Here is a 56,854-nt window from a genome sequence, read left to right on the forward strand (position 1 = left end):
TCCGCCGCATGGTCTGCGCCCCTTTGTTGTTGCCGAAAACACCATGCCAAGGGCAGCACACGGACGCAATCTCGCCATCCGCACTGCCCGTTATCGGGCACTGCCACCAAATCAGCCCCGCTTACGCCCCGCTTACGTCATCTTAGCGATATCGGCAAAGGGCAAGACATTGAATTTATACTTAATTATGTCTTTATAGAAACTGAAATGGCAGTTTGGTTTCTCTACCGCCGATGATGCTCAGCTGCAATCCTAACCATCGATAAGTATCGCTTATCGGAAGTGAGTAGACCAGCCGCTTGACCAACTTCGTTGGGCCGCCTAATCTCGTGCCAAAGCAGACACCGAGACCCGCGCCTATGACAACCACCGTAAAGATTTCCGAAGCGAAAACGCATCTGTCCGATCTGCTGGCCCGGGTCGAGGCCGGCGAGGATTTTGTCATCGCTCGTGGAAATGATCCCATCGCCCGCGTCACCCGTATCGCCAGGGAAAACGACCTGCAGCTGCTGCTCGCCGAAGTCCGCGCCGCCCGCCTGAAGGCAACGCCTTCCACCCATGAGGAAATCCTCTCCTGGCGCGACGAAGGCCGCCGTTGATGTCTTTTGTCATCGACGCCTCGATGGCCGCCGCCTGGCTGCTGCCGGAAGAGTTTTCCGATGCGGCCGAAGCGGTGATCGCCACCATCGACGCCCCCTGCCCCATCCCGTCGCTGTTTTTCTTCGAGATCCGCAACATTCTGGCCATGTCCGAGCGTCGCAGCCGGATTGCCGCCGGTGCCGCGCTGGTCAATATGGAACGAGTCCGCCGCCTGCCGCTCGACGATGCCGGCATTGGAAGCGACAGTTATGTGCTGCTGCTGTCCGCCAATCATGGCCTGAGCGCCTATGATGCCGCCTATCTGGCGCTCGCGCTCAATCGCAGTACTCCGTTAGCGACGCTCGACCGCAAACTCGCCGCTGCCGCCCGCAAGGAAGGTGTTCCGGTCCTGGGGCCGTTTGCCCATGGCGACTGATTTTGTCACGCTGTCACGGATGGTTTGATGGGAGCGGTGATCAATCTCACGCAAGCGAACAGGCCAGACCCCATGGCGTATGCCGGTGACTTGGCTCTCTACGGATCGCCGTCTTTTTCGAGAGGGATGAGCAGGCTGGGAAATTCGGTTTCCGACGGAAGGTCGGCAATTCTCCGCATCAATCGGTCCAGTCGATCCGTCGTAAAAGCCTTGTCGGCGAACCAGATCTCGATTTCGGCCGGATCAAGCGTATCAACCATCGAGGGTGTCGGCACAGCGCAGCCCGACGCCCGGATGGTGCGAATATTGTGCTGGTATCGCCAGATGCGTTCCGCCATCGGCAGATCGGGTCCCGTTCTCAAAAGCTTGTCCTTCGGCCACTCAGGCACTGGCATCTCCTCGCGTTCAACGGAGTGTAGCAGCATCGCCCGTCCATGCCATTGGCAAAAGGCAAGGTTCGGCCGCATTCATCAGCCGGCGAAAAGCGTCGGCGTCTCGTTGAAACGAAGTCTGGCTGATACTGCGCTATAACCGATCTACCCAAGCCGCCCATCCATCGCCAGAAAAGGCACTTTTCATGGAAGATCGCATCCGCTTCGCCCTCGAAAAACTGCTCAACATTGCGCATCAGGATTCCGGCCAGGGCCGGCGTGTGGCAAATTTTCTGCTCGCCTGGTGGAATGCCGAAGAGCATGGCGGCTTCGACCTGACCGATCTGGCCAATGTCGATCGCGAAGTGTCCGAGGACATGGCAACGATCTTTACCTGGCTCGCGCGTGAGGAAGATGTGGTTTACCCGTACGAGTATCGCAGCGAAATCGAGCAGGTTATTGCGCGGTGGCGGCCTCGGGCGGCTGTGGAATGATGGCAAAGTCCGGCAAACCCGCTCGGGATCTTTCTTCCGTCGAGGGACGGATGGCAGAGCTCGACACAATCGCTGCCGTCCTGCCGATGGAGCGGCGCGACGAGCTCGCCGAGCTGTTGACCGATCAGGATGTTGAGACGCTGCGGCATCTGGTCAACGAAGGCATGGGCGACAACACGCTTCGCGCGCTTACCTCCGATCTTGCGTATCTGCAGGCCTGGTCTTTGGCGGCCACGGGAAAGTCCTTACCTTGGCCGGCGCCCGAGGCATTGCTGCTAAAATTTGTTGCGCATCATCTGTGGGATCCGGCAAAACGCGGAACCGATCCGGATCACGGAATGCCGGCGGACGTAGAGCAAAATCTTCGCGGCCAGGGGTTTCTGAAGGCCATCGGCCCGCATGCGCCTGACACCGTGCGCCGGCGGCTGGCCAGCTGGTCGACCCTGACGAAATGGCGCGGGCTTTCCGGAGCCTTCGCCTCCCCTGCCCTCAAGTCGGCCATTCGTCTCGCTGTCCGGGCCACGCCGCGACCACGCAAAAGAAAGAGCGCCAAGGCGGTCACCGGCGATGTGCTGGCCAAAATGCTGGCGACCTGTGCGAGCGGCAGCCTGCGCGATCTCCGCGACCGGGCGATCCTGATGGTAGCGTTCGCCTCAGGTGGGCGCCGGCGCAGCGAGATTGCTGGACTGCGTCGCGAGCAGCTAACGGTCGAGCCAACGATCATTGTCGAAGGCGGCCCTCCCCTCCCCTCGCTTGCCATTCATCTCGGACGGACGAAAACATCCGGTGCCGATCACGACGAGGTTGTCTATCTTACCGGCCGGCCGGTCGAGGCGCTGGATGCATGGATGACGGCGGCAAAGATCGAGGCTGGGTCTGTGTTCCGAAAGGTCGATCGCTGGGGCAACGTGTCGAAGCGGGTGCTGGACCCGAAATCGGTCAACGATATCGTCAAGCAGCGGGCGGCGATGGCTGGGTTGGAGCCTGAGGAGTTTTCGGCACACGGGTTGCGGTCAGGCTATCTGACGGAGGCTGCCAATCGCGGCATTCCGCTGCCAGAAGCAATGGAGCAATCACGACATAAGTCAGTGCAGCAGGCATCAAGCTACTACAACAATGCGACTCGGCGAAGTGGACGGGCGGCAAGGCTTCTGTAAAGACGCATTCGGATAAGACCGCTTGCACACTGCTAAGTCAGATCGTTGTTTTCAGCCCTGACGCGACAAAAAAAGCAAAGTCTGTATGTACGCCGGATGACGCAATGAAGGCTCACTCGAGCAAAGAAGACCTACGCCACTCGATTGAAAGATAAATTTAATCTAAGTGATTGCAATAAGCAATAAAATCAACTTGAAGTATATTCTTGGAGTGATACCATCCATGGCGCACGACTTGATGGGAGTTGAGGCATGGGCAGGCACTCTAACGCAAGCAATTTTATTTTTGTTGCACTGCTGTTTTTATTTCCTTCCACGACAACACGCGCAGAGATAATTGGCGATATACTGACAAGTAGCAAGGATTCCTTTGCTGTGCAGTTTGAGGGCCAGCTCGGTGCTTTGTGGAAAAATGGTAGCATTCCGGTCGCGTTTCACCGAGTCAGAGACAGCGGAGAAAAAGTTAGCCAAATCTGGGTCGATAGATACCAGCTCAGCTATTTTCCTGCTTGGCTGGACGCATTAACGTGCGACCTAAACCCCGACGTTTGTTACCGTGTTTTGCACTTACCGCAGGCGCCGCTTGAGAAAATTGGACTCAGCAGCACTTATCAGTTGGGAACCGAATCTGGCATCTGGAGCGAATTAAAGCCAGGTTATTCGCTTGTTATGCCGGATATTACGGTTGTCCGAGATACAACAGCTGTCACCCGGCCATGGCCTGAGAACAAGTCCATTGAAGATCTAAAGTCTGCCAATTACGTCTGTCAGACGAACTTTATTGCGACACTGTCGTGTGACGACCTTTTCCGGTACTACAATCCGAAATTGGGTCGTTTACTAGATAAGCAAAATACATTCGAAGAACCAACATACACCTACACATTCTATATCGATTCAGACTGCAGCTCCCTCTGTGCGATCATCAAGCCGGCAAATGAGCTAAAAATATCTGCGGGAAAATTGAAATTACCCTGGTGGGACGAGTCACCCTATAGGCTCGTGACGACTGTCGGGGCTGCTGAGAAATCCATGGCATCTGGGAAGAAAGTTGACGAGCTAACAGCCGTTGACAACGCGCCAACTTTTGACCAACGGGCCACAGATGTAATTATGAAAAGTGCCAAGGATGCGACGCTTGATTTGAAGGTGAACCAAGCGAAGGGTGCCTTGGAAAAAGGAGGTTGGAACCGCATCATAGGCATCCAGCGTTTCAGTGGTCCCATCTCGTCACGGCAACAGTCATGGTGGAAAATTGCAAGGTTGCCCGAAGGCGCGAAAGCAGACGATCTCTCCGGTCAGATAACGTCAAACCAGAGTGTTATGATCATTGACAGTGCTTTTGACGAGAAACACTGCGAATTTACTAAATCCAAATTTACCGTCTGGGATTGCAAGAACGCTGAAAACAATTTCCAAGCGACCAATACGTGCAAAATTCGTACCAACGATCAGCAGATCGCAGCAACTGCTCCAAATTCGGTAGCACGCGGCTTATGCGGCGATGCTGGAGTTGTTGACGAAATCCCAAACCCGAATACGAAGCCTTTTCGGGATCGCAGTCATGGCACACATTTGGCCGGCATTGTTGGTGCGAGATGGGATGACAAATTTGGCACCGGCGGTATTAATCCGGATGCCTACATTATCGGCGTTGAGATCGATTTCAACAAAGCAAAAAATGATCGCTACGGGCAGTGGTTGGCGGCAAACCTCTCGCAACTAATGATCAAGTCAAATGTGCGCATTGCCAATCTCAGCCTCGGGCTCGATGTCTCCGCGACTTCCGCGACCACTGAAGGCACAACACGTACAAATGATTGGCTAACGCAACTGATAAAAGGGAAGCGCGAGGTTGCGCTTTTCGTTGCAGCCGCAGGCAATGAGCGCGATCCAGATGGCGAGTGTCTAACCATGCCTGCGTGCAAGGTCGACACCTATAGTAATATTGTCAGCGTTGTCGCTATGGACGTGGTTGGTCAACGTGTGATGAACAACGCCAATTTCAATCGCAAATTCACCATTGGGACGGTTGGCGAGCAAATATTTGCTCCGATACCTGACAACAAATTCTCAGCCTTTTCAGGGAGTTCGCAAGCCGCAGCTGTCGTCTCCGGCGCGGTCAGCCTAGCGATTTCTATTGGTGGAAATTTCGCAATGGCTCCTTACCAAATCCGGCAGCGCTTGATTGCCTGTTCCAATATTTCTGGATCAGACATGCTAGATAAAATGACTGGCGGGGACCTAGACTTCGAGTGCTTGGCCAACGCGACGCTCGACTTGGCTTACCGGGTTGGAACCAGCCCATCGGGCACGGTGCTTAGTGGGCAACTGATGCCAGGGATATTGCATTTCACCGACATCACGACCAACAGCACGACTGAATTTCGAACCGAACGGATTCTCGGGTTCCAAAGATTGCCGGGCGACCCAGATGACGTTGTCCTGTTCCTCGCTCGCACCGGGGAGGACAGCAAAGCGCAACCAGAAAGGTTGCGCGGGAGCCTTCAAGGCAATGACGTGTTGAAGATCCAGACGAGCGCCGGAACGCTGGAGCGCATTAAGGTAGAAGAGATCGCAAAATTCGTCAGCCGATCCGTGCAAGGGGGGTGACCGATGAGATTCATTGTGCGCGCCGTGTTGTTGGCTGTTCTCACGCTCCAATCTAGCGTGGCATTCTCGCGGCAGAATGTGGAGGCACTGATAGATGGCACGGTGGATGAGAAGGTATCAAACATCTCACTTGCGAATTTTGATGTTGAACAAAATGAACAGTCGTCGGTTGCAACTTTTGAATATTCTCATCCCGGCTCGCATAAGCCCTCTCGCTATTTACGTCTCGTCATCAACGAGTTGATTCTGGGTGATGGCGACAAGTTCGTTATTGAAGGCACAGACCTGTCTTCACTTGGCAATGTGAACGGACAGACTTTAATGGGCCCAATGAAGCTTGAGAAACCGTTGACGACGGACCTGGTCTACGGCAGCTGGATGCGAATTTCGCTCATTTCAAAGCAGATTCAGTCTGCCAAAGTGAATATAAAGAACTTTGTATATCAAGACGATGCAGCTGATCCCCAGTTATCGATTTACGACACCGACGACCGGCTAAATTTTACCAGTGTGGGTAATCCCACGCTATCGGCGACCGGGCGCGCGGTGATCTTCATTAGCTATTTGGATGGAGAAAGCTCACGCGTTTGCTCCGGTTTTGTGATCAATTCCGACGAGATAATGACCAACGAACACTGCGTAAATTCGTTCGCAAAATGTCAGACCGCTAGCATCGTGTTTGACTATCTTCAAACCAACGGTGTTATCACGATGGGCGAGCAGCGCCGTTGTTCTGAGGTAATCGTCAGTGATCGCGTCCTTGACTACTCGGTCTTGAAGCTCGATCAACCGGTCCCCCAAATCGCGCCGATCGCGTTTGCTAAAACAGACGTGCCTGTCGGTGTCCCCACGTTCCTCATTCAACATCCCGGCGGAGAGCATAAGCAGCTCGCAGAGGTTGGTTGCCAAGTTATTGATCCGAAGGAACCGGGACTGGATCCCCAACAGCTTAGCGATGTGACACACCGTTGCGATACGATCGGTGGGGCCTCAGGATCGCCAATTGTTACTCCCACACTTGATGGTCAGCATTTCTGTGTCGCCGCACTTCATCACCTTGGCTTTGATGATGAGGGGAAATTCGTCACCAAGAACCGCGCCGTCAAAATATCGCTGATCGCGGAACAGCTTAAAGAGAGATCGATCGAATACACAACTTGCACCCAATGAGGGAGAAAGAAATGCAGTTCACCAGGCGCACGCTTTTCATCGCCAGCTCATCCATGCTGCCAGTCGCGTCACCATCTGTGCAGGCACAAAGTGACTGCGGACCATCGGTTGAATCGGCAGAAAATCTTGTCACCTCATTAAGGATCTCGAAGTTCTCGCCACGTGCTCGCGCTGATCTTGTGGCAGCAATTGTCAATAAATGGCCTGATGCCTTCAGGGCTGGTGTTACGACACCGATCAGAACGCAGCATTTCATGACGCAGATGGCGACAGAGAGCGGCGGTTTTGTCCGCATCGATGAGAATTTGAACTATAGCGCAAAGCGCTTGCGTGAGATTTTTCCTAGACGGGTCTCTGAAGAGCTAGCTCAACGATTGGCGAACCGGCCTGAGGCGATAGCCAATCACGTCTATAATCGCCGTGACCTCGGCAACACCGAGCCGGGCGACGGTTGGCGTTTTCGGGGTTCCGGGTACATCCAATTGACGGGACGCAGTAATTTCAAGGCCCGCGATGCAATCCTTAAAATGGGCATTGTCGAAAGCCCGGATCTGGTACGCCAGCCGGTGGCTGGCTTTGCAGCCGCAGTTGCCTATTGGCAAGCTGTGAATGGTAATGCGCTCGCCGATGCAGGTGACATCGAAGCCGTCAGACGTGCCGTCAATGGCGGCCTTATCGGAATTAAAGAATCGAGAGTTTGGCTGGCTCGAGCAAGGCGCTATTTCGTGTCTCAAGCGGTAAACGTCGAATCGTCAGACAGCCCGAGTGCTGAAGAGATCCAAGCGGTGCAGTCACTGCTCAATGAGACGCTAGGCATAAAAAGGCCTGCGGCAGAGGCGGGTGACTCAGGCGAATTTATCGAGTCGCTGCAAGAATTCAGGAAAAAAGCGGACCTTCCTTCTGTCAACGTCGGCGGTGCACCAGCAGGAGCGAAGGTAAGGTTGCTTTACGATGAAGATGCACTCTATACGCTGACAGATCCAGTGTTCGCTATCCCAGCAGATCCTCAATAGTGTCAGGTTGGGAGTTTCTCGGACTGAAATAGCATGACACTCTGGCGTCATTTGTCGGGTGATTGGCTTGGTCGTCTCTATTGGCCGAGCCTTCCATGCTTACGCGTTGCTCGACACGACGCTATGCTGTGTTATTCAAACCGAGCGCTTTAGTTCATCCAGCTCACTCTGAGCCACTACTAGATATGTTTTATCGCTACCATTTCGATGTGAAGAAGACTGCACGCGTGAGTTCGGGTGAGAGTAAAACCCCAAAGGGTTGAAACAATTACATGTTGATCAGTTGGGCCCCCCATTTCCACGTAAGACGTCGCGGAGTGGTATCGCACTTGGTGGCCCTTGGTTGCGTTTGCTTAGTCGGCCCCCTGCCCTATCAGCCCAAATGCTAGCAAGGGCACCTTCCGATGTTTGTGTGAGTGCCGCATACCTCATGGTGCACGAAAGTCGGTGCCGTAGAGCGTCGCGGATGAGCTGGTTGTAAAAGTGTAGTTTTTCGACTACATCGGATATGATGATCGAGATTAGGCAGACGGCGACCTTCGTCAAATGGGAAGCGCATCTTCGCGACAAGCGAGCTAGAACCATAATCGCGTCCCGGCTGATGCGATTAGCCGAAGGTCTGCCGGGTGATGTGGAACCAGTTGGCGAAGGCGTAAGCGAGCTGCGAATACATTACGGCCCTGGATATCGCGTTTATTTCCAGAAACGAGGCGATGTCTTGATCGTATTGTTGTGTGGTGGAGACAAGGGATCGCAGACCCGAGACATCGCTGCTGCAAAGAAACTCGCCAAGGAATGGAGCGTGTAAATTGACTGAACAGCTCACAGCTTACGATCCTGCTGCCGCGCTTGTCGACGATGAAGAGATCGCCGCTTTCATGGCTGACGCTTTTGAAACAGGCGATGCGGCCTACATAGCCAAGGCGCTAGGCGTCGTCGCCCGTGCAAAAGGGATGACCGAAATCTCGCGCAAGTCTGGGCTTTCTCGTGAACAGCTCTACCGTTCATTCAGTGAGCGCGGAAACCCGACGCTGAAGACAACCCTTGCGGTTATGCGCGCACTGGGTGTCGATATGACGGCGAAAGTTTCTTCGACCGTGTAGTTTCGGTCCGTCATCGTTCGGCAAGGTCGGAAACTGCCGGGATTTTAGCTCGGCGCGACGATCTAGCGTACTAGATGCATCGAAGCAGTGAGTTGCCACCTAGCAACTTTCTCCCAAGCACCGGGTACGCTATTGATTTGCTTAGTTTTTCCGTTAACCTTTCGTTAACATTAAATCCCTTGCCATCGTTTCCGACTCGGAGCATCTTAACTACGAAGTTAGCACCGATCCCGGAGAATTTTCGTAGTTATGGCAAAGGCTCGTAGTCAGAACGTCCTTTTAGGCGACAAACGTCCCATGACGGAAGTCATTGCGGGTGATGGTGCTGCGCTCTCTGAAGAGCTGCAGGCGATGCGCGCTGCGCTCTTTCCCCCGGTGGCCCAGAAGGTTTTGCGATCATTCTCATCAGTGGAGGCAGCCAAGCTGATCGGAATAGCAGACGCCTATCTGCGCCAGCTCTCATTGAATGGCAAAGGTCCGCAACCGACTATCAGCGCAGGTGGCCGCCGATCCTATACGCTTGACCAGATCAACGAACTTCGTGCCGTCCTCGATCAGACCTCGAAAGGTAAGGAATACGTCCCTCATCGCAAGCCCGGTGACCATTGCCAAGTAATGGCCGTCGTCAATTTCAAAGGTGGATCGGGCAAGACAACGACAGCAGCCCACCTCGCGCAGTATCTCGCCCTACAGGGTTATCGAGTTCTAGCCGTCGACCTTGACCCACAGGCCTCATTGACTGCGCTTCATGGATACCAGCCAGAGTATGATATCGGCAGCAATGAAACGATGTATGCGGCGGTTCGTTACGACGATCACAGGCGGCCGATAAGCGACGTCATTCGCAAATCATACATTCCTGGTCTCGATATCGTACCCGGGAACCTGGAGCTTATGGAGTTCGAGCACGATACGCCTCGTGCCCTAGCCGATCATTCGGGAGAACCATTCTTCGGGCGTGTAGCTACTGCACTCGGTTCCGTTGCCGACAATTACGACGTGATGGTTCTGGACTGCCCTCCACAGCTCGGCTTCCTGACGTTGGGTGCGTTGTGTGCATCTACTGGTCTGCTGATTACAGCGCATCCGCAGATGCTCGACGTCATGTCGATGTGCCAGTTCCTGTTGATGGCATCCGACCTCCTCAGTGTTGTCCAGGATTCTGGCGGTGACCTAGAGTATGATTTCATCCGTTATATAGTCACTCGCTATGAGCCGTCCGATGGACCTCAGGCGCAAATGGTCGGATTTATGCGATCTTTGTTCCGCGAACGTGTTTGTACGAACGCGATGCTGAAGTCGACGGCGATTTCTGACGCAGGCCTCTCCAAGCAGACGCTTTATGAGGTCGGCCGAGAGAACTTCTCTAAGTCTACCTATGATCGGGCTATCGAGTCATTGGACGCAGTGAACGCGGAAATCGAGACATTAATCCGTCAGGCATGGGGGAGAGCTGAATGAGCCGCAAGGACACTCTCAAAACGATGCTAACTAGGCGAGAACGGGAGTTGCCACCTAGCAACTTTGATCAAACCGAACACAGCTCGGAGCTCGAAGCTGTAGTGGAAGAGAAGAAGCTTCAGCACATTCGTTCCGGAGCCGTTGGAGCCATGGGGCGCTCTCTGGGCAACATTGCTAGCGCAGCAGATCAAGCCCGCGCTTTGATCGCAGCAGGATCGGCAGTTGTGGAGCTTGATCCGAAAAAGATCGAGGGCTCTTTCATTTCAGATCGCCTTGCCAGTGATGGTGAAGCTTACGAGCAATTGGTTGAAGCAATCCGCGACACCGGACAGAAAAGTCCTATTCTGGTTAGGCCGCATCCGTCTAAGGCAGATCATTATCAAATCGCATTCGGACATCGCCGAGTTCGTGTCCTGGCTCAGCTCGGCAGGACCGTAAAGGCTGTTGTTCAGAACCTGACTGACGAAGAGTTGGTTGTTGTTCAAGGGCAGGAGAATTCCGCCCGTGCCGACCTAACCTACATCGAGCGAGCACTTTTCGCCTTGGCGTTGGAAGCGAAGGACTATGATCGCAAGGTGATCATGGCGGCGCTGAGCATGGAGAAAACCCAGCTATCAAAACTTATCTCGCTTGGTCATTCGCTTCCGCGTGATCTAATCGAAGCAATCGGACCCGCGCCCAAGATTGGCCGTCCGAGGTGGGTGGCGCTGGCTGAGAAGTTGCCAAAGGCCAGATCAAAAGTGCTCGACGAGGTATTGGGAAGCCCGAAATTTAAGGGCGCAGATACAGATACAAGGTTTGAGCTGGTCTTGGCTGCGTTATCGGCCCAGCCCGTTCGTAAGGGTTCCGAATCGATTAAATCGGAGGAAGGTGTCACGCTTGCATCCGTTGAGCGCAAGGGGACGAAGATCTCTCTGCAGTTCGATGAGAAAGCTACGCCTGAATTTGCAGAACTCGTCATGGAGCAGTTGCGCGATCTCTACGGCGCTTACTTGGCATCGCGCAGATCATGACCAAACTGACGACGCTTTAAAGCATCAGGAAAGGATCAAAACGGCAAAAGAAAAAGGCCCCCAAACGTTCCCGTCGTGGAAGCCCTTCTCTGTCTTGTAGCAAAGCAAGAATCGCATTTCCACGAATCCCAGTCAAGAGTCTTTGGCACCGTTTTGGTGAGCGAATTTCTTTTGCCTTCTGAAAGGTGAGAGACAATGCAGATTGGAAATGTGACGACGCCTTTCGGGCGGCGGCAGATGACGCTTGCCTTGGTAAAAGGTCAGCTTGATAAGCCGGTGCTGAGAGAGGGCAGGCTCGTTGAAAAATGGAAAGTGTTTCGCGACGTCGCTGAAGCACGGCAACTGCTCGGCCTTCAAGACAGAGCGCTGGCGGTTCTTGATGCTCTGCTGACGTTTTACCCGAGCAACGAGCTGAAACCTGATGGAAGCCTGGTGGTCTTTCCGTCTAATGCCCAGCTATCGGTACGCGCTCACGGTATTGCAGGTACGACGCTGCGCCGGCATCTCGCCGCCCTCGTCGACGCTGGCCTAATCCACCGGCGCGATAGCCCGAACGGCAAGCGCTACGTCCACCGTGACGGCGATGGCCAGATCGAGCAGGCGTTCGGCTTTGATCTCGAGCCGCTCGTGTTGCGTGCCGCCGAGCTTGCCAGACTTGCCCAACAGGTGGCGGAGGAGGGGAGGGCGTTTCGTCGCTCCAAGGAAGCCCTCACGCTCTGCCGGCGCGATGTCCGCAAGCTGATCAGCGCAGCGATGGAAGAGGGCGCTGACGGCGATTGGGAAGCGATCGAGGAGATGTATGTCTCCATCATTTCGGCGCTTCCACGCTCCCCCAATCGCAAGCAGGTAGAAAATGTGCTCGAAGACATGGGACTTTTGCGCGAGGAAATCATCAACCGTCTGGAACTTCAGCTAAAATCAGAAAAAACAGACACCAATGATGTCCATAATGGGCGCCACATACAGAATTCAAAACCCGAATCCATCTATGTTCTTGAACCTCGCTCAGAAGAAGAGCAGGGCGCGATGGTGGAGCCGACCAAGCCACGTGTGGTCGAACCGATAAAGGCATTTCCGCTGGGAATGGTGTTGAGAGCCTGCCCACAGATCGCCGACTACAGTCCAGGCGATGGCATTGTGAGCTGGCGCGATCTGATGGCCGCTGCCGTAGTTGTTCGATCGATGCTCGGCGTCAGCCCGTCCGCTTATCAGGATGCCTGCGAGGTGATGGGGCCAGAGAATGCCGCGGCGACGATGGCCTGCATCCTCGAGAGGGGAGGGCACATCAACTCGGCCGGGGGATATCTGCGTGATTTGACGACGAGGAGCCGGCGAGGGGAGTTTTCGCTTGGACCGGTGCTCATGGCGCTCCTTCGTGCTAACGGCGGTAGTTCACGAGCAACTGGATGAGCTGGTGGTTTCTCGATGCGCAATTGTGGCTCAAAGCCTGTGTATCCGCTGAATTGGGATGTAGCGAATCGAGCATACCGGCAGAGAGCTGCCGACACAGGATGCCGACAGCTCGGCCAGGGGAGGGCGGCGGTAGCCGCCCCGCTCCGAGGCGAACGCGCTCCCCAATTGCGCCGTAGAGAGCCGGAAGAGCGGCGAGAGATGATGCCTTAGCGCTCAGCGCCGGGACCGCTTTTCAGAGTTTTAGGCCAGTGTCATCAATGCGCATGAGATCGTGGAGGATCGAACGCAGCTCTGGCCACGGTGTTTCGTCCAAGAAATCACCAATATCCCCATATTCGACGACCGAATGCAGCTTCGCGATGATGCCGGGAACCGATTGGGCAGGAGTTCCCCAGAGCGCCTTTACCAAAACCTTCTCTTCGTCAGCGGCGTCCAATTCGGCTTTAAGGGCTCGGCTGTATGCAATCTCAAGATCAGCGACGTCGGAAGCCTTGTCCTGCTCGCCTTCATGCAAATTGCGCTCGATTTCAAAAAGCTTCGTTTCCAGACGTTGCTGCCGCAGGCATAATTCCCCGCAGCGTTTGTGCGCGGCGAACCATTTATGCCAGAGATCAAGGATCGGCTCGCTGTGGCCGGCCTCCTGCAGCGCAGGAGATGCGCCGCCTGCTTGTCGTGCATTTGTTGCTGTGATTGACGCCAGCGCGACGGAGAGCAGGTCGCGCCGGCTGATCGAGGCCATCGAAGTGTCAATCATGGCTGATCCTCCCGATGCGTTCCAAGTCAGCCAGGAGCAGGTCCATTTCCGGAGCCACAAAGGATTTCCGGAACTCTGGATCGCCGGGCTCCCATTTTGGGTGTCGTCGATTGACAGGCATTTTCATTTCCAGGATCGAGTGTAGTTTCGCGGTCGCACCCAGAAGCGTCAGCGCGGGTGTATGCGCGAGGCTAACAGCCAGCTTGCGCCGCCTGGCCCAAGCCTGCTTCTCTGCCCGCTCGGCGCGACGGTACCCGGCATGCTCGGCAAATCGATTCCATTTCGACTGCATTGTGGCCAGCTGGCCCTCGATCGAGGGCCGATCTTCAGGGGCTATCCAGCCCTTGGAGGCGTAGTGATCGATATCCTGATTGCTTCGGACGGAAAAATGGCCTGTCTGCAGGGCCGCACGTTCGATCTCGACGACGGGCAAAGGCGTGGTCCGGTATAATTCGTTTTCGAGATCGAGAAACGTCCGGTGCGTTACGATGTAGAGGTCGTGTGGATGTTTCCACTCGCGCCAGCCCGACGCTGCAGGGTCATCTTCCGCCTGCATAGCGGGGGCAACTCTCGTGTTGGCAAAGGTTTGGGTGCCGGCGACTGCGGCCATAGAGATTGTTGTCCCTGCCAGCAGCGTTCGGCGGGTTATTAATGGCAAAATTCTGCTATTCTCGAAATCAGCCATGATTCAAGCTCCAACAAGCTAGATTGTGGTCAGGCTGGGAAACGTGGTGCAAACACGAGACCCAGCCGCTAACACAATGACAGTAAATGACGCCATTTATTTCGTCAATAAACGACGTCATTTATTCGGCCACATGGCGATTTTGACAAAGTCCCTAAAGGCAATTATTCGATCATCTTATGGGACGACCGCCGCTTAATTTCAAAGATATAAAGATCCGCCTCTCTTCGGAAACGAGAGAGAGGATCGAAGCGTTGGTCGGCAACTATCAGATCTCCGCATTTGTCCGTGAGGCCGTCGAGAACGAGCTTGCCCGACGCGAAGCCAAGCGTGATCAGAAAGACTGAAGCGGTGCTTCCTGTTCACGCAGGATCAAACAGTCCAGCGAACTCCGGATCGGAATAATAGGTAAGCTTTCCGGCGATGATCGGCCGCTGCCCCGCGAGGAACAACAATTGCCCGTGAGCCGGCATGTTGCGTACTTCATCAGGGGTGAGCAGGGACCGTGCTGTATGATGTTGGCTGTAGGATAGGCCAGATTTCTCGGAATCTAGAGCGCGCGTAATCGTCTGGAATATGACGGTCTCATGACCGAGCAAATCGGACACGAGGCGGGCGCTGTCGTGGTCGTTAACGCCAAAAATCTGCAATACGCCGGCATTAGAGAGGAAAGTCCCGGCCTTCTGTCCGTATGTGGCCCGCAGTTGGTGAACATCCTGCAGGATCGGCCAGAGTTGGACACCATAACCGGCCATTAGTCCCATCGCGCGTTCGATGGCAGCCAGGTGACCGAGAGCCGCGAACTCATCCAGCAGATATAGTGTTGGAGTTTGCGGTTTTGTCGGATCGCGGGCCATGTCGAGCAGGCTCTGGGTGATGAGCAGGCGCAGCCAGCGCGAATAGGTGGAGAGCCGATCGGGTGGCAGGACGAGGAAGACCGAAACATTGCGACGCTTGAGATCGGCGAAGTGGAAATCCGATCGGCCGAGCACAGCTGTCATGCGCGGACTATCCAAGAAATGCGTATGCCGCTGCGCGGCCGACACAACGCCTGCCGCTTCACGGTCGGACTTGCCGAGATGGCGATTTGCGGCGCGCGCAACCAGTCCACCGCACGCTGCCGTTTCCTGCATGCGTGTCAGAAGGGCGGCAAAGCTGTCAGGCGCAAGCGTCAGATATTCGCGGAGCGTGGCGAGATGCCTGCGGCCGATCGGCTCGATAGCGACGATCATCAACAGCAATCCGGCAATCAGGGCTTTGGCCTCTTCGTTCCAGTGGGCTTCACCGGCCATGCCCGGTCCGTCGAAGACGAGAGCGTCGGCCAGAGTGCTTACGTCTTCGGCCACATCGAGCCCATTCACGTCGAGCGTGTCGATCGGGTTAAACGCCGCAGATGGCTTGCCCGTGACCGCGAAAGGATCGAGGATATAGACCGGGCCGAAGGTTTCGCGCGCGCGGCCAGCGATCCTGGCATTTTCTCCCTTGGGATCGATGCAGATCACGGAGCGATCGGCGGTCAGGAGATTTGGGATAATGGTTCCGACGCCTTTGCCGGTCCGCGTCGGCGCCATCGTCAAGAGATGCGCCGGCCCATCATAACGCATGAGGCTCTTTGACTTCGGGTCGCGTCCGATCAGAAGGCCAGAACCAGACCTGGTCATCGGGGCGACTTCCTTGTGCGTCGCGAACCGTGCCGATCCATGAGTGTCGTCGGCCGTGTCGCCGAAATGGACAATCAGGGGATTGGTGACGAGACGGAACAGGAACAGCAGGGCGAAGGCGGTCGTGAGGAGATTGCCGATCATCCAAAACACATCGCCGCGCTCGGCCCCGACCGCTTGCATGACGTATTGAAGAATGAAGGCGACGAAGACCACGACGAGCACGTAGAAGATCGACATTTTGAAGACCACGATGCCATACCGGAAAGGTGCGGTGATCAGGGCAACAGACGCCCATAGAGGATCGCGGGCTGCAGCACGGATCAGGTTCTTAAAGGCCCCCCAGGCGCGCGTCGTCTGGTTCATCTGCTTCCCTCCTCGTCCTTGAGCTGCTCTTCCTGCAGAGGCAATAACAGATCCTCCTCGAAGAGCTCGCGGTCGTTTTCCCGCACAAGAAAACCAGGCAGTTGATCACGTAGCCATTGCCTTAGCTGAGCGTCGAAGACCGGGTCCTTGCCGTGCTGAAGTTGATGAAGGACGAAGGCGCCGAGCAGGATCTTTCGTCTGGTATCGCGAGCGCGTGTGTGTCGCCCGAGACGGGTCAGAAGGGTTTGTTTGCGAGCCTCGAGTTGAGCAATCCTTTGTACGATCGACCTGCGTGCCATGTGCGCCTCCTTGGGTTGTAGGAAGGCTACAGCAGGCAAAAATAAATGATCAACTATCAGATTTGGTAGTGGCGGCGCGCAGCGCAATCCCGTACGAAAGAGCGAAGCGAATGAAGTTTTAAGGGCGCACTTACGAGTTGCTACGCAACTCAGCGCTGAAATTGACTTTGGTCGGATCGGGGCAGGCGTGGCAATTTACCACTGCAGCATGAAACCGATATCGCGCAGCAGCGGCAGAAGTGCCGTGGCGGCCGCTGCCTATCGCTGCGCCGAGCGGCTGACCAATGAACGCGACGGGATCACCCACGATTTTACCCACAAGGCCGGGGTCGAGCACAACGAGATCGTTCTTCCCGATGGCGTGAAGGCCGATTGGGCGGGGGATCGTTCGGCGCTGTGGAATGCAGCCGAGCATGCCGAAAAGCGCAAGGACGCGCGGGTGGCGCGGGAGCTGGAAATTGCCTTGCCGCATGAGCTTTCGAGCGAAGGGCGGATCGAGGCTGTGCGGGCGTTCGCGCAAGTCTTGGCCGACCGTTATGGCGCGGCGGTGGACTTCGCCATTCATGCGCCTCACCAGGCGAGCGATGTTCGTAATCACCATGCCCATCTGATGATGACCACGCGGCAGGTGAGGGAGGACGGACTGGGTGGAAAGACCATTCTTGAGCGCGAGAACAAATGGCTCCTCGCCAACGGCCGGGCGACAACCGACATGCAGCTTCGCGACCTCCGACAAAGATGGGAAGGTATCGCAAACGAGAGGCTGGCAACGGCCGGGCTCGATGTCCGGATCGACCATCGCTCGCATATGGATCGAGGGCTGGAGATCGAGCCGACGGAACATGTCGGCGTTCATGCGACCCAGATGCAACGACAGGGGATGGGGGTGGAGCGGGCTCGGTTAGATGCGGAGGCGGCACAGAGAAATGCCGACCTGATCCGCGAAAAGCCGGAACAGGTTCTGACGATCATCACCGCAGAAAAGAGCGTGTTCGATCGGCGCGACATTGCTCGCACGCTGCACCGCTACATCAACGACGATGTGCAGACGTTCCAGAACGCTTTCGCGGTGGTGATGGCATCGCCGGCATTGGTCGAGCTTCATACAGGCGAGGTCGAGCTTGCGAAATACTCGACCCGCGAGATGGTCAATCTTGAATCCGGCATGGCGCGATCGGCGGAGCGGATGGCGGATGATCGCAGTCATGGTGTCGATCGCCGGCATGTCGCTGCAGCGATCGGCCGGCAGGATACGGCCATCCAGAAAGCGTCCGGTGATGGTGCTGCACGGCTGTCGGATGAGCAGCGCCAGGCGATCCAGCATGTGACGGGGCCGGAGCGGATTTCGGCGGTCGTCGGGTTTGCCGGTGCTGGTAAATCCACTATGCTAGCGGCGGCGCGTGAGGCATGGGAAGCGCAGGGGTATCGGGTTAACGGTGCGGCACTTTCCGGCAAAGCGGCCGAGGGGCTTGAGGAGAGTTCCGGGATCGAGAGCCGGACGCTTGCGTCCTGGTCGCGGGGTTGGGAACGTGACCGTGGGACGCTCAGCCGCGGCGATGTGTTTGTCATCGATGAGGCCGGCATGGTCGGCAGCCGGCAGCTCGCCGGCTTCATTGGCGAGGCCGAGCAGCGCGGCGCGAAAATCGTCCTGGTTGGGGATCATGAGCAGCTGCAGGCGATCGGTGCCGGCGCACCGTTCAGGGCCATTGCCGAGCGGATTGGTCATGCCGAACTTTCCGAAATCCGCCGGCAGCGCGAGGGCTGGCAGCGAGAGGCGTCGGTTTCGTTTGCCACCCACAAGACCGCTGATGGCTTGGCGGCCTATCGGGATCATGGCGACATTCATTTTGCTGCCGATGGTGATGCGGCGCGGGCGGCGATCGTGCGGGACTATCTTGCCGATCGTGAGAACCGTCCGGACGGCAGTCGTGTCGCGATGGCGCATCGCCGCGTCGATGTTCGAGCTATCAACGACGCGATCCGTTCGGGACTTCAGGAACGCGGCGAGCTGGCGCGGGTCACGCCTTGTGGTCCAGGTGAGGGTGAGCTTTCGATCGGGGAGGGCAGGGCGCAGGAGCGGGTTCGGGCGCTGACCTATCAGACGAATGACGGAAAGCGGGATTTCGCCGAGGGCGACCGGATCGTGTTTCTGGAAAACGATCGGGATCTCGGCGTCAAGAATGGCATGTTGGGGAAGGTGCTCTCCGTCGAGCAGGACGCGATACAAGTGCAGCTTGACGGGAGAACGGCGGATCAATCCGATATCGTCTCTGTACCGGTGAACAGTTACCAGGCCATTGATCATGGCTATGCGACCACCATTCATAAGAACCAGGGCGCGACCGTCGATCGGGCCTTTGTGCTGGCGTCGGGCACGATGGATCGGCATCTCACCTATGTCGCCATGACCCGTCATCGTGACGGGGCGCAGCTCTATGCTGACAGGCAAGAGTTTACCGACAAGAAAGCGGGCCAGCTGGTGGCGCATGGGGTTGCGCCCTACGAGCACAAACAAGGCAACCGCGACAGCTATTTCGTGACGCTGGAGAATGCCAACAACGAGCGCTCGACGACGTGGGGTGTGGATCTGGGGCGGGCGATGGCCGAGGCGTCCCCGGAGATCGGCGCGACGATCGGCCTTCGTCATGAAGGCTCTGTGCCGGTGAGTTTGCCGGACGGGACTGAAACCCATCGCAACGGGTGGCGGGTGCAGGGTGCGACCGAGCTCGCCTATGACCAGCTCGAAAGCCGGCTGTCGCGTTCTGGGGCGAAGGAAACGACGCTGGACTATACCCGTGATTTTGCCGAGCGGCGCGGCATTGCCGAGGCGATCGGCGTTCGCAGTGAGATCGATCTTGCTGGTGCCGTAATCAAGGGGCACGAGGCGCCCTCCCTCGCCACTACGGAGAGGGCAGTTCAGGATCGGTCTACAAGCGAGCGTTCTGCTTACGAGGAGCGTACCCCCTCGCAGGCCGGTCCTGAGCGCGTTGAGCGTGCTCCCCGGCGCGGCATGTTCGATGGGCTGAAGCTGAAGCCTGGCGGTGGCGCTGCGCAGACCGAGCGGCCAGCGCGAGAGGGTGAGCAGTCTCCGGACGGAAGGGGCGAGCGTGACAGGCTGGCGGATCGGGTGCGGTCCATGTCGGGCTTTGAGCAGGCCGTGGATCGCTATGCGCAGGCCTATAGTTCCGTCGATCGGCAGGTTGGCCAAAAGCTCCCCGTTCTCGACACGCAGAAGCAGGCTTATCGCGCCGCGGCGGCTGACCTGGATCAGGTTCGGCCCGGATCGCATGCGCTCGTGCGCTCCGCCCTGCAGTACGATCCTCAGACGGCGCAAGCCATGACGCAGCTTTCCGGCCGAGAGCGTGTCGGCCAGCTCGTCGCCGGCATGGACCGGGAACGCGCCCTGCAGGCCGATCCGAATGTGCGGGCGGATCGCTTCATCGAGCGTTGGAACGAGCTTCGTTCCGAACGCCAGGCGCTTCGGGGTTGGAACAATGACGAGGCGCGGGGTAAGGTCGATGCGGAAATGCGTGGGATGAGCCAGCGTCTTGGCGGCGACCCGCAGCTTGAAACGACCCTGCGCAATCGCGCCCAGGAAATGGGGATACGTTACATCGGTCGGGATCAGACCGTTGACCGTGAGATGGAGCGGCAGCTGACCCAGAGCCGCAGCCAGAGCATGGGGCTCGAACGATAGAAGGACGAGACGGCATGACGGACAATGATCGCAATCAGCATCCCGAGGACATGGAGCCATCAGCGTTCCACGGCGAGGATGATGGCGGCAATCCGGCTGCTGCCTTCGAGGCCCTACGCGATAGAGTCGAGGACTTGGCCGCCGATCTCGGCCGGGAGATGACGACGATCCGCAAGGGTGTCGAATCCGCCTTCGACCAGCTGGAGCGGCAGGGTGCGACGGTCGATTATAGCGCCGAGCTGGGTCGTATGACGCAGCAGCTTGCCGTCATGGGCGAGCACCTGCAGGCCATCCACCAGGCGCCGGTTCTCCGGCAGGGGGCCGAGCACTATGCCCGTGTCCTCGAGCGCAGCGGCGAGGGCTTGGTTCGGTCTGCCGTTCAGAAGCTCGAGAGCCGGGCTTCCGATCTCGAGCGCGTCACCCGGAACCTGTCCGCCCATGTGGAGGGAGCCCGCGAGCGGCGACGACAGAATTGGTGGTTGGTCGGCGTTGGCGGCTCGTGCGTAGTGGCTGGCATTTTGTTGACGTTGATTGCGCCGGCGGCCTTGCCGTTCTCGGCGGCACCACGTGTGGCAGGTTTCGTGATGGGTGACGATGCCTGGAATTCCGGCATGGCATTGATGCGGTTCGCCAGTCCGGCGTCCTGGGAGCGAGTTTCGGCCGCCGATCGGCTGATCGAGGCAAACAGCAACGCAATCACCGCCTGCCGCAAATCCGTTGCCTCGACAGGAAAGCCGCAGGCGTGCTCTATTACCATATCAGCCGGTCAGTGAGGTGGGCAGATGGCTCGGTTCAAATGCGATGCCTGTGGTTTTGACGGCGAGCGGGAATGGCAGGGCCGGGCCTGGAACTGGAATTGCAAACGCGGTCCTTGCTCCTAAAAGATCGACCGTAAGATCGAGCAGTTCGAGCTGATGCTGGAGGAGATCGAGGCCTCTCGTGCCGAAGCTGAGCTGCGCTCCGGGAAACCTCCTCTGCCAGAGTTGGACGACGCATCCGAGAAGCCGAAGCGCAAGCCTCTACCCGATGATCTCGCCACCGAAGAACTGGTCTATGCGGCTCCCTGCAATTGCCCGACCTGCGGTGGCACTTCGTTCCTGAAGGCGGCCGACAGAGTGGTCCAGGTGCTGGAGCACGTGCCGGCGGCGGTCAAGATTGTCCGGCATGTCGAGAAGCGCATGATCTGTAGGGAATGCGATACAACAGTGGTTGGTGAGATGCCGACCTTGCCGATCGAGCGCGGCAAACCCGGGCCGGGACTACCAAACGTGACGTCGCCTTTCTTTGGCAGGATGAATATGTCCATCAACGTGAGGTCGCCAAGTCCGGTGACGTAGCCGCCGTCTTCTTCCGGTGACGTAGCGATCGGCAACGTGAATCTTAAAAGCTGCGGCATGCCGAACATGTCGGAAGGCACCAGGCCTCTCAGGAGAAACTGGTTGGCGTGCGGGTCGCCGGGAGCGTCGATGAAGCTCGGGATGAAATAATCCTGGAAGTTGATGGTGATCTTCGGTGTCAGCGGATTGTTGGCATCGTTGATTGCGTCGTGGGCCTCTTGAGCCAGACTTGCGGATGCGGGCAGAGCGGTCACAACAATGACGGGGAGCATGAAGATTGAACGCACGGCGGACTCCTTTAAGACGCCGAGCGAGTTCAGCACAGAAGGAGCGACCTTGACAGGATGTTACCGTTACATTGGATCGGCGAGCAGCGCCGTTGTGCTATTGTTACTGTAACATCCTCGCTTTCGATGGCTAAATATGCTCGTGCTCTAAGGCCGTAGCCGTCTATCGCAGCCGGTTTTCTGGAGGAGCGTGTTACCGTCATGGATACGCCGAGGGGTGCCGCGCGCCGGGGTCTTCTGAAACTGATGATGCGCATGCCGCAGCGTCGGGGCGAGCTCCAGGATCTATGGCAGCGTGACCAGACGTTCCAGGCTCTTTGTGAAGCCTACGAGGACGCGACATCCACGTATGAGCGGCTAGTGACGCGCCCTCTACCGGGCGACGCAGATCTTATCGACGAATATCGTGACCTCTGCACGGGCCTCGAGCAGGACGTCGAGCGCCGTTGTGTCGGACAACAGTCGCCCAAGCAGGCGTAATCCCAATTTGAACCGATCGAACACCGCTGCTAGGAATTCGGATAGTCTATTACAATTTATAATTGCGCCGTCATATTAGAGAGTTCATACTCATGATAACGTCTCGGAAATCGACGGTCGTGAGGTGGGCGATGGCTGCGAACGGAACGACCGAAGGGGATCGAGAAATCCCCGAAGACGAGGCGAGAGCCGAGGCCGAACGCCTCCTCCAGGATCCACGCTTCATCGCCTCTGATAGGCACAAGGCGTTCCTCCGTTACATCATCGATGCCCTGTTCGATGGTCGAAGCGACGCGGTGAAGGCCTACGCAATTGCGATTGACGTCTTCAACCGCCCCTCGACATTTGATGCATCCGCTGATCCGATTGTTCGGATCGAGGCGACGAGACTACGTGAGGCGCTAGCCAAGTATTACGAGCAGCTGGGCGACGAGCCGGGTATCCGACTCGACATTGCACGCGGCCGTAGGTATCTGCCAATTTTCCTTGAGCGACATACCAAACTGCCTCGATCCCCGGAGATCCCGCCAGATGAAGAGGATCTGGAGCCCGAGCCACCACAGGCAACTGGGCGGGTCCAAGGCCGTGTCTGGTGGTATGCTGTTGCTGGCCTCGCCGGTCTGGGTGCAGCCGGTTTAGCTGGCTTTGCCGCATTTATCGGCGTCTTCCCTGTGCCCACCGATACGGAAAAACCATTGGTTTCGCTGTCGATGAACGCCGATGAGCCCTCGGATTCTAAAGTCATGTTCATGGATAGCCTGGCGCTCTCGATTGGCAGGTTTGGCACTGTTCGTCTCAGGTCAGGCTCTGCGGATGCTAATCCCTATCCCACCAATCCGGAACAGAGCTCTTACGACCTCAAAATACGCTATGGAGAAAACAAAGACGGGATCACCGTGTGGCTGAAGTTGTCCGACACCGCTGCGGGAGAGGTGCTTTGGACAGACAGCGTAAGCCGCTCGTTTGGGGAGACTGCCCGAGAGGAAACACAGCGTGCGCTCGTTTACGGCCTGTCCCGCCAGATCGCGGGCCCCTCCGGGGTCATCAACGGCTTTGAAAGGAACCGCGCGCTCCCTGCTGAAACAAGAGGGAATGTTTGCGTGTTGCGGGGCGACTTCGCAGTGGAGACACGCGACGCTGCCGGTTTAAAGCTTGCTCAGCATTGCCTCGAGGAGACTATTGCAGCGCGGCCCTCCGATGCCGACGCTACAGCAGCACTGGCCCGCGTTTACGTATGGCTCGGCAGAACCACAGGCGATGACAACTTCTTTCAGCGAGGCCTTCAACTTGCGAACAAGGCAGCCAGACTCTCCCCAAGCTCGCCGAGAACAGCACTGGCCCAGATGTCGGCCCAGTATCAGCTAGGCCAAACCGCCGCGGCGATCGCTGCGGGTCGTCGCGGCGTGGATGCTAACCCCGAAAACGCAGACCTGCTCGCCAAGCTGTCTCTGGTGGTTTTCGTCAGCGGCAGCTGGGAGGATGGAATGCTGCTGGCAAGAAGAGCCAGCGACATAGCTGGGCAGCCGATCCGGGATGCAAGCTTCGTGATGATTCTGGATGCCTATCGGAGAGAAAAATTCGAAGAAGCGATTATCCTTGCGCGGCAAGTCCCCGCTTCAGACACGCCTATCGTTGTGTTGAGGCTAGCGGCAATCGCGCGCTTGGGAGACAGAGACGCCGCGCAAAGAGAAATCGACATGGCCCGAATCCAGCATCCCGATCTGGACCGGAGCGTCTCCGCAATGTTCTCCGGAACAGGTTACGAGCGCAATCTTGCAAGCGCCGTGCGACGGGGACTCGTGGAAGCGGGTTTGGAGGCACCTAGTATAGCCACAACTGCTCAAATGTTACGGTAACATTTTCGGGCACTCGACCGCGATCTTATCCGGAGCCACGCAGAACGGGAAACAACCTGCCCCGCACAAGGGATACCGCGGTCAAAGGCGCGGGACGAAAAGGGGAGCCTTCCGGTCCCAATGTAACAGTAACATCCTTGTCCGCGAGATGAAATTGCCCTTCACTTCCTTGGACCGCAGCCGCGGGCAATGATGTCGAAGGATCGTTACAATGCGAATTCCATTTGTCCTCCTGGTCGCCTCCACATTCCTCGCAGGCAACGTGCTGGCTGACCCCGCAAGCGTCACGGCTAATGTCAATCTTCGCTCTGGACCCGGAACCGGCTTTGCCGCGATCGGCAAGGTCCCGCAGGGCGCGCAGGTCGATCTCAAGGAGTGCGACGCGAGCGGAGCGTGGTGCGCAATATCGTTCGACAACAAGAATGGGTTCATCAGCGGCCAGTATCTCAGCCAGACGGCAGCCGAAGCCCAATCATGGCCTAGAACCTTCACCGCCGACAGCGGCGCAGCTCTCACACTCTTCCAGCCGCAGGTGGTGGACTGGCCGGGCTTTACGAAGCTCGACGCTCTGATCGCTGCGGAGCTGAAACCGTCGAAAGATGCCTCTCCGGTATATGGCGTGATCGGAGTGACTGCGAAGACAGTCTCCGACGACGAGACTGACAACGTTGTGCTGACCCAAGTCGAGGCAACGGAAGTGAACTTCTCAACGCTCGACAAGGACGAGCTCGCAAAACTGGCAATCGGCGTGGGCCGGATCCTTCCGACTGATCCGATCACGGTATCGCAGGACCGTCTGACGGCAAGCCTGGCGGACTACAAGCGCCTCAACGACGTATCGGGCCTCAAGGCAGATCCGCCACCCGTATTCCACAGCGATGTGCCAGCCATCCTCGTCCAGACCGACGGGAAAGCCGTCGTCTCCCCGGTGAAAGGGGTCCAGGGCCTCTCCTTCGTGGTCAACACCAACTGGGACATCTTCCAGGCCGACGAAGACAAGCGGTTCTATCTCCGTGACGAGAAAAGCTGGCTGACCGCGGATAGCCTCACAGGAAACTGGAACGAAGTCACGGAACTGCCGGCGCAGATTTCGTCACTGCCAGATGAGGACGACTGGAAGGACGTGAAAGCCGCCCTGCCCGCCCAGAAATTTGCAGATCGTGGGACACCCAAAGTCTTCCATTCCGACCTGCCAGCGGAACTCCTCGTCTTCGATGGAGAGCCCGCATTGGAAACGGTGCCGGGAACACGGTTGGAGTGGGCGTCGAACACAACCAGCGATGTCTTCTTCCGTCCGGCGGACAAGAACTGGTATGTCCTTCTCTCGGGCCGCTGGTTCGCAAGCGCTTCGCTCGACGGTCCCTGGGTGTTTGCGACTCCAACACTGCCCGCAGACTTCCAGAACATCCCGCAGGACGTATCCTACTACGCGGTACGGGCCTCCATTCCCGGCACGTCCGAAAGCGCCGAAGCCCGGCTCAAGGCGAGTATCCCGCAGATGGCGCGGGTCGCGACCGATGGCACGGTCAAGATCGATATCTCCTATAGCGGGGATCCCAGGTTCGAGCCGATCGATGGAACCTCGCTCGCGTATGCGGTAAATTCGAACGAGCAGGTCATCAGGGTTGCCGACAAATACTTCGTTCTGAAAAATGGCGTATGGTTCGTCGGTGACTCGCCATCCGGAACGTTCCTGGTGGCCAAGGCGGTTCCCGACGAGATCTACAAGATCCCGGCATCGTCGCCGCTCTACAACGTCACCTATGTCAGGGTGTACGACACCGAGCCCGACGCTGTCTGGTACGGCTACACCGCGGGCTACCTCGGAGCCTACCTCGCGTGGGATGCGCTCGTCTGGGGGACGGGCTGGGCCTACCCCGCCTGGTGGGACTTCGGCTGGTCGGGAGGCTACTGGCCCTACTATCCACGCCCCGTCACCTATGGGGTCGGAGCCTTCTACAATCCAGCTTTCGGCACCTTCGGGCGGTATGGCTACGCCTACGGCCCCTATCGCGGCATTGCTGGCGGCGCGGCCTACAACCCCCGAACAGGAACTTATGTCAGGGGCGGCGCAATATCTGGCCCGGCGGGTTCCCGCGGTTTCGTCGCCGCCTTCAATCCGAGAACAGGCAATGCCGTCGCTGCCCGCGGCGGGAGCAATGTCTACGGTTCATGGGGTACAGCGGCGGTGAGGCACGGCGGCGAGTTCGCGAGGATCAGCGGTGGAACGACGGGCGACGCGGGTGGTCTTTACTGGCGCAATTCCTCCGGTGACCGCGGCTTCGTTGCGGGTGGCAAGGGCGGCGACATTTATGCGGGACGTGACGGCAACGTCTACCGCCGCGAGAACGGGGAGTGGCAGAAGCACACGCCGGACGGCTGGAATCCCGTCAATCGTCCAGGGACAGACGGGCTCAAGAACGCGGGCGAGCATTTCGCCTCAAACCATCCGGAGGCGGCGGATCGCCTCCGTCAGAACGCTCCGCAGCGCGCCGAAAACATACAGAACAATCCGGCTGCGAGGGAGCGTGTCCAGAACCGCGTCCAAAACCATTCGAATGCGGAGCCCCGTCGGCAGGTCCGCGAACGTGCGCCTGACCATCTTGGCATCGACCGAACCGCCCGGCACGCGGGCAACCAGCGGGATCTCTCCCGCGAATTCGGCCGTCATGACATCGGTCAGTTCCAAGGTGGAGGCCGACAGTTTGGCGGGCGCGGCGGCGGTGGGCGCGAGTTCAGCGGGTTCCATGGCGGCGGCGGTGGCTTCCACGGCGGCGGCGGTGCTTTCCGCAGACGTTAGGCATCGGGTTCAATGGAGACTGACAACGCATGATCGGCGATCTTGGAAGACGACTGACGATATTCGCAGCTTGCGCGCTGCTCCCGACAGTGACATTGGCGGCGGAAGGCGGCGCGGGTTTCTACCTTCTCGGCTCGAAAGGTCCGGCCGCGGCAATCACGCCGCCGCCAGGCGTATTCTTCTCCAACGACGTGTACATCTACTCGGGCGACCTCGGCGGCGGGCGGGCGCTTCCTTCCGGGGGTCGACTGGCGGTCGGGGTCGAGGGCTCGGCGGTCATCGAGGTTCCAACGGTCCTGTGGGTTCTTCCCGAAGAGGTCATGGGTGCCCATCTCGGTCTGTCCGCGACGCTTCCCGTTGGCTGGAAGAACACTGATGCGGACCTGACACTGGCGGGACCGCTCGGAGGCGCCGCCTCTGGATCAGTCTCCGACGACGTATTCACCATCGGCGATCCGGTTCTCGGCGCTCTCCTGGGATGGGAAGCGGGAAACTTTCACTGGCAGACGGGGCTGCTCGTCAACGTGCCGATCGGCGACTATCAGGAGGGCGAGATATCGAACATTGCCTTTCACCACTGGGGCGCGGATGTTTCAGCTGGCGTGACCTGGCTGGATCCAGCGATCGGCCTCGACCTGTCGGCAGTCGTGGGCATGACTTTCAACGCCGAGAACCCCGCCACGGATTACCGAACTGGCAACGAATTCCATTTCGAGTGGGCAGCCGTCCAACACTTCAACGAACAGTTCGACGCCGGACTGGTCGGCTATTACTACGATCAAGTCACTGGCGACAGCGGGGCCGGAGCCAGAAGCGACTTCAAAGGGCGAGCGGCGGCGATTGGCGCGACGATCGGTTGGACATTCAAGGCGGGCGATGTGCCCATCTCGACGAGGATCAAGTACTTCCATGAGTTCTCGACGGAAAATCGAGCCGAAGGTGACGTCGTTTTTCTCAACATCTCAATGCCGCTATCCATCACGAAGCCACCCATCATCGCGGCACAATAGATGAACACGTCGCGGCGGACTGTTTTCCTGGGGTTCCTCGTTCTTTCTGGTTGCGGACATCCGAGTGGCGTTATGCAACCGGTGGCCTTGGATGCTTCGGGACCAAAGACGGCCCAGGTCGACATGCTTGTCGCGACGACGCGGCAGCCTTCTGGCGACCCGGCGACCTTGTTCAATGGGGAGCGCAGTCCCATACCCTATCTGACTGATGTCGCGGTCTCCATTCCGCCTCGGCGGGAAGCGGGAACCGTCCAATGGCCGAAACGGCTTCCCGCAAACCCGTCGACCGACTTTGCGGTAACGCGGGTGGACCGGATCGATACCATCCCGGAAGGGCGCGAATGGTTCCGCAAGCATTTAGAAGGAGGTCACGCGCTCGTTTTTATTCACGGCTTTAACAACACATATGAGGATTCGGTCTTCAGGCTGGCCCAGATTGTCCATGACAGCGGCATGCGGGCCACTCCCATGCTCTTCACCTGGCCATCCCGCGCCGAGCTGACGGGATACGAATATGACAAGGAGAGCACCAACTATTCGCGGACTGCGCTCGAGCAGTCGCTGCGGGTGCTTGCTCAGGATCCGGCGGTGAAAGACATCACGATCCTTGCGCACTCAATGGGGACATGGCTTGCGATGGAGTCGCTGCGGCAGATGGGAATCCGCGACGGGCACGTAAACGCCAAGATCCACAACGTCATCCTCGCCTCACCCGACATCGACATCCAGGTATTCGCCAAACAGTACGTCGAGATGGGCGATCCCAAGCCGAAGTTCACGATTTTCGTCTCGCAGGACGACCGGGCGCTGGCGGCTTCTAGCTTCATAACCGGAAACGTCTCACGCCTGGGCGCCATCGATCCGTCCAAGGAACCATATCGTTCGCGGCTGGAGGAGGCTGGCATCACAGCCATCGATCTGACCGAGGTGAAGACGGATGATAGCCTGCACCATGGCAAGTTCGCCGAAAGCCCTGAAATCGTCCAGCTTATAGGCCAGCGCTTGATAACAGGACAGACACTGACCGATAGCAACGTCACGCTTGGCCAAGGCGTCGCGGCAGTAGTCGGTGGAACGGTGCGAACTGTCGGCACGGTGGCCGGGGCGACGATAGCGGCGCCTCTGACGATCGCCGAGCAGTCTTCCGCAGCGTCCAAGAAACCTGCGAGACCGGTTCTGGAGGACACTTTGCGCGCCGATCCACAATCCCTGCCGCTGACGCATTGAAGGAACAATCAAGATGCTCGTTCGCGAAGATATTCTGGAACTTGGCAAGCGCATCGGTCGATCTGTTGTCGGCCAGGACAAAATGGTGGAGCGGCTTTTGCTGGGCCTCCTCGCGAACGGTCACCTGCTGGTCGAGGGCCTGCCGGGCCTTGCAAAGACGAGAGCAATCAAAAGCCTGGCGAAGAACCTTGATTCCGAGCTTTCGCGCGTCCAGTTCACCCCCGACCTGCTGCCTGCTGACATAACGGGATCCGAAATCTACTTCTCGGAAGGCGGAAAGGGCGAGTTCAGGTTTCAGCAGGGTCCGATCTTTGCCAATCTCATCCTCGCCGACGAGATCAACAGAGCACCGGCCAAAGTCCAGTCCGCGCTGCTCGAGGCGATGGAGGAACGTCAGGTCACAGTCGGCGGCAAGAGCTACCCGCTTCCCGACCTGTTCATGGTCATGGCCACGCAGAACCCCATCGAGCAGGAAGGTACCTATCCCCTTCCCGAAGCCCAGCTCGACCGCTTCCTGATGCACGTTGAGGTCGGCTACCCGGACGAGCAGTCTGAGGCGGCGATCATGCGCCTCAACCGGGAGGAGGAGAATGGGGCCCACGGCGGTTCGAAAGCGCAGCCGTTGCAAAAGCTGAACCCGCAGGCGGTGTTCGACGCCCGTAAGGAAATCGGAACCATCACGGTTTCGGATCCCGTCGAGAAATACATGGTCGCGCTGGTCTTCGCCACACGATATCCGGATCGCTACGACAAGGACCTCGCCAAGCTGCTGCAGGTCGGCGTAAGCCCGCGTGGCGTGATCGGCCTCGACAAGGTTTCGCGTTCCTATGCCTGGCTGAAGGGCCGCGACTACGTGACGCCTGACGATGTGAAAGCGATCGTCAACGATGTCTTCCGCCACCGTTTGATTCTCTCCTACGAGGCGCATGCGTCGAACACTACGCCGGACCAGATCATCGATCGTATTTTGCAACAGGTAGCGGTGTCATGAGCGGCGGCGTGCACGTCTCGACCGACGAACTTGTAAAGCTTGAGACCCAGGCGCGGGACCTCAGTTTCGTGCAGAAGGCACGCAGCCAGCGGCAGCTGGCCGGGCGCATGAGGTCGTCGATGCGCGGCCGAGGTCTGACCTTCGAGGAGCTGCGCGACTATCTTCCAGGCGACGATATCCGATCCATTGACTGGCGCGTCACGGCGCGAACGACGAGGCCTTTCATACGCGTCTATTCCGAAGAGAAGGAAAGACCTGCCATTATCATTGTCGATCAACGCATCAACATGTTCTTCGGCAGCCGCCTTTCGATGAAATCGGTGACGGCCGCGCAAGCCGCGATGCTCTGCGCCTGGCGGATACTGGGATCGGGAGATAGGGTCGGCGGCTTCGTCATCGGCGACAGTGACACCGACGAGGTGAAGCCGCACCGTAGTCGCAGTGCGGTAGTCGCCTTTGCCGAGCGTATCGCCCGTATGAATGCTGCGCTGAACGCGAGTGCATCCATACCGCAGAACAGCAACCAGCTAGACACAGTGCTTGAAAGCGTCTCGAATGTCGCCCACCACGACCATCTGGTGTTGGTCATATCGGATTTCGACGGCCACACACCGCGCACGCGCGATCTGCTTGTGAGACTATCCTCCCGCAACGATGTGATCTGCCTTCTTGTTTACGATCCGTTTCTTCTGGAGCTGCCGACATTCGGCGAGGTTGTTGCCAGTGGGGGCGGGTCACAGGCACAGCTGGCGTTCGCAACAGAGCATGTGCGCTCCTCTATCGAGACCATTTCACGCGACCGCGGCCGGGAACTGCTGGCCTGGCAGAACGCGCTCGGAATTCCAATGCTGCCGATATCCGCGGCAAAGGAGACCGCTCCGCAATTGCGAAGGCTTCTCGAACAGTCCGCGTGGCAGCAGAGGAGGCGTTGATGGAGCAGACGGAGTCAGACCCAACGACCGAGGCAGCACTACGATCACTGCATGACATCGCGGTGCCAGAACCGATCTCATGGCTTCCGCACACGTGGGGATGGGCAGTGCTTGTGGGCGCGTTGCTCATTGTTCTGGCGCTTGCGAGCCTGCGCGGGATCCTTCGCTACAGAGCAAACGCCTACAGGCGCGAGGCGCTCTATCTGCTCGAGGGGATAGAGCCCAGGATCCGCAACTATGATACCCGGGCGGAGGCGATCCGCGAAGTCGCTCGCATTCTCAAACGAACCGCGCTGGCCGCGTGGAACCGCGGACAGGTCGCTGCGCTATCCGGGAAAGACTGGGCGAGTTTCCTCGATCAAAAGGGTGAAGCCAGAGGCGGGCGGGTTCTCGGTGAGCTGACAGACGATTTCGAATATCGTAACGACGAGTGGATGAAACGCCTGCCAGGCAACCTCGCCAACGAGCTGACCCGTGACGCCCGCCGATGGATCGAGAGGCACCATGTATGAGCTGGCGCTTCCCTGGCTGCTCCTTGTCCTTCCGCTTCCCGCGCTAACGTGGTGGCTGCTGCCTCCACACAGGGAAACGTCGGCTTCCATCCGCCTGCCCTTCTTTGATCAGGTGGCGCGGGCCGCAGGCGTTGTGCCGAGCGAAGGCTCGGTGGTCGCAAAACAGACGTGGCCGCAGCTGTTATCCACTGGGCTCACGTGGTGTCTGGTCGTCCTTGCGCTTACTCGTCCGCAGTTCGTCGAACCACCTATCGAGAAGGTCGAGCCGCAGCGCGATATCCTGCTCGCACTTGATCTCTCGCAGTCAATGGACGCCAAAGACTTCCCCGGCATCAACGGCTCCCCGCTTAACCGTGTCGAAGCTGTCAAACAGGTCGTCGTCGATTTCGTGAGCCGAAGATCCGGCGACCGGATTGGCCTCGTCGCGTTTGGCGACGCTCCCTACCCGCTTTCACCCTTCACGATGGATCATAGCCTGGTCCAGACGCTGATCGCCGATGCGGTCCCCGGGATGGCCGGGCCTCGTACGTCGCTCGGGGATGCGTTGGGATTGGCGATCAAGATGTTCGAAAATACCAGCGTGCCGGATAAGGTGCTGATCGTCCTCACGGACGGAAACGATACGGCGAGCCGCATGCCGCCGCTCAAGGCTGCCGACATCGCGCAATCGAAAGGTGTCGTCGTCCATACCGTGGGGATCGGCGATCCGGCGGCAACCGGCGAAGAAAAGCTGGACACCGCGACGCTCCAAAAGATTGCCGAGAAGACCGGCGGCCGCTACTTCTTCGGCGGCGACCAGAGGCAACTTGCGGACATCTATCAAGTGCTCGACCGGCTCACGCCCCAAAACCAGAAAAACCTGTCGTGGCGACCGCGCGTCGAACTGTTTCAATGGCCGTTGCTGGCGGCTGTTATTCTCCTTGGAGGCTTTCAAGCCGTCTCAGGAGTGGCCAGGCTGTTTCGCCGGAGGCCGCCGATATGATCGCTGACTTCCATTTCATCCGTCCATGGGTTCTCGTCCTCCTGCTCCTGCCGATCCTCATCCTCTGGCTGGCGGCGCGATCGCAGGACGTAAGGTCGCAGTGGAAAGCAATCATCGCCCCGCATCTGCTCGACAGCCTGGTCGTCGATGGTTCCGGAGTGGCAAAGGTCCGGCCATCGTGGCTACTGGCTGTGATGCTGGCGTCTGGCACGATCGGCGCCGCCGGGCCGACCTGGCAGCGCGAGGCGCCTCCCTTCGTCGAGGACACGGCGCCTCTGGTGATCGCGGTCAATCTGTCGCAGTCGATGGACGCGATCGACGTCACCCCGTCGAGACTTGAGCGGGCTAAGCTCAAGATCAAGGACGTGGTGGCTACCCGCTCGGGTGCGCGAACGGCGATCATCGCCTATGCGGGCACCGCCCATCTCGTTCTGCCCCTGACGGAGGATGCGGCGTTGCTTGGCGCCTATTCGGATGCCCTGGCCACGAGGATCATGCCAAAGCCGGGTAATGACACCGTGGCAGCGCTTGAGCTCGCTGACGGACTGCTCGACAAGGAAGGCGTCATGGGCACGGTCCTGCTGCTGACGGACGGCGTGGACGCGGACGCCAGGACCATTCTGAGTGCTGGCAGAAGCGGCATTGTCATTCTCGGGATCGGGACGGCTCAAGGCGGGCCCGTAAAGACGACTGATGGGGGGTTCGCGACGGACCCCTCCGGAGCTCGGCTGTTCCCGAAGCTCGACGTCAGCGCCCTGGAGGCGATCGGCAGGGAGACAGGGGCAGCCGTGGCCACGCTCACAGATGACGACGCCGACGTGCGCTGGATAGCACAACGTGTCGCCAGGAACTTTGCGCAAAAGCAGGCGACCGAGGGCGACCGCTGGCAGGACCTGGGCTGGTGGCTCGTCTTACCCGTCGCCGCTGCGATGGCGTTCTCCTTTCGCAAGGGCTGGGTTGTCAAAACAGGCGCCCTTCTGATGGCGCTCAACTGTTCATCGCCGGACAGTGCACGCGCAGACGCTCTCCTCGACATGTGGCTCACCTCCGACCAGCAAGGGCGTATCGCATACGAGCGCGGCGACTATAACGGGGCGGCCAGCTTGTTCACCGATCCTGTCTGGAAGGGCGTGGCGTATTACCGGAGTGGCAAGTTTCAGGAGGCAGTGGACGCCTTCGCCGCGGTCGAGACAGCCGAGAGCTGGTATAATCAGGGCAACGCGCTTCTGCATATGAACGAATATCAGCAGGCAGTCGACGCGTATGAGAAAGCGTTGGGAATACGGCCGGACTGGATCGACGCCAAGGCCAACCTTTCTGTCGCGCGTCAGCTGGTGAAAAAACAGAAGGATAAGGAGGACGAGCAAGGCGGCGACCCCAGTCAGCAACCCGACAAAATCGAGTTCGACGACAAGGGAAAGCAGGGCAAGGAAGGGCGAATGGAACTTGCCGAGCAGACCTCCGAAATGTGGATGAAGAACATCGTCGTCAGCCCTGCCGATCTGATGGCGCGCAAATTCTCGATTGAAGCCGGGAGAACTTCACGATGAAGGTCCTCGCTCTTTTGTTTCTGCTACTTTCCACTCCTGCCCTCGCCGCACAACCTTTCGCAAGGGCGTCCATCGATGGATCGGAAAAGTTGGTTGCCGGTCAGCAGGTGCATATCGTCGTGGATGTCTTCGTACCGGATTTTTTCACCTCGCCGCCGCAGTTCCCGCTATTCGAGGTGGCGGACGCGCTGGTCACGCTGTCTAGCGATCGCGCCCAAAACATCGTTCAAACGATCGACGCTACGCAATATTCCGTGATCAGGAAGGCCTACATCGTCGTCCCTGAGCGGTCGGGGTCCTTCTCTCTTCCTATGATCGAGGTCGAACTTGGCTACTCAGCCAACGGCAAATCGACGAAGACCGTGGTGCACGTCGCCCTTCCCTCGTTCGACGTTACGGCATCTGTCGGACCGATACCGTCGATGTTTGCGGCGCGGCGGCTGACGCTAACAGAAACCTTCGATAGGGACCCGGCCCACTTGCGGCCGGGGGACGCACTTGTGAGAACAGTCCTCGTCACTGCGGAAGATACACAGGCGATGCTGATCCCGCCCGTGGACGTCGGACTTGCGGAGGGCGCCGCGCAATATCCAAAACAGCCAGTCCTTTTGGACGGCGTACCACAGCGCAGTGTCGGTCGAAGCGTTGAAACTGGCAGTACCCGCACCGAGACGATCGTCTACACTGTTCCTGAGGCTGGGCTCTTGCGTCTTCCGGAGGTGTCGTATCGATGGTTCGACCTCGAGTCACATTCAGCCGCGACCGCCTCCCTTCCCGCAGTCGAAGTGGTCGTCGCAGCCGCGCCTGCTGATGAGCCCAAGGGTATCGCACCAGTAATCGACGAGGTGCCTGCAGAGCATGGAAGCGTCCTTTGGCCGACGCTGCTTGCGCTCGTGCTTATTGACCTCGCAGCTGGCCTCCTGGCTTGGCGATACCTGCCAGAGGTTCGTGCTCGGGTTAGGCAGGTTCGCAAGGAGCGCCGAAATTCTCCAGCGAAAATGCTCCGCCGCTTGCAGGCAGTTATCAAGACTGAAGATGATGCCGCCATCTATCGCGCATTGCAGCACTGGATCGGCAAGCAGGGCTACGCGACACTGGCCGATTGGACATCGTCCGAGCAGAATACCCGGCTGCAGACGCAGGTCGCGATACTCGAACGGCGACTGTTCCGCTCAGACGACGTGCTTCTCGACCGCCAGGTCCTGGCGGATGCGATTGTCATCCCGCGGCCGGCGGGGAGGGGCGCTCGATCGGCACTACCCGAGCTCAATCCGTCTGCTTGATACCCCAATGTTACTGTAACAATCTTTCCTCCCCGCCTCTGCCGGATATGGTCGGCTATCAATTCCGGAGGTGGCGATGGCATTGGCATTCGATAGTCCGAAAGAACGGCGGCAACAGGCCGGTGGGATGGTCTGGATTCCGGGAGGCACTTTCACCATGGGATCAGACAAGCATTACCCGGAGGAAGCGCCGGCGCATCCGGTGAGTGTCGACGGTTTCTGGATCATGGAATCGCCGGTCACGAACAGGCAGTTCAAGGAATTTGTCGAGGTGACCGGGCACGTAACGGTCGCAGAAAGAGCGCCTGATCCAAACGACTATCCAGGGGCAAAACCCGAAATGCTTAGGGCGGGATCTCTCGTGTTCACGCAGCCAAAGTCTGTCGAGGGGCCCGACATCTCGCAGTGGTGGACGTTCAAGTTCGGCGCAAACTGGCGACGGCCCCTCGGCGGCTTGAGCGATCTGCGCGGCAAACTCGACCACCCGGTCGTGCATGTCGCTTATTCAGACGCGAAAGCCTATGCTGACTGGGCGCAACTTGATCTGCCGACCGAAGCTGAATGGGAGCGGGCTGCGCGGGGTAAGCTGGAGAACGCCGAGTATGCGTGGGGAGAAGAGCTCGCGCCCGGCGGTGTCCCAATGGCGAATACCTGGAGCGGCACGTTTCCAATCCGTTCGGCGAAGCAGAAGGGTGAGGAGAGGACGTCACCCGTCCGTTCGTTTCCGCCAAACGGATATGGCCTCTACGACATGATTGGCAACGTATGGGAGTGGACCAGTGACTTCTGGTCCACAAAGCATCCAGAACCTGCCGAGCACGCGTGCTGCATTCCGAAGAACCCACGCGGCGGCCCGCAGGATGCGAGCTACGACCTAAGGCAACCGGCGATACGGATCGCCCGGCGTGTCCTCAAGGGCGGCTCGCATCTCTGCGCCCCGAACTACTGCCGCCGCTACCGGCCTGCGGCGCGGCACGCCGAGCCGGAAGACACATCAACCAGCCACGTAGGCTTCCGCTGCATTAAGCGGCCCGTCAACGAAGGACAACGACCATGAGAAGATACGCGATCACCACCGACTGCCTGCTCGCCGCATTCGCGGTCGCTCTCTGCCTCCTGTTCTCTGGCGTGATGCGTTCAGCGCATGCGCAGGAGGCGCTTCCTAGCTGGAACGACACCGGAGCAAGAAGCCGCATCATGGATTTCGTCACAGCGACTGTGACTGAAGGCAGCGAAGGCTACGTCGCCCCTGCAGACCGCATCGCCGTCTTCGACAACGACGGAACGCTTTGGTCGGAGCAACCGGTCTACAACCAGCTTGCATTCGTATTCGACCGGGTGAAGGCGCTCGCGCCACAGCACCCGGAGTGGAAGTCCAAGGAGCCGTACAAGTCAGCTATCGCAGGAGACATCAAGGGCGTCGCCCAGAACGGCCAGAAAGGTTTGACGGACCTCCTCGCCGCCACCCATTCCGGCATGACGACGGATCAGTTCTCGAAGATCGTCAGCGACTGGTTTGCGAGCGCAAAGCATCCGAAGACTGGCAGACCGTATGACGAGATGACCTATCTGCCGATGCGGGAACTCCTGGACTATCTCCGAGCGAACGGGTTCAAGACCTTTATCGTCTCCGGAGGCGGCGTCGAGTTCATGCGGCCGATGACGGAAAAGATGTACGGCATACCGCCGGAGCAGGTCGTCGGCAGCACGATCACCACCGAGTTCGCCATAGTCGGCGACGTACCCGTTCTCAAGCGACTTCCGAAGCTTGACTTCGTCGACGACGGCAAGGGCAAGCCGACCGGAATAAACAGGTTCATTGGCAGGAAGCCGATCTTTGTCGCAGGTAATTCCGACGGGGACTACGAGATGCTGCGCTGGGTGACTGCCGCCAAAGGCCCTGGCTTTGCGATGGTCGTCCACCACACGGACGCCGACAGGGAGGTCGCCTACGACCGCAAGAGCGCCATCGGCAAGCTGGACAAGGCTTTGAACGAGGCAGAACGCCGCAACTGGCTGATCGTCGACATGAAGGCGGACTGGAAAAAGGTGTTCGCATTTGAGCAATAGATGGAGGCAGGCGCTCGGGAGTTGGATCGGCGCCCTGCTCCTTCTCCTTGTGTTGCATACCGTGGCTTTCGCTCAGGAGGGGCCGCGGCCACGGAAAATCGACAACCTCGTTCGGTTGCTGCAGGATCCGGAGGTTCGCTCATGGCTGGAGACGGCTCCGATAACAAAAGTCCCTGATCCCGCCCATGCGGAGGACGGGCTGTCGGCATGGGAGACCGCGACCCGAAATCGGATTGATGCGATCGCTAATGCCATGCCAAGGGTTCCGGGCGAGGTGATCGCTGCGGCCTCCCGTGTCAGGGCGGATGCTATGTCCCACGGAAAGCTTCCCGTCTTCATTGTATTCTTCGGGCTGACCGCTATCGGGCTCGTCGCCGAATCCCTTTTCGCGCGCTCAAGGCCGCGCGGCGGCGGACTTCGGGAACGTCTGCTGGCGATCGCTGTCTTCTCGTCCGCGATGATAGCGGTGTTCTTCGCGCTCGATTGGCCGCCGACCGCGCGCATGGTTCTTCTCGTCTCGCTTCTTACACTTGTCGTATACCGTGCGCTCGCGGCGACACTTGACGCGGTCGTTCCTGACAGGCCCACGCGCAGACGCGTTAAAGTCATCCTTGGAACTATCGTAACTGCCGTTGCAGCAGCAAGCCTCGGCCGATCGCTTGCTATCGATGCAGCTGTTACGCATGCGATTGCGTTCAGCTTTTCCATCATTGTACTCGCGCTGGCTTGCGAAGCCGTCATCTCTACCTTCAACCATCCTCTCCGCACACGGATCGCGCTCTGTCTTTCATTCCTCGTCATCTGGGGGCTATGGTCCATTGGCCTCAGGGGCCTCTTCTGGGTTGGCGTCTATGCGATCGCACTGCCATCGCTGCTACGCTTCGCAGGCAAGGCGGCAGCAGAAGCGTATCCAGACCAGCCCGGCAGTATGAGACATGTTCTCGTGGTCCGTGGTGTCCGTGCGGCAGTGGTCGCAGCGGCTGTTGCATGGCTCGCTATCGTGTGGCGCCTTAACCCCGACTCCCTGGTGCACAGCAGTCCCGCAACCGAAGCACTGGCCTACGGTCTTCTGAAGAGCGTCGTCATTGTGCTTCTTGCAGATCTCGGCTGGCATCTCGCAAGATCCTGGATCGACCGGGAGATATCGTCACAGGAACCGTCGCCCGATCCGGCGCGCTTCGCGAGACAGGCAAGGCTGAGGACGCTGCTACCGATCCTCCGCAACGTGCTGGCGGTTGCGGTCCTCGTTTTCGCTGCCCTGATCGTGCTTGCGGAACTGGGTGTGGAAATCGGCCCACTGCTTGCAGGCGCGGGCATTTTCGGGGTGGCAATCGGCTTTGGGTCGCAGACGCTGGTCAAGGATGTAATCGGTGGCGTTTTCTACATGCTCGACGACGCCTTCCGCGTTGGCGAGTACATCCAGGCAAAGAGCTACAAGGGCACGGTGGAAGGATTTAGCCTGCGTTCCGTGCGCCTGCGCCACCACCGCGGCCCGGTCTACACGGTTCCGTTCGGCGAACTTGGCGCCGTACAGAACATGAGTCGCGACTGGGGTGTCGTGAAGTTCAGGATTTCAGTCTCCTACGACACGGACCTGGAAAAGGCGCGCAAGCTGACGAAGAAAATCGGCGCAGCCCTTCTGGAGGACCCGGAACTCGGGCCGATCTTCATCGAGCCGCTCAAGATGAAGGGGCTGGAGGAGTTCGGTGACTATGGCGTCGTGCTGAGCTTCGGCATGATGCTTCGCCCCTCCCCGCTCCAATCCATGATCCGTCGTCGCGCAAATCTGATGATCCGGGAAGCGTTTCAGGCAAACGGCATCGAGTTCGCCACGCCTTCGGTACAGGTCGGTGGCGACGACCGGGACGGAGCGGCCGCGGCTGCGACCGCTATCCGCGCGCAGCAGGTCAAGTCCACTGCTGTGGCTTCAGATGGCTAGCATGATGGCCCCCGGGGACGACGACTGCCTTAGACCCATGCAGGGCGGCCCATTCTTGGACCTGATGGCGCGGGTGGGTCTGAAGCGACCTGGACGACGGGCCTTTGTCTTCGCACTCCTCTGCTGGGCCCTCCCCTTGCTTTGTCTGCTGGCGACCCGTGGTGCAAATGGCGCGGCACTCTTTTTCCAGGATTGGGGTGCGTGGGCCAAATTCCTGATCGCACCCGCATTGCTGACGCTTTCAGAGAAGCCGATCGCCTTCGCCATCGACGAGTGCGTCGCATTGCTGTTCCGTATCCCGCTGATCGCCTCGCAGTCGATGACAGATGCCAGGACGGCACTCGCCAAGGCTAGAGATCGGACGGCGGCCTCGCTTCCCGAACTCACTTGTCTTGCCCTGGCTGTTGGTGCATCGGTCATCAACGTTGGAAGATTCCTGCACGGCGAAGCGCCGGGATGGGCCGTGTACGAAGGTGGTCTCACTCTGGCGGGGCTCTGGGGTCTCATCTTCGGGAACAGCCTATTCTGGTTTCTGCTGACACGCCTCATGTGGAGACACCTCCTCTGGTGGCGCTTCCTCGGCCACATCGCGAGGTGCCGTCTTCGGTTGGCCGTGACGCATCCTGACGGCCACGGCGGACTTGGCTTTCTCGGTTTTTACCCCGCGGGGTACGGATTGTTCACGGTGGCGGTCAGTTGTGTCTTTGCCGCAGGCATCGGGCATGTGATGCAGCGGCAGACAGTGACGCCCGGCTTGTTCACGTCGGTCTGTGCGGCGTGGCTGGCGGTCGTTGCGATCTATTTCGCTCTTCCGCTCGTGCCGCTCGCCAGGCAGGTGTCCCGGCTCAAACGCGACGCCATTCTCCTGTCACTGACGAAGGGGCTCGACTTCGAACGGTGGAACGAGCGAAAGACGTTGGGGAAGAACGTCGTCGAAGATCACGCGGAGATGAATTCGGATACAAGCGAGGTCCATGACTTGAAGCTGCTGTACAGAGCGTCGCTGAAAACGTCAGCTCTTCTTCTCAACAAAGGCAGCGTGCTCGCAGCTCTCGTTCCCGCCCTGGTTCCACTGCTGCTAGCCGGCGCATCCTTCCTTCCGTACGCGGAGCTGGGGAAGATCGTTAAGCGCTTGCTGTTCCTGTGATTGAACCGGACGATCTGCCCAACGCCATCAGACAGTCAATGTTACCTTGCTGTTACTGTAACAAGCTTCCTTTGCCCTCAACCGTCCATATCCTCGAGCACGGAATGTTCCAGCTACGGAGAGCGTACGATGACGACGAGCGACAACATGCCTGAGCCCGCCCGTGGGCTTAGCCGACGCAACTTGCTTGCGGCAACAACGGCTTTGGCAGCGACAGCGGTAACACTGTCCGCGCAAACTCCTGCCTCGGCGCAGCAGACAGCGTCCGCTGGGAGCGGCGTTGGCCGCAAGCCGAATATCCTGATGATCATGGCCGACGATGTCGGCTGGTTCAACGCGAGCATCTACAATCGCGGAGTGATGGGCTACCGGACCCCCAACATCGACCGGATCGGCAACGAGGGAGCGATGTTCACCGACTGGTATGGCGAGCAGAGTTGCACAGCCGGCCGCGCCGCATTCATCACAGGGCAGTCGCCGATCCGCACCGGCCTGACGAAGGTCGGTCTGCCCGGGGCTGACATCGGTCTTCGTGCTGAAGATCCGAGTGTCGCGGAATTCCTGAAGCCGCTTGGATATGCAACCGGGCAGTTCGGGAAAAACCACCTCGGCGACAAGGACGAGTTTCTTCCGACGAACCATGGTTTCGACGAGTTCTTCGGCAACCTCTACCATCTGAACGCGGAGGAGGAACCGGAGAACCCCGACTATCCGAAAAACCCGGAGTTCGCGAAACGGTTCGGCCCGCGCGGGGTCATCAAAGCTACCGCTGACGGCCGCATCGAGGACACCGGTCCTTTGAGTGTGAAGCGGATGGAGACCGTGGACGAGGAATTCCTCGGTGCGGCTCTGGACTTCATCGACAGGCAGCAGAAGGCCGACAAGCCATGGTTCTGCTACTTCAATCCGACTCGCATGCATGTCTTCACCCATCTCAAACCGGAATCCAGAAACAAGACCGGCCTGGGTCTGTACGCGGACGGAATGGTGGAACTGGACGGCTACGTCGGGCAGTTGCTGCAGAAGCTCGATGATCTCGGCGTCGCCGACAACACGATCGTCGTCTTCACAACCGACAACGGCGCGGAGGTGATGTCCTGGCCGGACGGTGGCAACACTCCGTTCAGGGGTGAGAAAGCGACCAACTGGGAGGGCGGCTACCGTGTTCCGATGCTCATCCGCTGGCCGGGCACGTTGAAGCCAGGCACTGTCTTCAACGAGGCCTTCTCGCATTACGACCTGATTCCGACCTTCTCGGCGGCAGGCGGAGACCCTGACGTTGTCGAAAAATGCCTGAAGGGCGGTACATTCGGCACCAAGACGTTCAAGGTCCATCTGGACGGTTTTAACCTTATGCCTTTCTTCAAGGGAGAGGTGAAAGACGCGCCGCGACGGGAGTTTGTCTACTGGAACGACGATGGCCAGCTCGTGGCCATCCGGTACGACTTCTGGAAAGCGGTGTTCCTTGAGCAGAACCATGACGGAATCGGGGTATGGATGCGGGGTTTCGAGGAGTTGCGCATCCCGAAGCTGTTCAACCTGCGCTCCGATCCATTTGAACGGGGCGACGAGTCGATCCTTTACGATAAGTGGCTCGCCGATCATGCCTTCGTCCAGGTTCCTCTACAGACGCTGGCCGCCACCTGGCTCAGCACCTTCAAGGAGTTCCCGCCGCGGCAGAAACCTGCGAGCTTCAACCTCGATAAGGTGGTGGAACAGTTGTCGTCTCCCGCCAACAGGTAGCCGTATCAACCAGGTCGTTAGAATCTGGGAAGTGCCTATCCCAACGGCGCCTCCCGGGTTCCCTGGCCAAATCCAGAAGCTCTGTGGCAGGGATTAATGTACCTGCTACAGCGCGATTATTTCCCTCAACCGTGACAACGTTGCTGCATGATCAGCTTCATTCCGGTCTGCAGCATCATCGGGAGCCGCCAGCATGTTCAGAGAGATCAAGATCGCAGCCGGACTTGTCATCGCGCTCTCATCCACCGCTAATGCCCAGATCGCCACGCCTGAAGAAGCCCGCGCCATCGCCACGGAAGCATATGTCTATTCCTTCGCCCCGATCGCCTCCTACGGCACATGGTCCAAGCAGGCGACGATGCCGGACGCGCCGGAGTATGTCGGTGGCTTCAACACCTTCAGGCACTACTCGCAGGCCTTCACACCCCAAAACAAGGACATAGTCACACCGAACAACGATACACCGTACTCATGGGCCTGGCTCGACCTGCGGGCGGAACCGATCGTGTTGAGCGTGCCGAAGGTTCCCGCGGACCGGTATTACGTGATGCAACTCATTGACCTGTTCACGTATAACTTTGGCTACGTGGGAGTAAGAGCAACAGGATTTGATGCTGGCAGCTATCTGATCGCCGGGCCTGCCTGGAACGGTACCAAGCCTAACGGCGTGACCGCGGTCATCAAGGCTGAAACCGAAATCGTCGGCATTCTCGGACGCACTTCGCTCGACGGTCCCGCCGACGTGGAGAACGTCAAGACTATCCAGAAGAGCTACCGCCTGACCCCCCTCAGCATCTTCCTGAAAACTCCAACGCCTCGCCCTGCTCCCGCCGTCACTTTTCCGCTCCACGATCCCGCCAAGGCGACCTCGCACGATTTCATCGGTTATATCAACTTCCTGCTGCAGTTTGCCCAGCCTACGGTTCCGGCAGAGCAGGATCTCATGGCCCGTTTCGCTAAAATCGGCATTGCTCCGGGCAAGGCCTGGGACCCGCCCAAGGTAAATCCGGACGAACTCGCCGCCATCGACAAGGGCATCGAGGATGCGAAGGCAGCCATGGCCGAGGTCGCAAAGACAACGCTCAGCTCCAACGGACTGTTCGGATCACGCGACCTCCTCAAGAACGACTACATGACGCGCGCAATGGGGGCGGAAAAAGGACTGTTTGGTAACTCGCTGGAGGAAGCCTGGTACGGCGGCTTCGTCGGTGACGGCACCAAGCAGACAATGCTTCATTTCCCGCCCGGCCAGCTCCCGCCTGCGAAGTTTTTCTGGTCACTGACCCTGTACACGCTGCCGGACCGGCTGCTTTACGCCAATCCACTGAAACGCTATTCGATTGGCGATCGCACGAAAGGCCTCGTCTATGGCAAGGACAAGTCGCTGACCATATACCTGGGCCATACCTCTCCCGGAAAGGAGAAGGAGGCCAACTGGCTGCCGACGCCGGAGGCGAAATACAGCTTGGTTGCCCGCGTCTACGGACCCGAGAAGGCAGCGATGGATGGAACCTGGAGCCTCCCAAAACCTGAGGACTTCAAATAAGCTGAAATGTGTGGAACTCAGCTTCGGCTGCCATGCAAGATACGGCGAGGGCGGCCATCCCCGCAGCAGTATGGCCGCCCTTCGCGATCACTCTGTGGCCGTCGCTTCCGGAAACACCCACTTGCCCTCGAGCACTTCGGCGCGTGGGCGATAGAGACGGACCATGTAGTTCCAGTCCTTCATGATTGGCAGGCAGTTGTCGACCTTGCCATCGCACCCGCCGAACTGGACATTCACGGATCCGTCCTTGTCTTTCTTGGCGGTGACACTGTTCAAGTTGTAGACGCCCAGGCGGTTCTTCTCGTAATAGCCCTTGTCATTGTATAGGCTGATCGACCAGAAGCCATCCACGGGTACATCCTTGGCGCTCAGCCTGTAGACCGTGCGGCCATCGTTCTTCGTCGGCACGACGTTCAGATAGAGAGCATCCTTTTCCGGATTGCCGCCCCAGGCAGAGGCCGAGCCGATGAGCCTGCGGACCGGATCCACGTCCTCCTTCCTGCCGAACATTCCTTTCGTATCTGGGAGTGTTTCGGCCAGAGTTAGCAACGCCTTGCGAACCTTCGATTGGCTCGCCTGGTCCCAGCGTGGCGCTTCGAATGCGCCAGGGCCACCTGGCTGATCTACCTTCACGGCATCCTGGAGAGCGTGAACGGTGTCGAGATCCTTTGGATCGTTAGGGTCGACGAGCGTGCGGATGGCCACCACTACGAAGCGCGTGCCGACATTCTCCTTCGAGAGGACCTTCGCGCCCCCGTCGTATGCCACCTCCTGGGTATACTGATCCTCGTTGATAACCTGCATCGATCGGAAGCGTGTTCCTGCCTCGGGCAGATTGATCGTGACCGGACCCGCGTCCAGATCGAAGACCCCTGCGGAATACAGCGTGTCTCTATTTAATCTGATGACGGTCTGGTTCTCGATGGTTGCTGGCTCGCGACGATGAGTGAACTTGCCGAATCCGCCGTCTTTGACGATGCTGCCAAAATAGAGGTCACTTTCGGCGCGAGGGAAGTTGTCGGCAGTCACGAGGACTGGTTTCGGATCGGCGGCATGTGCGATGGTCGCGACAGATATAAGTAACGATGCGACGGTACAACGAAGGGCGGATCTTCTGATCATTTTCACGGCTCCATTTGTGGCCTTGCATCCAAGTTGCCGGATAGTGGCTGATGCGAGCGACATTCAATCATGAAGAGCCGCGGCGGACGATAATGTTACTGTTACATTGGAAGTCCGAGACAGGGACTGGAGATTGTTACTGTAACATCTGTCCGGAAACACGGATGTTGTTCCCCTCGTGCGACATGCTGGTGGGAGCCGAGGCCGGATAGGGCGCGATGAGCCGCCGATGCCTGCGCCAGGCATCATTTCGGAAGCCTTGCGCAGTTTCAAACACGGTCGCTACAAGCTTCCGTGCGGTTGAAAGGACTTGAACCTGCGACCCGCTGTTCAATGCTACCAAACTACTGAAAAATCTTGCACCCGCTTGTCCGCGAGTAGTCCAAGAGGATTTGAGTCCACCAAGAGGTTTGCATCCGACTGCGTTGCGGACAGCGCTGCTCGCGTCTAAGGTGCAGCCACATCCCTTCTCGCACGAAAGCCGCAAGTGACCACCTCCATTGTTCTCGGCAAAGACCTCCCGCCCCTACCCATGGATTTGCTCACGGCGAGAGATCATGGTGAAGTATTGTTCATTGTCGGCGCCGGAGCCTCCTACCCGGCCCCCTCCTCACTTCCGGATTTCGGCGGCTTGGTCGCAGACATCTATGCGGAATTAGATCCCGCGATGAGCGGACCACTCGCGGCCGTGCAGAAGAAGGGTGGCCCCACCTGGGAAACTGTACCGGATCTTCTAACCCACCAGCAGCGTACGGAGCTAAAGTTTTTTGCCCAACACGAATATGATGTTGTGCTTGGCATGCTGGAGCGTCGCATTGATGGCGACCCGAGCAAAGCCAGTACGCTTCGGCGGGCAGCGCAGACAGTGCTAGACCGGACCGTCGAGCCTAACCCCCTGCACTCGGCCCTCGTGCGTCTTGGCCAACGCTTCGGGCAGACGCTGCTAGTGACGACCAACTTCGATCGTCTCCTTAGCATAGCCGCTAAACGCGAAAAATATTCAGATTCCGCCTTCGCTCTCGGCGAAATCCCAAACCCCAGCCGAAACACCGAATTTGCAGGGATTCTTCACATCCACGGCATGCTGCCGCTGAAATCCCAGAGAGGATCGGCGCTGATACTCACGGACCAGGACTTTGGCGACGCATATCTCAGGCGCCATATTGTCACATCCTTTCTCTACGACGCAGCCCGCATCTTTCACCTAGTTCTGGTCGGCTACAGCGCCAATGACTCCCCCGTGCGCTACCTACTGAATGCTATCGCCGCCGACGAGAGGCACTTCAACGATCTCAAGCCGCGTTATGCGTTCGTCGGCTGCGAAGCGGGAGATGACCGCACGGCGATCGAGTGGCAGTCGCGTGGTATTACGCCGATACCCTACGATCGAGCCAATAAACACAAAGCCTTGGGTGATGTCTTGTCACGGTGGTCGGAGATCATCCCGGACAAGCGCAACACGGCGCGCGTGCAGACCTATCTGAAAACAGTTGCTAAGCTGGATCCTGATGGTCCAGACGGGGTCGCAGCCCAATCCTTCCTTCGATACTACATCAGCCGGTGCAACCCAAGCGAACAAGCAGAACTCGCGCGGCTCCTTGCATCTTCTAAGGCATCACCGAAATGGCTCACGACGATGAACCAGGTTGTTCGCGATGCGCCAAGGAGACGTTAAGGTGAGAACACCCAGATTTTCGGATAAGGATGCAATCATAGCGCAGAACACACGCATGTTTGCGATGGAACGTCTCCAAGACCGCGATTTCCTCGAATGGGCGCTCGCTCTGCGGTACGATCAGCTAGCGGAACGCGCTGCCCTCAAGGATCTTCTCGAGTTCCGGCTCGCAGATGTTGCAGAACCATATAGGAAAGCTTGGATTAACTTGCTCGAATATTGGGACGACGCAACGACCGACAGTCCGTACGATCGGCTGCTTCTCAAACGAGAGCTGAAATTAGGTGCCTCTCCATCTCAAGTCATCACGCTCATTACCGAAGCTGTTCGGCCGCGGATAAAAGTCGAGAGCGGCCAAAAATATGAAGCTTACGGCCGCAAGCGCGCAAAGCATCCCAAGACCGTAGGAGATATCTTCTGGGTTTCGATTGATGGCGGTGAGCGGCTTACCCCCGAAGAGATTGGTTTGGCGGGCATCACCGACCGCGACTTCCTCTTCGAGCTTGCGACCGCGCTAAACGCCGTTCTGCTCACCGGGCTTAACCAGGCGCGGCGGATCGGGATGATTGCTAGCGATGCGGACTCGACGGTCTGGCTCGTCCATCGAGTCTATTTCGTACCCGCGGATCAGTTTGCTGAAGGGGGAGGAGAACCAGACCGCTACAGCAAAGGCTTTGCGCCTACCACAAAGCTGCTTTACGCGGTTTTTGAACGCCTGAGCGAGGTCGATCGGCCAGCTGCACTACGGGCAATGACAGCCTGGGATGCCGACCGCTGGAAACTGTACAAGCGGCTCTGGGCAGCCGCTGCCCGAGATGAAGCCGTCGTCAGTGGCACGGAGGTCAGTCGTTTCCTCGCTTCCTTGGACGATACTGAGTTCTGGTGGACCGATGCGTTTCCCGAGTTTGCGGAACTCCGTGCGGTCAGATGGTCTTCGCTTTCCGACAACGTCGCTGCGTCGATAGAGCAGCGGCTCGTCAATGGCGAACCGATTGCAAGACTGAAAAAGAGAATGGGGAAAGACAACGCAAAGATTGCGGCTGCGCGAAGGAGTGTTACAGAGCTTCAACGAATCAAGGCAGGCGGTGGTCAGCTTTCTATTCCGACCGAAGCATGGCTAGCGAAAACTCTCCTCCAGCATCCCCGAGAGGTTGACGTGGCCTCCGTCACAGAGGGCTTCAATCCCGGCGTTAGAACACTGATCGACGATCCTAGTGGCGATCCAACCTTTGGCGATGTTCCTTCTACGAAACTTATCGATGAACTTGCGCGTCATCTGAGTGACGAAGGATGGGAAAGCAAAAGTCGCGCGGCTTCAGACTTCATTGGACGGAATCCCAGTCTGATTCTTGATCTTTTTGCCGAAGCGCCAAAGTCGCTGGCTCGTGAAAAGGTCTGGCAGGCCTTCGGCTATGGTTTCAGGCCCTCCGATTTGAATGTTACGATCGACACTGCAAGCCCTGAAGATAAAGAGCTGATCTCAGTGGCGCTCAAAGCCTGTCTCCAGATTGCGCGTCTAGACAAAGCGACGATCGAAAACGCGCTACAGGGGCTCACATCCTGGATGTCGACCTGGGACCGGCTATTGAATGGCCAGGACAATTTCATCCGGGCGTGGCTAGCTCTTTGGCCCACGGCAGTTGAAAAGACGAACCAGAACGCCGAGAAGAAAGTGCCCCTGCGGGAACGCAGTTACTCTAGCACCGTCGGTAATCTCGTTTCTGCTTTTATGCGTGCGTGCCCGAGCTTTCAGAAAGACACGAAACCGTTGGCTCACTCACCATGGCGCGACGCGTTGGCCGGCATCGAACAGACGAAAGGCGAAGCGAAGCTACAGGCACAATATCAGCTGCTCAGTAGCTTCAATTACTACTGGGCGGCTGACGAAGCCTGGTCACGAGTGAACCTCCTGGAACCGCTGATCCATGCGACGGGTGGAAGCATCGAGCTCTGGCATGGTTTCGTCCATAGTCGCTTTCTGCCTCCAAAAAAGGTCCTGGAAGAGTTAGGACCGCATATGATCGCTGCGGCGGCAGGAAGCGAATTGCTGGACGAAGCTCGGGGATCGCTCAGCCAGCGGGTGGTGTTTTCGACGATCATTGACATGCGCGACGGCCAGAAGCTGACTATCCCCTCGCACCTGACCCAGCAGATGCTGCGTATCGGTGGAGATCCGGTACGAACCCGTGCGCTCGATGCCATGAAAAATTATCTCAAGGACGACAAGGCGGAGCCGAAGGATACCGGTAAAAGGTTTGGGCTCGTCAAGAAGCTGTTTCAGGAAATTTGGCCAAAAGAACTGACGCTCTCATCGCCGACATTATCGGACGCTTTCGCTGACTTCCCAGCGGCAGCCGGCGAGGACTACGCTGAGGCCGCCGAACTCATTCTGCCATACCTTACGCCTTTTCAGTGCTGGTCGCTCTGGGACTATGGGATACTCGACCGCAGCGCCGACGAGCGGACTATCACAGGTGTGAATTCCGCGAGGGATGCGGGGGCCTTGCTATCAATTCTGGATAAAACGGTTGGTGCTGAAGATGGCGCCATTATCCCAAATGGGCTTGACCAAGCGTTAAAGCATATCGCTTCGAAGAGCCGGCGTCTTGAATCGGAGATTCGGTTTCAAAGGTTGCTAACGCTATCTCGCCGGTAGATCTTGGAAAGTTCGCCGTCGAACAAGAGACGTAGCGGCCGTGGGTTGAACGACAAGGGGATCTCGTCACTCCCCCTGAGGGGATTAGATCCTGCGACCCGCTAATTCTGTGTAGCCAAGAAATTGAATCAACTATCAAATGCAGCGAGCGGAACGTCCAGAGCCGCAACGCCTACTGTGCGACTGATTCTCAGAGATTCTGTCATCAACTTTTGCGTGTTAACCGCCTTTGGTTGCTAACCTGGACCTAGGTGGCCCATCTAAATAAGAGAAAGAGAGCGTTTATTAGGCAGGGGAACTGCAGTACTCGCAACTCCCCAGATTAGGCCTTCGAGTTCGTCAAGCGGAATTTTCAACTCTGCTGCGACGTCATTCTTGGTCGTACGATCCTGCCAGAGTTGAGCCAGGACCTTCCTCCAGACGATTGACGTCTCGCGCTCAATACCGTCAGGCTCGCCCGATCTGTACCCACGCTTCCCAAGCTCAATGCATATCGACTTATATTGCCATTCTGTCAGACGACCTAGTGCATGGAGCCGATAAGCCATCGCCATAGCGGACACACGCCATCTGCTTTTCATCTTTATGACTACATTTGTGTCGATGAAACGAGGGGCACGAGCTTTTACGTCGTTCGCTGGCATCAAGAACGCCGAGGCGAACGCATTCGCCTCTCTCTCGGCTGCTCGCGACTGTTCCTGGGGACCCGCATGTTGATGCAGGACCAAATGACCAAGTTCATGAACCGAGTCGAAAAGGCTATGTTCCGCCGTCTTGAAATTGTTCAAAAACACATAGGGTTTCTCGTCTCGCCAAAAAGAAAACGCATCTACGGTCTTGGTGTTTTCCGACAACGAGAAAACCCGCACTCCTTGCGTTTCCAGAAGGCCGATAACGTTGCCGACAGGCTTCTCACCCAGCCCCCAATGTTGACGTAAAGACCTAGCCGCAGCTTCGACGTCTGTCTCGTAGCTGAGGTCGATCAAATTCGGAGCGGGGAGGGAAAAACGCCTCTCGACCCAATCACTCAACTGAAGACCTAACGCGCCTGCCGAGAGTGCCGCATCCCTCTCCTTAGCGCTCATTTTTGTGAGGCTTCGGAAGCTGACCGCCTCGACGTTCAAGTCTTCTGGATCATCGTCATAGAAAAAGTCGGCTGGATAGCCGACTGCCTTGGCAATCTTTTCGACTGTAGACGGATCGGGCTTGTTGTCCCCCTTCTCCAGTCGAGTGATTGTCATCGCCGATAGATCAGTTAGGTCTGCTAGACCTTTCGCGGTAAGGCGCCGACGTGTCCGAGCCAGGACAAGTCGTTTACTGTTAAACATTGCAATTCCGGCTATTTACGAGCCACCACCATTGGATCGAAATCATCCGCGCGGTCTCCATCATCCAGGAGGAGTTTGTCAAGTTCTATGTCCGATCCGTCTGAGAGATAGATGCGCTCAATATAGGCGCTAAAGGTCTTCTCCTCCACCACCGGACGTGTCAGCTCCGCGGCTCCCCGCTCGTCTACCATCATGAAATAGGTGGCAACAGCTTCACTATCCAAGCGAGCGTATTCGGGCAGGTCAGCGCCAAACAGGTTACCCAGGCAGGCACGCTCCGCGCCAGCACCCTTGGGCGAGCGAGGCTTCGGCTTCTTCTCATCGTGAGCCGCGATGTCGACGTTCGAGAACACCACACGGAGACCGCGCCGCTCGTTTTTGATCGCTTCAACGCCCTCAGTGCGGTCGACTTCCCATTCATCGCCCACGAACCTGTCTCGCAAGGCCCAGGAACCTTCCTGATAGGAAAACGTACCTGCTGCATTAGCGGGATGAAAGGATGTGGCATTTGATGCTGCGCCTCGCGCAACATCTCTAACCTCGAGGAGAAGCCGCCGATCTAAACCAAGCTCACCCAATCGAGTATCAATATCCGCCTCTTCACGAAGAACCCGCGTCTCAACAATCATGCCCGAATCCTGTCATGTCGATTTTCTCTACCTACTTGTAGGTGAAGAAAATCAACATGCCAAGCGGTTTTCGACGATTTTCTTGCATGCACAAGCTTGGGTGTAGCAAAAATACGTTTCGTATCCTCACCTCCCTTCCAGCCAGCCAGCTTGACCCGCTTCCTGATATTGGTTCTAGGCGACTCTCAATCTGGCAATCATTTCGACCGCTTATGTGATAACCGTTGTCGTAGGAAATCCACTAACCGTAATGTCGATATCGCCTGAGGGCACGAAGTGCTTCCATCGCTTCTTCGAGGTTTCGTTCGGCGGACTCCAGTGCATCCTCATAGTTTCTTTTTTGACCCTGCCTGCGAACCGTACCATATCCACCTCGATCCGCCTTTACGCTCGCCGCCTGATCGGCCGGTCGTGCAACATCAATTCCACTCAAAATTTCCACCCGGTGAGAGATTGAATTTCGCGTTTGATCGCGTGCAACCGCGGAGCCAAGTTGTAACTCTGACCAAGATAGGTCAGCCACCGGGAGCCCGTACGGATCGAAATGCTCCGACAGTCTTGCCGCAATTTTCCAACCTATTCCGTCGTTGACCGATTGTATTTTTCCAGGCTCACTCTCTGCGAAAAACTTTCCGAGAAAAATGCCCAATTCCGGAAGCTCGTCTGACATAGGTCGCGCAATTATCAACTGATTACTGAGGTCAGAATTCACTTTAGAAATCAACCTCGCCATCACTGCCGACTTCTCCACGCTTGAAGCGCCCTTCACGCCCATAAGTTGCGGAAACGTGTTGTCGATCGTGCGCAGCAATCCCTCTGCGGTCATTTGAGAAGCCTCTGCCCAGAATTGGCTCGAGTAGTATTTCTTAAGCTCCTTGGATGAATACTCTTGCCCCAGTTTCTCCCAGGCGTCGTCCGCAAACATAAAACTCGACCGCCTGCCTACCCCCCAATTAAGGTGGTCAGCCGTCGTTGTAAAAAGATCTACAATTCTTTCCGATACGATCATTTGCCGACGGTCGCCGTCTGTCTTTGTCACAACCGCCCACTTCTGCAGGACCTCCATAGAGTCCACTGACGGATGGAGAATGTGGGCCCTGGCGAGGCAGAAAACTAGGGTGTTGCAAGCTCTTGAAAGGGTTAGTTTGTCTTCGTCGGCGGCATTCCCGAGGCGGGAAGCTATCTCGCCGAAAATTAGAGACACGATTATGCCAGCGTCGTTTGCACTGAGAAACCGTTCCACCGAAAATATGTCCGAGAGCTCGCGAGAAGTGCATAGTCGGATCAACCCGCTCACAGGACCAAGACCCTTCAGATAAGAACGAGCGTAAGCCATCACGTCTCTTAGCTGGTTTTCTGTTCCAACGAGAATATTTGGAAGGACTGACCGCTGATCTCCGATGCCGAGCCGCCAAGCAGCAACCATTTCTTTGGTCGACTCAGCTATATAAAGAAACTCTTTTTCGTAAACGATTTGCTCTGGCTCTTGGCCTTGCAGCATATCAACAAAGCCGTTCCTATCAAATCTGCAAACGCCGATACGATCAGTTTCCATTGAAGATGCTCCTCCAGTTAGGCGCGTCAGCCGCAGGCTCCCGCCAGCGTGCAACGGCAGTTTGGAGATATGGCGGCAGAGCCTGATCATGGTAAACCGTCAAAGACGTCTTCGCCCGTGTCACGGCAGTGAATGCGACACGCTTTTGAGTTTTGCCATGGCTTTTAACCGTCTCGGCCGCGCAGAAATGAACAGCTCGGAATTCCAAGCCCTTTGCGCCATGAACAGTGGAGATACATATCGGTCGATCTGGCTTTATTTCCATGTATCCCTCGCCGACCTGTACTGTCATCTGATCTCCGAACCCAGCAGCCGCGAGTATTTCCGCAAGCTGTCCAGCGTCTCTCCGATTAGGAGTAAAAATGCCGATCAACTCCCCGCGAAACGCTCTCAATTGCAAAGGAAGCCTGGCCGCGACCAACGTTCCTTGTTCCGCTAGCGTTGCCGTCTTGACCTGAACCTCCCCCTTGGGCGAAGTAACAGGATAACGGCATGTTGGGGCGATGCGGACATATGGTTTAGTGTATGTATCACCAATGAGATCGGCAAGGTCACAGATTTCCGGAGCACTTCTGTAGTGATACGGCAGCTCGTGGTGTGCTTGGACCAGTTCTGAGAACCTATCATCCGCACTGCCTGTCTCATAAATTAGCTGCCGAGCATCTGCAGTTAGGTAGATGTCGCGGGCGAGTTGCTTCAGTAACGCCAACTCCTCCTCATTGTGATCCTGAGCCTCGTCAATAAGTATCGTATCGTATATAGGGCGTCCTTTTGCGCGGACGATCTGCCGCAGAGCTTCCGTGGCATCTACTCGTCCCTCTTCCCACATCAAGCCTCGCTTGAGCGGTGTGCCATTCTCCGCTGCTAGTGCGCCGATGAACTGCTTACTCGTCATGACGGAATCGGGCGAGATCCCATAGCCCGCCGCGCCGGTTTTAATGAATTCAGCTAAGGTTCGGTTCATAACGAGAACCGCGATGTTGCGGGATAAGGAGGAAAGGTAAGCTCCTCTCATCAGGAGAAGATTCGTTTTTCCGGATCCGGGAGGGCCAGTGATAGCAAAACTTCCGTCACTGGGGAGGTCCATGATCTTTTGCTGATGTTCATCAAGCTCGTTTGCGCCGCGCCACCACGTTTGCACTAGTCACCTATCTTAAGCGCATTTGAAGATGCCGAATGAGGCTGCAGTATCGCAGCCGCAATCACCCTGTATATTACGTCTTCGATATAAACGCTGATATCTTCGTTCACTCCTCGCATAAGACATACGCGAAAACTCGCCAATCCTACATCAGTAACACTTTGCCAACTTGGCGTCGCTTCAACGTCAAATGTCCTTTGAACAGGGTCCAAACAACGAATTGTAAAGCGGATCTGAAACGGACGAGTAATCTGGTGTGCTCCCGACGCATCGAACGCGGCTGTTACCATCGCCGTACCGTCGTCGTGGTCGTGATCAACGGTAGGAGAATAAAAGTCCGAATTGTCGGTGCATACTTTCCGGATCAGGTCTCTTACATGGTAGGCAGCATCGCGATAGATTGATCTTTCGATCAAACCAGGCGCGGCAGCCGGCGAGATACCTTCAAAACTTGCCGCTAACGTTGCTCGGACTCGCTCTCTAGCGCTAAGCGAAATGTTGAACTCTGGTTTTGCGAGCCGGCTAAAGTCCACCAGCTTAAGGCGACGATGCGGATCCTTCTGGAGGCAATCTCTTGCGAGTTCGAGCAGGTAGGTTGGCACTTCTGCGGACTCGATCAAAGGCGTTCGGTTCGATATGGCATCTAAGAGCACTGCGTACGGGCCTGAGATCTCCCCAAACAACTTTTCTCCCATTATGAGATCGTGCAGGACTGCACCGAGCTGGTAAAAGGTAAGGGAGCGGTAGCCTTCAGCTGACCGCTCAACCATCGACCTTACGAATTCAGGTGGGCAGTAGCGAGCAGTTCCGATGAAACGCTCACCAGATGGATCGATGTCCGTGGCAGTTTCTGGTCTGCTGAAAGGTAAAATAATTCCCAAGTCCATTAATACTACCTGCGCGAGATCCGCAGATACCATTATGTTATCGGGTTTGATGTCCCGATGGCAGATCCCCTGCTCATCCAAATATGCTGCCGCAGCGACGGTCTGTCTGAAAATCTCGGCAATTTGATCGCCACCGAGGGATCCAATGTGAGCGGATAACTTTGTATGATTTAGCCTCTGCATGGCGACGAACAGAAGACCGGTGTCTTGGCATTCTGACGCTTCAATTATTTTTACCAAGTTCGGATGTTCGTGCCCAGCGAGTTTGGCTTCCAAATTGACGCGCGCGCGTTGGGCTTCTCGGCCAAACTCCTCGACCAAATCCGGATCGATTATCTTTACCGCCGCGGTAACCGAACCGGCGGTCCCCTCGAAGACGGCTGCCGAGCCGCCCCATCCGATTAACGATCCGATCGTCCAAGTGCCGACCCGCCCGCTTACCAATCTTGCCTTTAGCTCGATCGCTCTCCCTTCGTTCACCGATTATCTCCCAGATATTCGCCAACAAGTTCCGTAGCGCGCGAAACCATTTTGGCTTCGAGCTTCGGTCTTCTCAGCCAATAGATTTTGTCCCATACCATTGGAACCGATGATCGACGAAGGTAGTTCGCGTTCTGAATTTCCCGGGCGATCGGGTCCAAGGCCTCATCAGTCAATCGGTGTTTTTTAGTCTGTTCCCAGATCTCAATTACGCTTTTGCTCACGTCGCCGAGTTTCTTAATGGCGTCGTGTTGCCTGAAAGCTTCTCTAGCTCCCCAGTTTACGAATGGAATGAGTGGGACGATCACCCCTAAAATGAGGGTGCTAATGTCAAATACGGGGGTCTGCGAAATCAGCAGGCAAGCTAGGAATATGATGGCAAGCGCGATAACAAGATAACCTCGAAAACTGGAACGGACCGAGGAATCATACCCCAAGTTTAGAATTTGAGCCGCGAGGCGACCAGCAGCGTGGGGCAACCTTGAAAGTTCTCGAGGGTACCAGTCCCGGACAGTATCTCGATCTCCGGGCGCGACGTATTTTTTTGCTAGATAATTGACAACATCCGCATCTAGTCGTGTTCCAGCAACGAACGGATTCCATTTCAAATCAAATAGATTGCAGTCGAATTCTTCCTGCAGCTTCGCGCTTATCGCAAGCTTCCTTTTTTGAAGTCTGTCCAGCACGAAAATATCCAACCACGCTGCAAATATGGCGACGATAGCAGCTGGGGCCTTGAGACCTGGAACATACGATCCGGCAAGACCTACCATCGTTGGAACGGCCACAACTATGAGTAGCTGAGTGCAAAGTAATCGACCCGCATTGGCTTGCACACTCCGACGGGCTTGGAGATATCTTAGCTGACTTGGGTCGTTCTGAAATTTATCAAACAGCTGCTTCGTAGTCATCGATATGCCTAAATAACCTTCAAAAAACCGATTTTCCATATCGCGATTGTATAAATTTTCAATCACAATCACCGAATGTCGGTGCAGTTTATTCCAAGCCAGTGCTTCCTCATAGAGCTGGCATCCAATATGAACCTCGCAGCTCTTGTCTCAGCCGAGAGCTTAACGCCGGCAGATCTGATCAATACGTTGCCATCGCCTTTCAATCACGTCGCAGCGCTTAGGACTTTCGGTGGTAGTGGTCTGCGCGACGCCGACGACGATCATCTCGTTGGGCCCTGCCTTCCATCGTCGCGGCGGGCGCCTTAGCCTTATCCATGACCATCGAGCTGTGATTACCGGCAGATCAACCCACTCACACTCATCGTAACTGGAGCAAATCCGGTGGCAGGAGGGATTCCCGTTTTCTGCAAATCATGAGATTCTTCTTTCATGACGAAGCGCCGCCTGCCCATGGTCGAGCATGCCGATACGTTGTCGCTGAAGGCGCTGC

46 protein-coding genes and 1 pseudogene are annotated in these 56,854 nt (G+C 57.6%); 35 read left to right on the forward strand and 12 right to left on the reverse strand.

What is annotated here, in order from left to right; genetic code table 11:
* The 3 genes from ACI3K0_RS26970 to ACI3K0_RS26980 form a co-directional block, all read left to right on the forward strand.
* Window positions 1–199, forward strand: a 199-nt coding sequence (locus ACI3K0_RS26970) for a hypothetical protein (RefSeq protein ID WP_404946614.1), incomplete at its 5' end; no start/stop codon positions are given.
* A gap of 160 nt (window positions 200–359) precedes the next feature.
* Entirely contained in the window at window positions 360–599 is a 240-nt protein-coding gene (locus ACI3K0_RS26975; RefSeq protein ID WP_404946615.1) for a type II toxin-antitoxin system Phd/YefM family antitoxin, read from the forward strand.
* Complete coding sequence (locus tag ACI3K0_RS26980) at window positions 599–1,015, forward strand: type II toxin-antitoxin system VapC family toxin (protein ID WP_206829595.1); 417 nt, start codon at window positions 599–601, stop codon at window positions 1,013–1,015. Before ACI3K0_RS26975 ends, ACI3K0_RS26980 begins: the two co-directional genes overlap by 1 nt.
* Window positions 1,016–1,113: 98 nt before the next feature.
* Here the strand turns inward: ACI3K0_RS26980 and ACI3K0_RS26985 are convergent, their stop codons facing one another.
* Entirely contained in the window at window positions 1,114–1,404 is a 291-nt protein-coding gene (locus ACI3K0_RS26985) for a hypothetical protein (RefSeq protein ID WP_206829596.1), read from the reverse strand.
* A gap of 188 nt (window positions 1,405–1,592) precedes the next feature.
* Between ACI3K0_RS26985 and ACI3K0_RS26990 the strand changes: the two genes are divergently transcribed.
* The 10 genes from ACI3K0_RS26990 to repC all read left to right on the forward strand — a co-directional run bounded on the left by ACI3K0_RS26990 (window position 1,593) and on the right by repC (window position 12,820).
* Entirely contained in the window at window positions 1,593–1,880 is a 288-nt protein-coding gene (locus ACI3K0_RS26990) for a hypothetical protein (RefSeq protein WP_404946616.1), read from the forward strand.
* A gap of 50 nt (window positions 1,881–1,930) precedes the next feature.
* A complete protein-coding gene (locus ACI3K0_RS26995) occupies window positions 1,931–3,037 on the forward strand; it encodes a tyrosine-type recombinase/integrase (RefSeq protein ID WP_404946617.1) in 1,107 nt (368 codons plus the stop codon).
* 252 nt (window positions 3,038–3,289) lie between these two features.
* Window positions 3,290–5,650, forward strand: coding sequence for a S8/S53 family peptidase (locus ACI3K0_RS27000; RefSeq protein ID WP_404946618.1), 2,361 nt, complete (start codon window positions 3,290–3,292; stop codon window positions 5,648–5,650).
* A gap of 3 nt (window positions 5,651–5,653) precedes the next feature.
* Entirely contained in the window at window positions 5,654–6,820 is a 1,167-nt protein-coding gene (locus ACI3K0_RS27005; protein ID WP_404946619.1) for a trypsin-like serine peptidase, read from the forward strand.
* Between the two features lie 11 nt (window positions 6,821–6,831).
* Window positions 6,832–7,833, forward strand: coding sequence for a glycoside hydrolase family 19 protein (locus tag ACI3K0_RS27010; RefSeq protein ID WP_404946620.1), 1,002 nt, complete (start codon window positions 6,832–6,834; stop codon window positions 7,831–7,833).
* A 511-nt stretch (window positions 7,834–8,344) separates the two neighbouring features.
* Window positions 8,345–8,641 (forward strand): type II toxin-antitoxin system RelE/ParE family toxin, encoded by a 297-nt coding sequence (locus tag ACI3K0_RS27015; RefSeq protein ID WP_404946656.1) that lies wholly within the window; start codon window positions 8,345–8,347, stop codon window positions 8,639–8,641.
* A gap of 1 nt (window position 8,642) precedes the next feature.
* Window positions 8,643–8,936: an addiction module antidote protein gene (locus tag ACI3K0_RS27020; protein ID WP_404946621.1), complete on the forward strand. Its 294-nt coding sequence runs from the start codon at window positions 8,643–8,645 to the stop codon at window positions 8,934–8,936.
* A gap of 297 nt (window positions 8,937–9,233) precedes the next feature.
* Window positions 9,234–10,397 carry a plasmid partitioning protein RepA gene (gene repA, locus ACI3K0_RS27025; RefSeq protein ID WP_404946622.1) on the forward strand — a complete coding sequence of 388 codons (1,164 nt, stop codon included), beginning with the start codon at window positions 9,234–9,236 and terminating at the stop codon, window positions 10,395–10,397.
* Entirely contained in the window at window positions 10,394–11,410 is a 1,017-nt protein-coding gene (repB, locus tag ACI3K0_RS27030; protein WP_404946623.1) for a plasmid partitioning protein RepB, read from the forward strand. Before repA ends, repB begins: the two co-directional genes overlap by 4 nt.
* 195 nt (window positions 11,411–11,605) lie before the next feature.
* Window positions 11,606–12,820: a plasmid replication protein RepC gene (gene repC / locus ACI3K0_RS27035; protein ID WP_404946624.1), complete on the forward strand. Its 1,215-nt coding sequence runs from the start codon at window positions 11,606–11,608 to the stop codon at window positions 12,818–12,820.
* Window positions 12,821–13,055: 235 nt separating this feature from the next.
* Here repC and ACI3K0_RS27040 read toward each other — a convergent pair whose 3' ends face one another.
* The 4 genes from ACI3K0_RS27040 to ACI3K0_RS27055 form a co-directional block, all read right to left on the reverse strand.
* The gene (locus ACI3K0_RS27040) at window positions 13,056–13,577 is read right to left on the reverse strand and encodes a hypothetical protein (protein WP_404946625.1); all 522 of its coding nucleotides are present in this window, start codon (window positions 13,575–13,577) and stop codon (window positions 13,056–13,058) included.
* Window positions 13,570–14,262, reverse strand: a complete 693-nt coding sequence (locus ACI3K0_RS27045; RefSeq protein ID WP_404946626.1) for a hypothetical protein — start codon at window positions 14,260–14,262, stop codon at window positions 13,570–13,572. Before ACI3K0_RS27045 ends, ACI3K0_RS27040 begins: the two co-directional genes overlap by 8 nt.
* 362 nt (window positions 14,263–14,624) lie before the next feature.
* Window positions 14,625–16,289: a type IV secretory system conjugative DNA transfer family protein gene (locus tag ACI3K0_RS27050; protein WP_404946627.1), complete on the reverse strand. Its 1,665-nt coding sequence runs from the start codon at window positions 16,287–16,289 to the stop codon at window positions 14,625–14,627.
* Window positions 16,286–16,588, reverse strand: a complete 303-nt coding sequence (locus ACI3K0_RS27055) for a mobilization protein (RefSeq protein ID WP_404946628.1) — start codon at window positions 16,586–16,588, stop codon at window positions 16,286–16,288. Before ACI3K0_RS27055 ends, ACI3K0_RS27050 begins: the two co-directional genes overlap by 4 nt.
* 187 nt (window positions 16,589–16,775) lie before the next feature.
* On the opposite strand from ACI3K0_RS27055, the gene traA reads away from it, so the two are divergent.
* The 20 genes and pseudogenes from traA (at window position 16,776) to ACI3K0_RS27155 (ending at window position 43,977) form a co-directional block, all read left to right on the forward strand.
* Window positions 16,776–20,285 (forward strand): Ti-type conjugative transfer relaxase TraA, encoded by a 3,510-nt coding sequence (gene traA / locus ACI3K0_RS27060; RefSeq protein WP_404946629.1) that lies wholly within the window; start codon window positions 16,776–16,778, stop codon window positions 20,283–20,285.
* A gap of 14 nt (window positions 20,286–20,299) precedes the next feature.
* Entirely contained in the window at window positions 20,300–21,058 is a 759-nt protein-coding gene (locus tag ACI3K0_RS27065; protein WP_404946630.1) for a DUF6118 family protein, read from the forward strand.
* A gap of 108 nt (window positions 21,059–21,166) precedes the next feature.
* Window positions 21,167–21,547: pseudogene (locus tag ACI3K0_RS27070) on the forward strand (IS66 family transposase zinc-finger binding domain-containing protein); the annotation flags it as partial.
* A 563-nt stretch (window positions 21,548–22,110) separates the two neighbouring features.
* Window positions 22,111–22,389: a hypothetical protein gene (locus ACI3K0_RS27075; RefSeq protein ID WP_404946631.1), complete on the forward strand. Its 279-nt coding sequence runs from the start codon at window positions 22,111–22,113 to the stop codon at window positions 22,387–22,389.
* A 131-nt stretch (window positions 22,390–22,520) separates the two neighbouring features.
* The gene (locus tag ACI3K0_RS27080) at window positions 22,521–24,245 is read left to right on the forward strand and encodes a tetratricopeptide repeat protein (RefSeq protein ID WP_404946632.1); all 1,725 of its coding nucleotides are present in this window, start codon (window positions 22,521–22,523) and stop codon (window positions 24,243–24,245) included.
* A gap of 211 nt (window positions 24,246–24,456) precedes the next feature.
* Window positions 24,457–27,045 carry an SH3 domain-containing protein gene (locus ACI3K0_RS27085; protein ID WP_404946633.1) on the forward strand — a complete coding sequence of 863 codons (2,589 nt, stop codon included), beginning with the start codon at window positions 24,457–24,459 and terminating at the stop codon, window positions 27,043–27,045.
* A 29-nt stretch (window positions 27,046–27,074) separates the two neighbouring features.
* Window positions 27,075–28,055, forward strand: coding sequence for a transporter (locus tag ACI3K0_RS27090; RefSeq protein ID WP_404946634.1), 981 nt, complete (start codon window positions 27,075–27,077; stop codon window positions 28,053–28,055).
* Window positions 28,056–29,282, forward strand: a complete 1,227-nt coding sequence (locus ACI3K0_RS27095) for an alpha/beta hydrolase (RefSeq protein WP_404946635.1) — start codon at window positions 28,056–28,058, stop codon at window positions 29,280–29,282.
* Between the two features lie 13 nt (window positions 29,283–29,295).
* Window positions 29,296–30,273 carry an AAA family ATPase gene (locus tag ACI3K0_RS27100; protein ID WP_404946636.1) on the forward strand — a complete coding sequence of 326 codons (978 nt, stop codon included), beginning with the start codon at window positions 29,296–29,298 and terminating at the stop codon, window positions 30,271–30,273.
* Window positions 30,270–31,205: a DUF58 domain-containing protein gene (locus tag ACI3K0_RS27105; RefSeq protein ID WP_404946637.1), complete on the forward strand. Its 936-nt coding sequence runs from the start codon at window positions 30,270–30,272 to the stop codon at window positions 31,203–31,205. Before ACI3K0_RS27100 ends, ACI3K0_RS27105 begins: the two co-directional genes overlap by 4 nt.
* A complete protein-coding gene (locus tag ACI3K0_RS27110; protein WP_404946638.1) occupies window positions 31,205–31,717 on the forward strand; it encodes a DUF4381 domain-containing protein in 513 nt (170 codons plus the stop codon). Before ACI3K0_RS27105 ends, ACI3K0_RS27110 begins: the two co-directional genes overlap by 1 nt.
* Window positions 31,710–32,699, forward strand: coding sequence for a vWA domain-containing protein (locus ACI3K0_RS27115; protein ID WP_404946639.1), 990 nt, complete (start codon window positions 31,710–31,712; stop codon window positions 32,697–32,699). Before ACI3K0_RS27110 ends, ACI3K0_RS27115 begins: the two co-directional genes overlap by 8 nt.
* Window positions 32,696–34,249: a tetratricopeptide repeat protein gene (locus ACI3K0_RS27120; protein WP_404946640.1), complete on the forward strand. Its 1,554-nt coding sequence runs from the start codon at window positions 32,696–32,698 to the stop codon at window positions 34,247–34,249. The genes ACI3K0_RS27115 and ACI3K0_RS27120 overlap by 4 nt, the downstream gene beginning before the upstream one ends.
* A complete protein-coding gene (locus tag ACI3K0_RS27125; RefSeq protein WP_404946641.1) occupies window positions 34,246–35,532 on the forward strand; it encodes a hypothetical protein in 1,287 nt (428 codons plus the stop codon). The genes ACI3K0_RS27120 and ACI3K0_RS27125 overlap by 4 nt, the downstream gene beginning before the upstream one ends.
* Window positions 35,533–35,608: 76 nt before the next feature.
* Window positions 35,609–36,589, forward strand: coding sequence for a formylglycine-generating enzyme family protein (locus ACI3K0_RS27130; protein ID WP_404946642.1), 981 nt, complete (start codon window positions 35,609–35,611; stop codon window positions 36,587–36,589).
* A complete protein-coding gene (locus ACI3K0_RS27135; RefSeq protein WP_404946643.1) occupies window positions 36,586–37,602 on the forward strand; it encodes an HAD family hydrolase in 1,017 nt (338 codons plus the stop codon). Before ACI3K0_RS27130 ends, ACI3K0_RS27135 begins: the two co-directional genes overlap by 4 nt.
* Window positions 37,592–39,541, forward strand: a complete 1,950-nt coding sequence (locus ACI3K0_RS27140) for a mechanosensitive ion channel family protein (protein WP_404946644.1) — start codon at window positions 37,592–37,594, stop codon at window positions 39,539–39,541. Before ACI3K0_RS27135 ends, ACI3K0_RS27140 begins: the two co-directional genes overlap by 11 nt.
* Window positions 39,542–39,605: 64 nt before the next feature.
* The gene (locus ACI3K0_RS27145; RefSeq protein WP_404946657.1) at window positions 39,606–40,688 is read left to right on the forward strand and encodes a hypothetical protein; all 1,083 of its coding nucleotides are present in this window, start codon (window positions 39,606–39,608) and stop codon (window positions 40,686–40,688) included.
* Between the two features lie 129 nt (window positions 40,689–40,817).
* Window positions 40,818–42,431 carry an arylsulfatase gene (locus ACI3K0_RS27150; protein ID WP_404946645.1) on the forward strand — a complete coding sequence of 538 codons (1,614 nt, stop codon included), beginning with the start codon at window positions 40,818–40,820 and terminating at the stop codon, window positions 42,429–42,431.
* Window positions 42,432–42,624: 193 nt separating this feature from the next.
* Entirely contained in the window at window positions 42,625–43,977 is a 1,353-nt protein-coding gene (locus ACI3K0_RS27155; RefSeq protein ID WP_404946646.1) for a DUF1254 domain-containing protein, read from the forward strand.
* A gap of 87 nt (window positions 43,978–44,064) precedes the next feature.
* Here ACI3K0_RS27155 and ACI3K0_RS27160 read toward each other — a convergent pair whose 3' ends face one another.
* Entirely contained in the window at window positions 44,065–45,099 is a 1,035-nt protein-coding gene (locus ACI3K0_RS27160) for a DUF1254 domain-containing protein (protein WP_404946647.1), read from the reverse strand.
* A 487-nt stretch (window positions 45,100–45,586) separates the two neighbouring features.
* Here ACI3K0_RS27160 and ACI3K0_RS27165 point away from each other — a divergent pair, with 487 nt between their 5' ends.
* Together ACI3K0_RS27165 and ACI3K0_RS27170 are read left to right on the forward strand one after the other, a co-directional pair.
* Window positions 45,587–46,774, forward strand: coding sequence for an SIR2 family protein (locus ACI3K0_RS27165; RefSeq protein ID WP_404946648.1), 1,188 nt, complete (start codon window positions 45,587–45,589; stop codon window positions 46,772–46,774).
* 1 nt (window position 46,775) lies between these two features.
* On the forward strand, window positions 46,776–49,430 hold the full coding sequence (locus ACI3K0_RS27170; RefSeq protein ID WP_404946649.1) for a hypothetical protein: 2,655 nt from the start codon (window positions 46,776–46,778) through the stop codon (window positions 49,428–49,430).
* A gap of 260 nt (window positions 49,431–49,690) precedes the next feature.
* On the opposite strand, the gene ACI3K0_RS27175 is transcribed toward ACI3K0_RS27170, so the two are convergent.
* The 6 genes from ACI3K0_RS27175 to ACI3K0_RS27200 form a co-directional block, all read right to left on the reverse strand.
* On the reverse strand, window positions 49,691–50,758 hold the full coding sequence (locus ACI3K0_RS27175) for a helix-turn-helix domain-containing protein (RefSeq protein WP_404946650.1): 1,068 nt from the start codon (window positions 50,756–50,758) through the stop codon (window positions 49,691–49,693).
* A gap of 11 nt (window positions 50,759–50,769) precedes the next feature.
* On the reverse strand, window positions 50,770–51,387 hold the full coding sequence (locus ACI3K0_RS27180) for a hypothetical protein (RefSeq protein ID WP_404946651.1): 618 nt from the start codon (window positions 51,385–51,387) through the stop codon (window positions 50,770–50,772).
* Between the two features lie 241 nt (window positions 51,388–51,628).
* Complete coding sequence (locus ACI3K0_RS27185; RefSeq protein WP_404946652.1) at window positions 51,629–52,942, reverse strand: hypothetical protein; 1,314 nt, start codon at window positions 52,940–52,942, stop codon at window positions 51,629–51,631.
* A complete protein-coding gene (locus ACI3K0_RS27190) occupies window positions 52,932–54,029 on the reverse strand; it encodes an ATP-binding domain-containing protein (protein ID WP_404946653.1) in 1,098 nt (365 codons plus the stop codon). Before ACI3K0_RS27190 ends, ACI3K0_RS27185 begins: the two co-directional genes overlap by 11 nt.
* Before the next feature lie 53 nt (window positions 54,030–54,082).
* Window positions 54,083–55,450, reverse strand: a complete 1,368-nt coding sequence (locus tag ACI3K0_RS27195) for a protein kinase domain-containing protein (protein WP_404946654.1) — start codon at window positions 55,448–55,450, stop codon at window positions 54,083–54,085.
* Window positions 55,447–56,433, reverse strand: coding sequence for an S-4TM family putative pore-forming effector (locus tag ACI3K0_RS27200; protein WP_404946655.1), 987 nt, complete (start codon window positions 56,431–56,433; stop codon window positions 55,447–55,449). Before ACI3K0_RS27200 ends, ACI3K0_RS27195 begins: the two co-directional genes overlap by 4 nt.
* Between the last annotated feature and the right edge of the window lie 421 nt (window positions 56,434–56,854).

The sequence above is a fragment of the Rhizobium sp. ZW T2_16 genome, from assembly GCF_044987325.1.
GTDB lineage: Bacteria > Pseudomonadota > Alphaproteobacteria > Rhizobiales > Rhizobiaceae > Neorhizobium > Neorhizobium cellulosilyticum.

What these genes read in the sequence shown, in the direction of transcription:
- ACI3K0_RS26975 (WP_404946615.1), top strand. Translation starts at nt 360, where the DNA reads ATGACAACCACCGTAAAGATTTCCGAAGCGAAAACGCATCTGTCCGAT.
- ACI3K0_RS26980 (WP_206829595.1), top strand. Translation starts at nt 599, where the DNA reads ATGTCTTTTGTCATCGACGCCTCGATGGCCGCCGCCTGGCTGCTGCCG.
- ACI3K0_RS26990 (WP_404946616.1), top strand. Translation starts at nt 1,593, where the DNA reads ATGGAAGATCGCATCCGCTTCGCCCTCGAAAAACTGCTCAACATTGCG.
- ACI3K0_RS26995 (WP_404946617.1), top strand. Translation starts at nt 1,931, where the DNA reads ATGGCAGAGCTCGACACAATCGCTGCCGTCCTGCCGATGGAGCGGCGC.
- ACI3K0_RS27000 (WP_404946618.1), top strand. Translation starts at nt 3,290, where the DNA reads ATGGGCAGGCACTCTAACGCAAGCAATTTTATTTTTGTTGCACTGCTG.
- ACI3K0_RS27005 (WP_404946619.1), top strand. Translation starts at nt 5,654, where the DNA reads ATGAGATTCATTGTGCGCGCCGTGTTGTTGGCTGTTCTCACGCTCCAA.
- ACI3K0_RS27010 (WP_404946620.1), top strand. Translation starts at nt 6,832, where the DNA reads ATGCAGTTCACCAGGCGCACGCTTTTCATCGCCAGCTCATCCATGCTG.
- ACI3K0_RS27015 (WP_404946656.1), top strand. Translation starts at nt 8,345, where the DNA reads ATGATCGAGATTAGGCAGACGGCGACCTTCGTCAAATGGGAAGCGCAT.
- repA (WP_404946622.1), top strand. Translation starts at nt 9,234, where the DNA reads ATGACGGAAGTCATTGCGGGTGATGGTGCTGCGCTCTCTGAAGAGCTG.
- repB (WP_404946623.1), top strand. Translation starts at nt 10,394, where the DNA reads ATGAGCCGCAAGGACACTCTCAAAACGATGCTAACTAGGCGAGAACGG.
- repC (WP_404946624.1), top strand. Translation starts at nt 11,606, where the DNA reads ATGCAGATTGGAAATGTGACGACGCCTTTCGGGCGGCGGCAGATGACG.
- ACI3K0_RS27040 (WP_404946625.1), bottom strand. Translation starts at nt 13,577, where the DNA reads ATGATTGACACTTCGATGGCCTCGATCAGCCGGCGCGACCTGCTCTCC.
- ACI3K0_RS27045 (WP_404946626.1), bottom strand. Translation starts at nt 14,262, where the DNA reads ATGGCTGATTTCGAGAATAGCAGAATTTTGCCATTAATAACCCGCCGA.
- ACI3K0_RS27050 (WP_404946627.1), bottom strand. Translation starts at nt 16,289, where the DNA reads ATGAACCAGACGACGCGCGCCTGGGGGGCCTTTAAGAACCTGATCCGT.
- ACI3K0_RS27055 (WP_404946628.1), bottom strand. Translation starts at nt 16,588, where the DNA reads ATGGCACGCAGGTCGATCGTACAAAGGATTGCTCAACTCGAGGCTCGC.
- ACI3K0_RS27065 (WP_404946630.1), top strand. Translation starts at nt 20,300, where the DNA reads ATGACGGACAATGATCGCAATCAGCATCCCGAGGACATGGAGCCATCA.
- ACI3K0_RS27075 (WP_404946631.1), top strand. Translation starts at nt 22,111, where the DNA reads ATGGATACGCCGAGGGGTGCCGCGCGCCGGGGTCTTCTGAAACTGATG.
- ACI3K0_RS27080 (WP_404946632.1), top strand. Translation starts at nt 22,521, where the DNA reads ATGGCTGCGAACGGAACGACCGAAGGGGATCGAGAAATCCCCGAAGAC.
- ACI3K0_RS27085 (WP_404946633.1), top strand. Translation starts at nt 24,457, where the DNA reads ATGCGAATTCCATTTGTCCTCCTGGTCGCCTCCACATTCCTCGCAGGC.
- ACI3K0_RS27090 (WP_404946634.1), top strand. Translation starts at nt 27,075, where the DNA reads ATGATCGGCGATCTTGGAAGACGACTGACGATATTCGCAGCTTGCGCG.
- ACI3K0_RS27095 (WP_404946635.1), top strand. Translation starts at nt 28,056, where the DNA reads ATGAACACGTCGCGGCGGACTGTTTTCCTGGGGTTCCTCGTTCTTTCT.
- ACI3K0_RS27100 (WP_404946636.1), top strand. Translation starts at nt 29,296, where the DNA reads ATGCTCGTTCGCGAAGATATTCTGGAACTTGGCAAGCGCATCGGTCGA.
- ACI3K0_RS27105 (WP_404946637.1), top strand. Translation starts at nt 30,270, where the DNA reads ATGAGCGGCGGCGTGCACGTCTCGACCGACGAACTTGTAAAGCTTGAG.
- ACI3K0_RS27110 (WP_404946638.1), top strand. Translation starts at nt 31,205, where the DNA reads ATGGAGCAGACGGAGTCAGACCCAACGACCGAGGCAGCACTACGATCA.
- ACI3K0_RS27115 (WP_404946639.1), top strand. Translation starts at nt 31,710, where the DNA reads ATGTATGAGCTGGCGCTTCCCTGGCTGCTCCTTGTCCTTCCGCTTCCC.
- ACI3K0_RS27120 (WP_404946640.1), top strand. Translation starts at nt 32,696, where the DNA reads ATGATCGCTGACTTCCATTTCATCCGTCCATGGGTTCTCGTCCTCCTG.
- ACI3K0_RS27125 (WP_404946641.1), top strand. Translation starts at nt 34,246, where the DNA reads ATGAAGGTCCTCGCTCTTTTGTTTCTGCTACTTTCCACTCCTGCCCTC.
- ACI3K0_RS27130 (WP_404946642.1), top strand. Translation starts at nt 35,609, where the DNA reads ATGGCATTGGCATTCGATAGTCCGAAAGAACGGCGGCAACAGGCCGGT.
- ACI3K0_RS27135 (WP_404946643.1), top strand. Translation starts at nt 36,586, where the DNA reads ATGAGAAGATACGCGATCACCACCGACTGCCTGCTCGCCGCATTCGCG.
- ACI3K0_RS27145 (WP_404946657.1), top strand. Translation starts at nt 39,606, where the DNA reads ATGGCGCGGGTGGGTCTGAAGCGACCTGGACGACGGGCCTTTGTCTTC.
- ACI3K0_RS27150 (WP_404946645.1), top strand. Translation starts at nt 40,818, where the DNA reads ATGACGACGAGCGACAACATGCCTGAGCCCGCCCGTGGGCTTAGCCGA.
- ACI3K0_RS27155 (WP_404946646.1), top strand. Translation starts at nt 42,625, where the DNA reads ATGTTCAGAGAGATCAAGATCGCAGCCGGACTTGTCATCGCGCTCTCA.
- ACI3K0_RS27160 (WP_404946647.1), bottom strand. Translation starts at nt 45,099, where the DNA reads ATGATCAGAAGATCCGCCCTTCGTTGTACCGTCGCATCGTTACTTATA.
- ACI3K0_RS27175 (WP_404946650.1), bottom strand. Translation starts at nt 50,758, where the DNA reads ATGTTTAACAGTAAACGACTTGTCCTGGCTCGGACACGTCGGCGCCTT.
- ACI3K0_RS27180 (WP_404946651.1), bottom strand. Translation starts at nt 51,387, where the DNA reads ATGATTGTTGAGACGCGGGTTCTTCGTGAAGAGGCGGATATTGATACT.
- ACI3K0_RS27185 (WP_404946652.1), bottom strand. Translation starts at nt 52,942, where the DNA reads ATGGAAACTGATCGTATCGGCGTTTGCAGATTTGATAGGAACGGCTTT.
- ACI3K0_RS27190 (WP_404946653.1), bottom strand. Translation starts at nt 54,029, where the DNA reads ATGGACCTCCCCAGTGACGGAAGTTTTGCTATCACTGGCCCTCCCGGA.